This window comes from Bartonella acomydis (assembly GCF_039543025.1).
GTDB lineage: Bacteria > Pseudomonadota > Alphaproteobacteria > Rhizobiales > Rhizobiaceae > Bartonella > Bartonella acomydis.
Genome location: NZ_BAABIY010000003.1, coordinates 1 through 54,476 on the forward strand (window position 1 = coordinate 1; position 54,476 = coordinate 54,476).

At 38.6% G+C, this 54,476-nt stretch carries 42 protein-coding genes and 2 other RNA genes; 12 read left to right on the forward strand and 32 right to left on the reverse strand.

Annotated elements, in window-relative coordinates; translation table 11 throughout:
* Both ABD909_RS00985 and ABD909_RS00990 read left to right on the forward strand, forming a co-directional pair.
* Positions 1-3,098 (forward strand): type ISP restriction/modification enzyme (locus tag ABD909_RS00985; protein WP_345096094.1); only part of this gene is annotated, 3,098 nt, incomplete at its 5' end.
* 1,770 nt (positions 3,099-4,868) lie between these two features.
* Positions 4,869-5,156, forward strand: a complete 288-nt coding sequence (locus ABD909_RS00990) for an NAD(P)-dependent oxidoreductase (RefSeq protein ID WP_345096138.1) — start codon at positions 4,869-4,871, stop codon at positions 5,154-5,156.
* Positions 5,157-5,575: 419 nt separating this feature from the next.
* On the opposite strand, the gene ABD909_RS00995 is transcribed toward ABD909_RS00990, so the two are convergent.
* From ABD909_RS00995 to ABD909_RS01030, 8 genes are all read right to left on the reverse strand, one after another.
* Positions 5,576-5,752 carry a hypothetical protein gene (locus ABD909_RS00995; protein WP_345096095.1) on the reverse strand — a complete coding sequence of 59 codons (177 nt, stop codon included), beginning with the start codon at positions 5,750-5,752 and terminating at the stop codon, positions 5,576-5,578.
* A 706-nt stretch (positions 5,753-6,458) separates the two neighbouring features.
* Complete coding sequence (locus tag ABD909_RS01000; protein ID WP_345096096.1) at positions 6,459-8,258, reverse strand: acetolactate synthase 3 large subunit; 1,800 nt, start codon at positions 8,256-8,258, stop codon at positions 6,459-6,461.
* Between the two features lie 276 nt (positions 8,259-8,534).
* Complete coding sequence (gene miaA, locus ABD909_RS01005) at positions 8,535-9,407, reverse strand: tRNA (adenosine(37)-N6)-dimethylallyltransferase MiaA (RefSeq protein WP_345096097.1); 873 nt, start codon at positions 9,405-9,407, stop codon at positions 8,535-8,537.
* A gap of 421 nt (positions 9,408-9,828) precedes the next feature.
* Positions 9,829-11,370 carry a Do family serine endopeptidase gene (locus tag ABD909_RS01010; protein ID WP_345096098.1) on the reverse strand — a complete coding sequence of 514 codons (1,542 nt, stop codon included), beginning with the start codon at positions 11,368-11,370 and terminating at the stop codon, positions 9,829-9,831.
* Between the two features lie 153 nt (positions 11,371-11,523).
* On the reverse strand, positions 11,524-12,459 hold the full coding sequence (gene hflC / locus ABD909_RS01015; protein ID WP_345096099.1) for a protease modulator HflC: 936 nt from the start codon (positions 12,457-12,459) through the stop codon (positions 11,524-11,526).
* A 2-nt stretch (positions 12,460-12,461) separates the two neighbouring features.
* Positions 12,462-13,607, reverse strand: coding sequence for an FtsH protease activity modulator HflK (hflK, locus tag ABD909_RS01020; protein ID WP_345096139.1), 1,146 nt, complete (start codon positions 13,605-13,607; stop codon positions 12,462-12,464).
* 118 nt (positions 13,608-13,725) lie between these two features.
* The gene (locus ABD909_RS01025) at positions 13,726-14,235 is read right to left on the reverse strand and encodes a dihydrofolate reductase (RefSeq protein ID WP_345096100.1); all 510 of its coding nucleotides are present in this window, start codon (positions 14,233-14,235) and stop codon (positions 13,726-13,728) included.
* A complete protein-coding gene (locus tag ABD909_RS01030; RefSeq protein ID WP_345096101.1) occupies positions 14,232-15,026 on the reverse strand; it encodes a thymidylate synthase in 795 nt (264 codons plus the stop codon). Before ABD909_RS01030 ends, ABD909_RS01025 begins: the two co-directional genes overlap by 4 nt.
* A 217-nt stretch (positions 15,027-15,243) precedes the next feature.
* On the opposite strand from ABD909_RS01030, the gene ABD909_RS01035 reads away from it, so the two are divergent.
* Together ABD909_RS01035 and ABD909_RS01040 are read left to right on the forward strand one after the other, a co-directional pair.
* A complete protein-coding gene (locus tag ABD909_RS01035; RefSeq protein WP_345096102.1) occupies positions 15,244-16,551 on the forward strand; it encodes an MFS family transporter in 1,308 nt (435 codons plus the stop codon).
* 541 nt (positions 16,552-17,092) lie between these two features.
* Positions 17,093-18,400, forward strand: coding sequence for an MFS family transporter (locus tag ABD909_RS01040; RefSeq protein ID WP_345096103.1), 1,308 nt, complete (start codon positions 17,093-17,095; stop codon positions 18,398-18,400).
* A 70-nt stretch (positions 18,401-18,470) separates the two neighbouring features.
* Here the strand turns inward: ABD909_RS01040 and ABD909_RS01045 are convergent, their stop codons facing one another.
* Complete coding sequence (locus tag ABD909_RS01045; protein ID WP_345096104.1) at positions 18,471-18,776, reverse strand: DUF2853 family protein; 306 nt, start codon at positions 18,774-18,776, stop codon at positions 18,471-18,473.
* 97 nt (positions 18,777-18,873) lie between these two features.
* Here ABD909_RS01045 and ssrA point away from each other — a divergent pair.
* From ssrA to ABD909_RS01070, 5 genes are all read left to right on the forward strand, one after another.
* Positions 18,874-19,230, forward strand: a transfer-messenger RNA (tmRNA) gene (ssrA, locus tag ABD909_RS01050).
* A 162-nt stretch (positions 19,231-19,392) separates the two neighbouring features.
* Entirely contained in the window at positions 19,393-19,938 is a 546-nt protein-coding gene (locus ABD909_RS01055; protein ID WP_345096105.1) for an SspB family protein, read from the forward strand.
* Positions 19,939-19,949: 11 nt separating this feature from the next.
* Complete coding sequence (locus ABD909_RS01060) at positions 19,950-20,138, forward strand: DUF4169 family protein (protein WP_345096107.1); 189 nt, start codon at positions 19,950-19,952, stop codon at positions 20,136-20,138.
* Between the two features lie 4 nt (positions 20,139-20,142).
* Complete coding sequence (locus ABD909_RS01065) at positions 20,143-20,406, forward strand: ribbon-helix-helix domain-containing protein (protein ID WP_345096108.1); 264 nt, start codon at positions 20,143-20,145, stop codon at positions 20,404-20,406.
* A 112-nt stretch (positions 20,407-20,518) separates the two neighbouring features.
* Positions 20,519-22,855, forward strand: coding sequence for an ATP-dependent helicase (locus tag ABD909_RS01070; RefSeq protein WP_345096109.1), 2,337 nt, complete (start codon positions 20,519-20,521; stop codon positions 22,853-22,855).
* Positions 22,856-22,911: 56 nt separating this feature from the next.
* Here the strand turns inward: ABD909_RS01070 and ABD909_RS01075 are convergent, their stop codons facing one another.
* Positions 22,912-23,541 (reverse strand): DapH/DapD/GlmU-related protein, encoded by a 630-nt coding sequence (locus ABD909_RS01075; RefSeq protein ID WP_345096110.1) that lies wholly within the window; start codon positions 23,539-23,541, stop codon positions 22,912-22,914.
* A 139-nt stretch (positions 23,542-23,680) separates the two neighbouring features.
* Between ABD909_RS01075 and ABD909_RS01080 the strand changes: the two genes are divergently transcribed.
* The 3 genes from ABD909_RS01080 to ABD909_RS01090 are packed head-to-tail and all read left to right on the forward strand — an operon-like array spanning position 23,681 to position 27,006.
* Positions 23,681-24,262 (forward strand): SCO family protein, encoded by a 582-nt coding sequence (locus ABD909_RS01080; RefSeq protein WP_345096112.1) that lies wholly within the window; start codon positions 23,681-23,683, stop codon positions 24,260-24,262.
* Positions 24,263-24,292: 30 nt separating this feature from the next.
* Positions 24,293-25,162, forward strand: coding sequence for a 50S ribosomal protein L11 methyltransferase (locus tag ABD909_RS01085; protein ID WP_345096113.1), 870 nt, complete (start codon positions 24,293-24,295; stop codon positions 25,160-25,162).
* 17 nt (positions 25,163-25,179) lie between these two features.
* A complete protein-coding gene (locus tag ABD909_RS01090; RefSeq protein WP_345096114.1) occupies positions 25,180-27,006 on the forward strand; it encodes an aminopeptidase P family protein in 1,827 nt (608 codons plus the stop codon).
* Positions 27,007-27,175: 169 nt separating this feature from the next.
* On the opposite strand, the gene ligA is transcribed toward ABD909_RS01090, so the two are convergent.
* The 22 genes from ligA to ABD909_RS01200 all read right to left on the reverse strand — a co-directional run bounded on the left by ligA (position 27,176) and on the right by ABD909_RS01200 (position 54,241).
* The gene (gene ligA / locus ABD909_RS01095) at positions 27,176-29,335 is read right to left on the reverse strand and encodes an NAD-dependent DNA ligase LigA (protein ID WP_345096115.1); all 2,160 of its coding nucleotides are present in this window, start codon (positions 29,333-29,335) and stop codon (positions 27,176-27,178) included.
* A gap of 103 nt (positions 29,336-29,438) precedes the next feature.
* The gene (recN, locus tag ABD909_RS01100) at positions 29,439-31,100 is read right to left on the reverse strand and encodes a DNA repair protein RecN (RefSeq protein WP_345096140.1); all 1,662 of its coding nucleotides are present in this window, start codon (positions 31,098-31,100) and stop codon (positions 29,439-29,441) included.
* A gap of 7 nt (positions 31,101-31,107) precedes the next feature.
* On the reverse strand, positions 31,108-32,001 hold the full coding sequence (locus ABD909_RS01105; protein ID WP_345096116.1) for an outer membrane protein assembly factor BamD: 894 nt from the start codon (positions 31,999-32,001) through the stop codon (positions 31,108-31,110).
* 169 nt (positions 32,002-32,170) lie between these two features.
* A complete protein-coding gene (lpxC, locus tag ABD909_RS01110) occupies positions 32,171-33,037 on the reverse strand; it encodes a UDP-3-O-acyl-N-acetylglucosamine deacetylase (RefSeq protein WP_345096117.1) in 867 nt (288 codons plus the stop codon).
* Between the two features lie 210 nt (positions 33,038-33,247).
* Positions 33,248-35,017, reverse strand: coding sequence for a cell division protein FtsZ (gene ftsZ / locus ABD909_RS01115; RefSeq protein WP_345096118.1), 1,770 nt, complete (start codon positions 35,015-35,017; stop codon positions 33,248-33,250).
* 69 nt (positions 35,018-35,086) lie between these two features.
* Positions 35,087-36,388: a cell division protein FtsA gene (ftsA, locus tag ABD909_RS01120; protein WP_345096119.1), complete on the reverse strand. Its 1,302-nt coding sequence runs from the start codon at positions 36,386-36,388 to the stop codon at positions 35,087-35,089.
* Complete coding sequence (locus ABD909_RS01125; protein ID WP_345096141.1) at positions 36,385-37,296, reverse strand: cell division protein FtsQ/DivIB; 912 nt, start codon at positions 37,294-37,296, stop codon at positions 36,385-36,387. Before ABD909_RS01125 ends, ftsA begins: the two co-directional genes overlap by 4 nt.
* Positions 37,284-38,204, reverse strand: coding sequence for a D-alanine--D-alanine ligase (locus tag ABD909_RS01130; protein ID WP_345096120.1), 921 nt, complete (start codon positions 38,202-38,204; stop codon positions 37,284-37,286). Before ABD909_RS01130 ends, ABD909_RS01125 begins: the two co-directional genes overlap by 13 nt.
* A gap of 237 nt (positions 38,205-38,441) precedes the next feature.
* A complete protein-coding gene (murB, locus tag ABD909_RS01135) occupies positions 38,442-39,422 on the reverse strand; it encodes a UDP-N-acetylmuramate dehydrogenase (protein WP_345096122.1) in 981 nt (326 codons plus the stop codon).
* Positions 39,415-40,827, reverse strand: a complete 1,413-nt coding sequence (murC, locus tag ABD909_RS01140; RefSeq protein WP_345096124.1) for a UDP-N-acetylmuramate--L-alanine ligase — start codon at positions 40,825-40,827, stop codon at positions 39,415-39,417. The genes murB and murC overlap by 8 nt, the downstream gene beginning before the upstream one ends.
* A complete protein-coding gene (gene murG, locus ABD909_RS01145; RefSeq protein ID WP_345096125.1) occupies positions 40,811-41,947 on the reverse strand; it encodes an undecaprenyldiphospho-muramoylpentapeptide beta-N-acetylglucosaminyltransferase in 1,137 nt (378 codons plus the stop codon). The genes murC and murG overlap by 17 nt, the downstream gene beginning before the upstream one ends.
* The gene (locus ABD909_RS01150; RefSeq protein WP_345096126.1) at positions 41,940-43,094 is read right to left on the reverse strand and encodes an FtsW/RodA/SpoVE family cell cycle protein; all 1,155 of its coding nucleotides are present in this window, start codon (positions 43,092-43,094) and stop codon (positions 41,940-41,942) included. The genes murG and ABD909_RS01150 overlap by 8 nt, the downstream gene beginning before the upstream one ends.
* A gap of 131 nt (positions 43,095-43,225) precedes the next feature.
* On the reverse strand, positions 43,226-44,626 hold the full coding sequence (murD, locus tag ABD909_RS01155; RefSeq protein WP_345096127.1) for a UDP-N-acetylmuramoyl-L-alanine--D-glutamate ligase: 1,401 nt from the start codon (positions 44,624-44,626) through the stop codon (positions 43,226-43,228).
* A 4-nt stretch (positions 44,627-44,630) separates the two neighbouring features.
* Positions 44,631-45,701, reverse strand: a complete 1,071-nt coding sequence (gene mraY / locus ABD909_RS01160; protein WP_345096128.1) for a phospho-N-acetylmuramoyl-pentapeptide-transferase — start codon at positions 45,699-45,701, stop codon at positions 44,631-44,633.
* A gap of 21 nt (positions 45,702-45,722) precedes the next feature.
* Positions 45,723-47,144, reverse strand: coding sequence for a UDP-N-acetylmuramoylalanyl-D-glutamyl-2,6-diaminopimelate--D-alanyl-D-alanine ligase (locus ABD909_RS01165; RefSeq protein ID WP_345096129.1), 1,422 nt, complete (start codon positions 47,142-47,144; stop codon positions 45,723-45,725).
* On the reverse strand, positions 47,141-48,592 hold the full coding sequence (locus tag ABD909_RS01170; RefSeq protein WP_345096130.1) for a UDP-N-acetylmuramoyl-L-alanyl-D-glutamate--2,6-diaminopimelate ligase: 1,452 nt from the start codon (positions 48,590-48,592) through the stop codon (positions 47,141-47,143). Before ABD909_RS01170 ends, ABD909_RS01165 begins: the two co-directional genes overlap by 4 nt.
* Before the next feature lie 23 nt (positions 48,593-48,615).
* Positions 48,616-50,358 carry a peptidoglycan D,D-transpeptidase FtsI family protein gene (locus ABD909_RS01175; protein ID WP_345096131.1) on the reverse strand — a complete coding sequence of 581 codons (1,743 nt, stop codon included), beginning with the start codon at positions 50,356-50,358 and terminating at the stop codon, positions 48,616-48,618.
* Positions 50,358-50,762, reverse strand: a complete 405-nt coding sequence (ftsL, locus tag ABD909_RS01180) for a cell division protein FtsL (RefSeq protein ID WP_345096132.1) — start codon at positions 50,760-50,762, stop codon at positions 50,358-50,360. Before ftsL ends, ABD909_RS01175 begins: the two co-directional genes overlap by 1 nt.
* On the reverse strand, positions 50,759-51,757 hold the full coding sequence (gene rsmH / locus ABD909_RS01185) for a 16S rRNA (cytosine(1402)-N(4))-methyltransferase RsmH (RefSeq protein WP_345096134.1): 999 nt from the start codon (positions 51,755-51,757) through the stop codon (positions 50,759-50,761). The genes ftsL and rsmH overlap by 4 nt, the downstream gene beginning before the upstream one ends.
* Positions 51,758-52,029: 272 nt before the next feature.
* An RNA gene (gene rnpB, locus ABD909_RS01190) (RNase P RNA component class A) lies at positions 52,030-52,421 on the reverse strand.
* Between the two features lie 85 nt (positions 52,422-52,506).
* Complete coding sequence (locus ABD909_RS01195; protein WP_345096136.1) at positions 52,507-53,016, reverse strand: lytic transglycosylase domain-containing protein; 510 nt, start codon at positions 53,014-53,016, stop codon at positions 52,507-52,509.
* 823 nt (positions 53,017-53,839) lie between these two features.
* On the reverse strand, positions 53,840-54,241 hold the full coding sequence (locus tag ABD909_RS01200) for a hypothetical protein (protein WP_345096137.1): 402 nt from the start codon (positions 54,239-54,241) through the stop codon (positions 53,840-53,842).
* Positions 54,242-54,476 lie beyond the last annotated feature (235 nt).

Genomic DNA, 54,476 nt, shown 5'->3' on the forward strand with positions numbered 1-54,476 from the left:
CTGTTGGTATTCCCTTTAATATTCCACCACAGCAAGCTTTAGCAAACAATAAAAAGTATGATGTCATCTGGCAAGTTCTCAATGCTTTGCGTGCTCATGATGATCACTTTAAAAACAAAATGAAAGCTTTAGAGCTAGACCAAGATGTTCGTCATCTATTTGAGATTGTAGGGGTAACTTTTGACCCTGCTTTACAAGCAATGACCGCAGTTGTTGACGAACTCTCTTTTCACGCAAAGTCTGAAAGTGCTGGGCTTCATATTGGTGCAGTAGCAAATGAAAGTTCTCATAAGGGTGGAGGACAAGAGGAATTCGAGTTTTATATTGATGAATTATCGCGTGCTATTAAGCCAATCATTGTTAGAAAATGTGGAGAGCCTAGTCAATGGGGAAATTGGGCGGGTAATGTAGCGGCAATTGCACAAAATCATATTATCCGTCTTAAAAGTATACTCGCTGATAAAAAGAGTGAAGCTTATCGCGCTTTTCATGTCTTTCACAAGGAATTAAAAAACGGTTTAAATGACAGTATCGAGCAAGAAGATGCACTTGAGATGTTGGCGCAACATCTTGTGACGCGTCCTATTTTTGAATCCTTGTTTGATGGAAATGAGTTTGTGAATAAAAATGCCATCTCGCAAGCTATGGAAAAGATCTTAGCTGAACTTGATAAGATGAATATCAAAGACGAAGCCAAAGATCTTGATAAATTTTATCAAAGTGTAAAGGAGGATACAGAGGGTATCATTGCAACGCGTGCAAAACAGAATCTTATTATCAGACTTTACGAAGATTTTTTTACCAAGGCATTCAAAAAGACAACAGATAAACTTGGGATTGTTTATACGCCTATTGAAATTGTCGATTTTATCTTACATTCCGTCAATGATGTTTTAGAGCAAGAGTTTGGACAAAGCTTAAGTTCTCGAGGTGTCTCTATTCTCGACCCTTTTACTGGAACTGGGACCTTTATCACACGGCTTTTACAATCCAATCTCATAAAACCAGAGGATATGGAATATAAATTCCGAAATGAAATAAAAGCCAACGAGATTGTTTTACTGGCTTATTACATAGCAGCGATTAACATTGAATCAACCTATCATAGCCTTATGAAAGGAGACTATATTCCCTTTGAAGGAATTTGTTTAACTGATACGTTTCTGATGCTGGAGGAGAAAGATTTCTTCACACGCTATATGTTTGAGAATTCGGAACGTTGTAAAAAACAGCAGGAAGCAGATATCCAAGTTATTGTTGGTAATCCCCCTTATTCAGTTGGTCAAAAAAGTGCCAATGATAATAATCCAAACGTATCTTATGATACACTTAACGATAGCATTCGAAATACATATGCATCTGGATTGAATGTCGGAACAAATCGTAAAGAACTTTATAACAGTTATATTCAAGCGATTAGGTGGGCAAGTAATCGCTTAAGTCAACAAGGAGGTATTGTAGCTTATGTCTCTGGAAATGGATGGATAGATAAAACATTTGCCGATGGAATGCGGAATTGCTTACGGAGTGAATATTCCTCTATTTATATTATTAATCTTCGTGGTGATATCCGAAAAAATATAAAATCAAAAGAACAATCAAAAGAAGGAGGAAATGTTTTTGATTCTGGAAGTCAAAATGGAATAGCGATAACTCTTTTTGTACGCAATCCAAATAATAGTCACCTTTGTAAGATTTACTATCATGATATTGGTGATAATCTTCCCACAAAGGAAAAATTAAAACGATTGCGTAAATTAAAAAGCATAAAGGGAATAACGCAATCCAAACAATTTATTGAAATCATACCTAATGACAAGAATGATTGGATAAAGCAAAGAAATGCAACTTTTGATCAATTTATCTCCATAGGAGATAAAAATACCCCTGAAGATTCTAAAATTTTTGAGAAAGTATCGCTTGGTATATGTTCAAAAAGAGATGCTTGGGTTTACAATTTTTCGAGTGATGTATTGGATATGTCTATTCAAAAAACAATTGACTTTTTTAATGAACAAAAGCATCTCGTTGCTAAAAATTCTTCTATATCTGTAAAAAAGATCATTGATTATGATGCTACAAAAATTAGTTGGGGTGATGCTCTTCTCTCCAAATTAAAACGGAGTATAGATGCAAGATTTGAATCTCATCTAAAGGTTCTAGTTATCTATACCCCGTTTGTGACAATATGGCATTATGCATCACCATTTCTTAATGATAGATTAGGACAGACGCATCAATTTTTAAATCCAAATATTCCGCATAATCTTGGAATTTGTGTTTCGGGAATAGGAAGTCAAACAGGTTTTTCTTGCCTTATGACAAATAAGCCGGTTAGCACTAGTACATTACAAAACGCAAGATGCTATCCACTTATGTTTCATTGTGAGGAAAACAAACATCATGATTATAATTTGTTTGCTACAGAAACAAAAAAGAAAGTGCGTGATGGTATTACAGATGCGGGGTTAACACATTTTAAAGCTGCTTATCCGAATGAGACTATAACAAAAGAAGATATTTTTTATTACATTTATGGTCTTTTGCATTCGGAAGATTATCGTGCTCGCTATGCTGATAACCTCTCTAAAGAATTACCTCGTATCCCTTGTGTAAAGAGTGCTGATGATTTTTGGAAGTTTGTTACAGCAGGGCGTAAACTGGGTCATTTGCATGTGAATTATGAAGATGTTGAACCTTATCCAGTCACATTTAAAAAAGGCAATCCAAAACAGACTGATATTCCTAATCCAGAAAAGTTTTATTACGTTACAGAAATGAAATTCGCAAAAGCAGGTAAAGAAAAAGATAAATCCACTGTTATTTACAACAGCAATATCACAATAACAGATATCCCTCTTGAAGCTTATGAATATATCGTAAATGGTAGATCTGCTCTTGAATGGGTTATGGGTCGTCAATGTGTTAAGACTGATAAAAAGAGTGGTATTGTGAATGATGCCAATCGTTATGCTGTTGAAACCGTTGGAAACCCTGCTTATCCTCTAGAATTGTTTCAAAGGGTTATTACTGTAAGTTTAGAGACAATGAAAATTGTTAAGAACTTACCAAAATTAGAAATTAGAGAAACTGAATAGACTTATAAGACATAATAACCTCATAAGGGGTATAGAGTCTTATCATCATAATCTATACCTCTCTTATAAGTTGCTTAGATGCAATCTTAAAAGGAGTGTTTATATGCGTTTTTCTAAAAAGGGATTTGCACTTTTAAACACTCTACTTTGGATTGCCTTTAAGAGGTTATACCGTAATCTCAAATGATAGCTTTATCCTTTTCAAAAGCTCTGTTTAAAGAGAGTTATTATGTATATCCATTTTGCTATAGGTTTTGACGGTGTTTAAAACACCCAAAACCCCTACAAAACCCTCTTAAATATATATTAAAGATTGTATTTAATCGTTATGTTTAATATAGATTGTTTTCTTAAAACATTAACATATTGAAATATAATAACTTTTATTTTTGATTGAAAAAAAATATATAAAAGGGTGTAAAAAGAACCCTCAAAATCCTCAAAACTCATAATAGTAATAATCTTGATAGCATTGCTTATGATTACAACTGTCTTTTGAAAGGCTTTAAAGGACCATATGCTTTTTATAAAACTTGTTTTAATCACTTACTAAAATAATCACTTTTGCCAGTTCAATTTACTGACAGATAACTGACAAAAATATACTATGAGTTGAATTTATGGGTTGCATCTTAACAAAGGCTGTACCATTAAAAAGCTAACATATTGAAATATAATGCTTTTAATTTTCTCTCATTTCAAAAAAATAATAGAAGCTCTAAAAAGAACTGACTAAACTGACAAAAATGACAAAAGTCTATTAAAAGGGATTTTGCTGATCTCTATAGTTATCATTTCCCTTATGAAAATGATGCGATGGTTATAAAGACTTTCCCTATAAAAGGCTGTTAAGTTGCAAATGTGTTATTAAAAGAAATTAACAGAAATCTTTAAAAACCATTTAGTAAAAAACATGATAGATTATAAAGATATAAAATACGCATGATGAAAGCGTTTATAAATATTATAAATGTATAGATTCAAAAAAGAACACAATCGTTTAAGAAAGCCCATAATATAGCTTTAAAAGCATAGAATACAAAAGAAGCAACTCATAAGCATATGATCAATATTTACACACAATGCATTTAAAAAATCATAAAAAATATCAAAAAAGTGCATAAATTAATTGACAATAAATACGTATTTTGCTATATAAATAATCAAGTGATCAAAATACTTAACCGTAAGCGAATGGGTTACGATAAACCTAATCCTATTATAAAAACTGACTATCTTTTATGCTTTTGTTAGTATATGGGAACTTTGTCGGGTGTGTTTACACAGAACAATCATTGTAGCAATGGTTCATCTGCCAAACACTTCAATAATCTAAATTTATATCCAAGCAAAATTTGCACGAACCTTCCACCGCATACCCGTAAGACAAAATATCCCTTCCTACAGCATATACATTTCTACTGCCTCTTATGGAGAACTAAAGAGAATGGCTAAAGAAAAATTTTCAATATATGGAATTGCAAATTCTTCATGACAAAACATTTCCCTTATATAAGATATGAAGAGTATAATCTCATAAACTATATTCCATACTTTACGCCATCAATCAGCTCCTTTGCCCATAAAACAAAACGCACATAACACAATGAAAATAAATTGAACATCATCAATAAAGCTATCAAAGTTTTTTGAGAAAAAAAGAACAGGAGATAAAAAAATCTCAACAACAGTGGCTTAATCCTATCGAAGACAGCAAAAATCTTCTAAAACTCTTCCTCGCATCACAACTTTCAATGGGCATTAAGAGAAATCACTCAATTAGATGATCTATTGATCATGAAACTTCATGTTATTTTTGTCAACACAGCGCATTCAGCTTTGTTTGAAAAAGGAGCGATAGAAAAAATACTAAGTTTGGAAAATTCAACTTACTTTACACTGGATGTTTATGACAGCGAGCTAGTATATGAGAGAAAATTATTACAATCTGATAGAGTTCTTTGCACACCGCATCTGGGCTACATGACTGGAGAAAGCTTTAAGAATTATATTGAAAAAGCTTGCCAAAATAGAGCGTCTTTTAAGAAAAGCGCTTAATGCCAACTGAGGCAATGTTTATAAAATTTATCTTATATCGCTAGCGTATCAAATTTGCACTATACATAATAGCTTATTTCCTTAAATTAAGTATATTTCTTAGCTTTCATATTAATACCAATCATATTGACAGATTTTCATGTAATCAGCATAAAATATCTAATTTATTGGAGGAGGCATAGTGAACAATAATAAATCTATAGAAAAAAATTATTATAGATGGATTGTATTGCTTGTTGCCACTATCGCTCAAACATCAGTCTGCTTCTTTGTTCAAGGAATTGAACCTTTATCTGAATTTTTAAGAAAGATTTCTCGCTTAGTGATTCTCAGATAGGTTTATTGTCTTCAGCAGCACAGTTCCTACCTACTATTGGGTTACTTGTAGCTGGGGAATTACTAGACAAGTTTAATGAGCACTATATTTTTGGTGTTGGCGCAGTCGACGTTTCTGTCACTCTTTTGTTGAGAGCAATTGCAGATAACTGTATTTCCCTTTTGGTTTGTTTGCTAATTGTGAGAAAAGGACGGTTTTTTTCTGTCTTGTTTTGCATGATTGCAGTAGTTTTTGGATTTTTAATATTAATTTTGGGCATTAGTGGCTCCATAATTTATTTAACTATTTTATCTGCTTGATTAGTTTTTTGGGGGCATGGGATGGTATGGCCCGTGGGTTACTTATATTGAACTCTTCGCCAAAAGAAAACATTAGCTTTTCTCTGGATTTAGCAATGTCTGTAAATCAAATCGCAATTATTACTGCTACACCATTATTTGGATTAATCCAAGATTTTACAAACACTTATTTACTAACATAGCTGATTTTAATTTTAATGATTGTTTTTTCACTTTTTTAATAAAAAAGTAGGGAAATATAATTGGGAAAGTGTCTATTACTCCTAGACCATATTTAATCTTTGAAAACCTTCTAATTAATAGACAAATTAATTAAGTCACCTAATCCTTATAATTTAGATGCATCTTGTAAAAGTGGCTATATTAGCGAATAATTTAATTATGATGTTTTCTTTATTGATCGAAGAGCCTTATTCAATTAAGTTTGAAGGTGAACATATAAATTAAAAAAAACAAACATCGCGTACAAATAAATTCAAACATAATTGGGCACACAATTTATAACATTTTTTAGATGAACAAATAATAATACACCCCATGTCTTTAAACAAAAAATGAAAATCATAAAATGCGCTCTAAAGATAATAGGAACTCTCTACAAAGAAGAAACAGAGATGAAGACTCCAAAGACTTCATCATCCTTCACTGTTTTGTTAACATATTATTTCAGACAAGAATTCGTCCCTCAGTAGAAATAGCATTTGCAATAGCTTCATCATGCGCCTCATCAGGCAACAACATATCATTATGTGCACATCCAGATGGAATCATGGGAAAACAATTTTCTAAATTATCAACACGGCAATCGAAGAGAACGGGCTTGTCAGAGTCAAGCATTTGCTGAATTTTATCATCAAGTTCATCCGGTTTTGAACAACGAATACCGATGACTCCATAAGCTTGAGCCAATTTTATAAAGTCAGGCATCGATTCTGTATAAGAATGAGAAAGACGATTACCATGCAGCAATTGCTGCCACTGGCGGACCATCCCCATATATTGATTATTTAAAATAAAAATTTTCACAGGTGTGTCATGCTGAATGGCTGTTGCAAGTTCTTGAATATTCATCTGAATGGAGGCATCACCAGAAATACATAAAACCAGTGCATCAGGATGTGCTATTTGAACACCAATAGCAGCAGGAAGGCCATATCCCATAGTCCCAAGACCACCAGAAGTTATCCAATGCTTCGGCTTATCAAAACGATAATACTGTGCCGCCCACATCTGATGCTGTCCAACATCCGTTGTGACATAAGTATTCACATCTTTTGTCAGTACATAAAGCCGTTCAAGAGCATATTGCGGCATAATGACATCTTTTTTCTTCCTATATGCTAATGAATTACGCGCTTTCCAAAGATTAATTTGCCTCCACCATACATCACGAGCTTCTCTATTGCATATTGGTTGTCGCATCTTTAAATGTTGATTGATATCTCTTAAAATATCAGCCACATCGCCAATAAAAGGAACTTCTGCTTTTACGATCTTATTGATGGAAGAAGGATCAATATCAATATGAATAATGCGTGCATGAGGAGCAAATGCATCAAGCCGCCCAGTGATACGATCATCAAACCGTGCCCCAACAGCTAACATAACATCACAATCATGCATAGCCATATTAGCTTCATAGGTTCCATGCATTCCAAGCATTCCAAGCCAATTTTTATGAGAAGCCGGATAAGCTCCAAGTCCCATAAGTGTTGACGTAATGGGAAAATCTCCCCATTGAACCAAATCACGCAAAAGTTGTACAGCTTTAGGACCCGATGAAATAACACCACCACCAGAATAAATAACAGGACGTTTTGCTTCTGCTAACAAAGAAACAGCATATTCAAGAGCCTTAATATTCCCTTTTGCTTGTGGAGAAAAATTGCGAGATGGCAAAATTTGAGGCGTTCTATAAATACCCAAAGCGAATTGAACATCTTTAGGAATATCAATCAAAACCGGTCCTGGACGCCCTGATTGAGCAATAGCGAAAGCTTCATGAATGATGACAGCAAGATCATTGACATCTTCAACCAGCCAATTCTGTTTTGTACAGGGCCTTGTAATCCCAACTGTATCAGCCTCTTGAAAAGCATTTGTCCCAATCACAGTTGTCGATACCTGCCCAGAAAAACAAACAAGAGGTATAGAATCCATGAGTGCATCTTGCAAAGGTGTTACAACATTCGTTACCCCTGGACCAGAAGTCACAAGCATCACCCCTACCTTCCCTGTGCTACGGGCATAGCCTTCAGCAGCATGACCCGCCGCCTGTTCATGACGCACCAAAATATGCTGCAGTGAGTCTTGTTGATAAATCACATCAAAAATAGGAAGAACAGCTCCACCAGGATAACCAAAGAGATGTTTAACGCCTTGATCAATAAGAGCTTGAACCACCATTTCAGCACCAGACATTCTTTTCCCGTCCGCACTCTCTTGCATTTTTGGATGATGTGTCATTTTTCCCACTCGCCTCTTTGATAGCACAATTAAAAAAAACCGAAAGAGCCTAAAGAGCCTATAAAAAAAGGCTCTGAGAGAGCCTACTATACACAAAAAACATATATTGTATGATTACCCCCTTATTCCAGTGCGCAAAACTACAAGGAAAAGCCCTCCTATAAAAAGATTCTTACATAACATTGATAGCATCCGTCAATAAAAAATTATACTTGCTAAAAAATTCATTGACACTTGACTTTTTTCACCTACTTTTCAAGTTTCTCAACTCTTTTATCAAGAAATAAGCATCCATTCTTTATCAAATTGATTACGAAACCATGTCATTTGCCTTTTTGCATAGCGTCTCGTCTGTGTTTTGGCCATTTCAAGAGCATTCTCAAAACTTCTGTTCCCATCCAAATAAGCGATAAATTCAGCGATACCAATAGCCTTCATCGCTGGTAACAAAGAAGAAAGCCCAAGCTTCTTCACAGCCATCACCTCTTCAAGCACACCTCTTTCAATCATAGAGTCTAACCGCTTATGAATGCGTTCATAAAGCAATTGACGGGGGGGAATAAGAAGAATTTTTTCTGCAACATGTGGTGTAATAAGAGGAGTGGTTTTTTGTTTCTGCCACCAGCTTAGTCTCTTACCTGTTGCATCATAAACTTCCAAAGCACGGACAATACGCTGTCCATCTTGTGAAGAAATTTTCTCAGCAAGAATAGCATCAACCTGTAACAACTGACGATAAAGACTTTCCGCTCCCTCTTTATCAAGCCGAAAGCACCATTTTTGCCGCACGACCTCTGGAATATGAGGAATTTTTGACATACCTTCTAAAAGAGCACGAAAATAAAGTCCTGTTCCACCAACAAAAATCAGTGATTTCGATGGGAAAATTGTCAACAATTTTTCAACATCACACAACCATTTTCCTACAGAATAATTTACAGCAGGCTTCACATGGGCATAAAGATAATGTGGAACAATCGCAGTATCAGCCTTTGTCGGTCGAGCCGTTAAAATATTTAAAACATCATAAACCTGCATTGAATCCGTATTAATGATCAGAGCATTTTTTTCTTGAGCCATTTGCAAGGCAAGTGCAGATTTTCCACTTGCAGTTGGTCCGGCTATCAATGTAATTGTTCTCTGTGTCATGAATAGTAATCCCTATCTTTATCAATTAACAACTTATCACAACACACATGACCAACTGAAAAGCTTCTATATTTCCTCTATATTATCTTAAGAGTAGCTCTTCAAATAAAGATACAAACAAGATTTCATAAATTAAATTATAAAAAACAATAAGTTAAAATAAATCTCGGAAAAAAATATTATAATAATATAAGTACAAAAAGTAAAAAAATAATTCCTCTAAGAAAAAGGATAGGCTTATAATGACTTACAAAAAGAATATTTATCTTAATAGGAATAATAAAATTACCATAATTTATTCTTATACGATTTTTTGTACAATTGCTATTTTGTAAACTGCAAAAAGAAAACAATTACTATCAGCGCACTTTAGAGCACAATCACAAAAAATCAATTGCTCAAAATGTTAATTTCTCAGCTATTAATCCATTAGGATCGTAACAAACCGTAACTCTCCATCTGGACGAGCAACAATGAACAGAGCATTTTTGCGTCCAGCTTCACGTAATTTATGAATACGCTTTTTAGCTGCATCAATTGTTGTGACAGAACTTTGATTCATATCAACAATCACTTCACCAACACGAATACGCTTTTTATCTGCCGCACTATTTTGTGCAACAGATATCACTACCAATCCGCGAAGTTTATTCGTAATTGAATAACGATGACGCAAATCTTCTGTAATCTCAGATAACGTCATTCCCATAAACTGCATTGTTTCACTTTTCGTAGCACTATTTTTTTTGTTATCGAGCTTTTCCGCAGTATCCTGATTTGCATCTGTATTTTCAGAATTTTCATTTGCATCTGTCTCAATTAAACGCCCAAGTTTAACTTTTACTGTTTTTTCTTGTCCGTTTCGTAAAATAGCAATATCCACCACTTTTCCTTCAGAACTTTCCGCTACCAAACGTGGCAAATCACGCGCATGCTTAATTTTCGTATTTCCAAAAGAAAGAATAACATCCCCAGTCTGTAACTGGCTATTATCCACATCCGCTTGTTCTATTTTACCAGCAACCAACGCCCCCATAGCCTTGTCGAGTTTTAATTTTTTTGCAATATCTTCTGTCACCGGTTGAATACGAATAGCTAACCAACCGCGCCTTATTTCTCCAAAATTGCGCAACTGATTAATCACCGAAAGAGCCATATCTGAAGGTATAGCAAAACCAATACCAATAGATCCTCCAGAAGGCGAAATAATTGCTGTATTAATACCAATAACCTCACCATTTCTATCAAATAACGGCCCACCAGAATTGCCTCGATTAATCGCTGCATCTGTCTGAATAAAATTATCATAAGGACCAGCATTAAGATCGCGATTACGTGCAGAAATAATACCAACCGTTACACTTCCACCAAAACCGTAAGGATTACCGATAGCCATAACCCAATCTCCAATACGCGCCTTTTCTGAATCACCAAAACGTACCGCTTTTAACTTTTTACTGCCCATATCCACTTGAAGCAGAGCCAAATCAGTTTTGCTATCTTTTCCAAGCAATTTTGCTTTTAGCTTTGTACCATCTGTAAAATTCACCTCAATGTCATCAGCATCAACAATAACGTGGTAATTTGTAACAATAAGCCCTTTTTGTGCATCAATCACAAAGCCAGATCCCAGAGAGCGTACTTTTTGAAACTGACTATCTTTTTGACCATCTTGAGACGCAAAAAAATCACTAAAATACTCCTGCAATAATGAATCTGGAGGAATAACCGGTACAGAAATATTTTCATCTTGTTCAGTTCCATCAACAGTCTGTGCCGTAGAAATATTGACCACGGTTTCCAAAAGTTCAGCAGCCAAATCAGGAACAGAAAGGCGTGTATTATTTGTTTCTGCTCCCCAAGACAAGCCTATTGATCCCGTTAAAAACAAAACTACACCAACAACAACTTTTCTCATAAAGAACATCCAAGACGTACTTTCACCTACGACATTTCTATCCATGACACGCCTTTAACAAAATACAACAAAGAGCTTCACTAAATTTATCCATGTAAAATGACGACTATGTAACACTTTACCATTTGCATCATAAAAGAAAGCAACAACAGATGACAGCTCTCATGCAAAATGCAGATTCACAATCTATTATTGCTTTTACTCTCCGCCGATTTTGGGCTCAATTTTATTAAAGCCCGTATTCACCGTTGAGGATAATTTTTTCTTTTCCTGTAGTGGATTGCGAAAATAAAAAAAGAAACTCTCATTTGGTGAAATCACCATCGGAATACGCTCTAAATTTTTATACTGTTCCATCGCCAACCAAAAGTCGTAAAAGGACGGATTTGCTTCTCTCGCACTCAATAAAAGGCGAATACTTTCTGCCTGCCCTTCACCGCGCGTAATTTCAGCATCACGTTTTGCAGCTGCAACAATCTCTTCATATTCACGATTAGCTTCCGCCACAATACGGTCTCGCTCCTGCTGTCCCCGAGCACGAATATTTTCCGCCGCCGCCTCACGTTCAGCTGCCATTTGCCGATAAACATCCTCTGAAACAGCATCGGTTAAATCAGTTTTTCGAATACGCACATCAATAATAGTAATGCCCAATGACCCTGCATCTACAGAAAATTGCCGCTGCACCTCCGCCATCATCGCACCTCGCTCATCGGATAAAGCCGCCTTAAACTCCCGTTTCCCATAAACGGCACGTAAAGCGTCAATAAAACGCGGTGCAAGATTTTCACGTGCAGCAATTTGTGGACGCCCTGAAGCAATACGCTGTAAAAACAGCTTAGGATCTGTAATACGATAAATAAAGAACGCATCTACTTCATAATAAGCACCACCACGAACCTGTACAGATTGTGTAGGAACATCGTAACGCAACAAACGATTATCAACAACAACCATCTTATCCACAAAGGGCATTTTAAAATAAATACCAGGATTAGATTCTACCTTAACAATTTGCCCAAAACGCTTAATTGCTACTTGTTGACGAGGATAAACAACAAAAAGTGACATCCACAAAATCATCAAAAGAAGCACTATGCCACTTAACATAAATAAAAAACGAGACTGCTGCATAATTAGCGCCCCCCAGAAATACGAACATCCCCAACCGATGCAGAACGCGCCGATGTTTTTTTCATATTTTCCAGTGAATTGCTACGCAGCAATTCATTCAGAGGAAAATAAGGCACCGTTGGAGAATTCATTTGATCAAGAACTAACTTATTAGGTGAAGAAAGAACACGCCCAACTGTTTCCATATAAAGTCGATAACGCGTAGCCTCTGGTGAAATTGCAGCCTCCCGCGCTATCGCCTGAAAACGCTCAGCACGCCCTCTTGCTTCTTCAACCATTTGTGCCTTTTCACCTTTTGCGATTTCCCGTGTACGTGAAGCTTCACCATTTGCTAAACCAATTTTAGTAAAACGCACACGATTACCCTCTTCAATCATCCGCCCACGTTCCTGCTCTGCCTGCTGAACAGAATTAAACGCAGCAGCAACCTTGGTAGGCGGTGCAGCTTCACTGATCGACACACGGCTTATTTCAACACCAAGTTGATATTTATCGACAGTCAACTGGATAATTTTTCTCACATCATTTGCCACTTCTTCTTTTTTGTCGCGCAAAACATCGTCCACGGGTCTGGAACCAATAACCTCACGCATCGCGCTCTCAGCAACTTGACGAACTGTCCCTTCTTGATCATTCACATTGAATAAAAACTGAGCTGGGCGTGAAATTCGATAGTAAACAGAAAAATTGACATTAACAATATTCTGATCACTCGAAAGCATCAAACCTTCACTTTGTTGTGTCTGACCTGATTGTCCACCAATTGCAATTGTTTTTTCCGTCAAAGGGACTTTCATATAAGTCTCAATTGGCCAAAAATGAAAATGTAAACCATCACCGATAATTTCTGCCTTAGGCACACCAAAACGCAACTCCACGGCTTGTTCATTTTGTTGGACAATATAAATTGACTGATACAAACAAAAAAACACGCCAAGAAGAAGCAACAGAGCTAAAAGCCCGCTTCCACCAACTTGTTGAAACTGGTCATGCCCTTTGCGTAACAAATCATCAAGATTGGAACCATTGTCACCACCATTACTGCCACCAGAACCAAAAATGTTCTTAGCAGGCGTTTTTTTATCACCACCGAGTTTATTTTTATCGCTGCTCCACGGGCCGCCACCATTTTGATTTGTCCAGGGCATCATCACCTCTTTAACTGACTACCATTTATCAAACACCAACCATTTACTGAATCTTATAGGGTAGCTCTTATCTGATTACAATGTAACTGACAGGATCTTTCCACTTCATTACAAACGATTATTGCCGTTCATAAACTACAAAACGTGTCGGATGACTGTCTTTATCTCCTTTTGGAATATATTGTGTTTGCACAATAGTCCACTTTTCTTTATCGAAAACAGGGAAAAAACTATCACCTTTAATAAAAGCAAGAACTTCTGTAAGAAATATCTTATCAGCAATATACAATCCTTGTTGAAAAATTTCACCACCACCAATAATAAAAATTGCATCTACATCATTTTGAGATGCCACACTTTTTGCAACGGAACAAGCTTGAGACAAAGAATAAACAATAACAGCGCCTTCAGCCTTAAATTTATCATTACGGGTAATAACAATATTTGTACGCCCTGGCAAAGGCTTCCCAAGAGAATCCCAAGTTTTCCGCCCCATAATAACAGGTTTACCGAAAGTCAAAGCTTTAAAGCGTTGTAAATCTGTTGACAAATGCCAAGGCATAACACCTTCATGACCGATAACACCATTTTCTGCAACGGCTGCAATTAAACAAATGGACAAAGTCATACTGCTACTGGCGCCTTTATGTGTGGCTGTGCTTCATAATTAAGCAATTCAAAATCCTTAAATTTAAAAGAAAAGAGATTTGTTACTGCTGGATTTATACGCATAAATGGCAAAGCATTTGGTACACGAGACAATTGATATTTCGCCTGTTCAAAATGATTAGAATAAAGATGCGCATCACCTAAAGTATGAACAAAATCACCCACTTTAAGCCCGCTGACCTGCGCAATCATCATTGTTAACAACGCATATGAAGCAATATTGAATGGAACACCTAAGAAAATATCTGCTGAACGTTGATAAAGTTGGCAAGACAACTTACCATCAGCAACGTAAAATTGAAAAAAACAATGACAAGGTGGAAGAGCCATCTCTTCTATTGATGCTGGGTTCCATGCTGATACAAGGAGACGACGAGAATGAGGATCCTTCTTAATCATAGTCAACAGATCACTAATTTGATCAATATGCTGCCCATCATGAGTTGGCCAAGAACGCCACTGAACACCATAGATAGGACCAAGGTTCCCATTCTCATCAGCCCATTCATCCCAAATTGATACACCATGTTCCTTCAACCACGCAATATTCGTATCGCCTTTAAGGAACCACAAAAGCTCATAAATAATTGAACGTAAGTGCAGTTTTTTCGTTGTCAATAATGGGAAACCAGCCTGTAAATCAAATCGCATCTGATAACCAAAAACCGATCGCGTACCAATACCGGTTCGATCTGCACGATCAACGCCATGATTTAAAACATGAGATAAAAGATCAAGGTAGACTTTCATATGGATATTATGGCCGATTCTGTTAATTATAGAAAATAGAAACTGTAAAATTCATAAAAATATTATTTAAATTTTTTTTCCAACAATTTTACACAAGAAATAACCATGATCCGATTAAATTTTTGACGCAAAAGATAAAATACTGTAGACAACTCTCAGGGGAATAAATACAGGGGTAATAAATCAACAAACATGAACAACTTAAAGGGATAGACTTATGGAGAATGAAACAACTCTAGCACCACATGATACCAGAAAACGTATCTTTGCTATCGTATCCAGTGCGTCAGGGAATCTCGTAGAATGGTATGATTTTTATGTTTATTCTTTTACGTCGATTTACTTTGCATCACAATTCTTTCCCTCAGAAGGCAATGTTGTTGCACAACTTTTAATGGCCGCTGGTGTCTTTGCCATTGGTTTTCTTATGCGTCCAATTGGTGGATGGCTCTTTGGATTTATTGCTGACCGCTATGGGCGCAAGCGCTCTTTACTTATCTCTGTTTTTATGATGTGCGGTGGTTCGTTCCTCATTGCCCTCCTTCCTACCTATGAAACCATTGGAATGACCGCAGCAGTTCTTTTACTTTTACTTCGCATGCTTCAAGGACTCTCTGTGGGTGGTGAATATGGCACGACAGCGACTTATATGAGTGAAATTGCTTTAAAAAATTATCGTGGATTCTTTAGCTCTTTCCAATACACCACCCTTATTGGTGGTCAACTTTTAGCCAGCCTTGTTATATTTATTCTGGCGCTTTATCTTTCAGAGGATCAATTAAAGGCATGGGGATGGCGTATACCTTTTGCAATTGGTGGATTAGGGGCAATTGTTGCGATTTATCTTCGTCGTTCACTTCATGAAACAACCACAGAAGAAAGCCGTTCTAAAAAACAAGCCGGGAGTCTTATAGAACTTTTCCGCAATCATAGGAAAGCTTTTTTTCTCGTTATTGGTTTTACAGCGGGAGGATCTCTGACATTTTATACATATACCACTTATATGCAAAAATATCTGATCACAACAACTGGATTTGATAAACATACAGCGACAACAATAATGACTGCCGCACTCTTCGTTTTTATGATACTTCAACCTGCATTTGGCTTTCTAGCAGATAAAATTGGTACAAAACTTTCCCTCCTCATGTGGAGTGCTTTATCTGTTATCTTCACGATTCCTGGACTTAAAATGATTGCTGGTACCAACAATACATGGATTGCTCTTTTAATCATTATCGGCATGCTATGCATTATGAGTTTTTATACGTCTATTTCTGGTATTATAAAAGCAGAAATGTTCCCCTCTTCAGTACGCGCTATGGGGGTTGGACTCTCTTATGCTATTGCCAATGCACTTTTTGGAGGAACAGCAGAAGCTGTAGCACTTGGTTTGAAAGATATTGGACATGAATCCGTCTTTTATTTTTATATAACCGGCATGATGATTATTGCATTTATCTCTGTTATTTTGATGCCAGACGCTCGCAAAAAAGGATATCTCCAAAGAGATGATATTCATTAATTTCTCCGCTAACAAAAAAGCCCAATATTTTGGGCTTTTTATGTCCACCATATGGAAATTAAGTATTTATACGCCTTCATATCCCGTTCTCAATCATCGTAAATAAGCCATTTTTTCTTCCACTCAAGCAAGAGTGTACTTAACCAAAAAAATATCTGCTCGCATTTAGCAAATATCCATTCTTTTTATCAATAATGCTGAACCTTTATCGAAAAGAACTTCCTCCTATAAAAACACACCTATCCTCCCTATTTTCCCTCCTTCCCTGAACAACAACGAAAGAAAAAGCAAAACATTACCAACGATAAATGCATAATTTTCAGATTATCGCAACACAACATATATGTGTAGAATAAAGCACATCTTTTGCCTCACTAACAATAGAATGCTCTCAAGAAGACTTTAAGCCTATAATCCAAATCAAACCACTCCTTCCACAGCCTTCGTAAAAAATGACTATTATAGAGTTGAATTTTAATGATACAAATCATTATCAACTTTAATAAAAAAATAAACTATAGATTTAAAAAGGGAACATTTCATGAAAAACAAAACAATTCTAAAACCAGGTAATACCAAAAAACCTATTTTTGCTATCATATCCAGTGCATCAGGAAATCTTGTAGAATGGTATGATTTTTACGTTTACTCATTTGCGTCAATTTATTTTGCTTCGCAATTTTTTCCCTCAAATGGTGTTGTTATTACACAACTGCTAAAAAGTGCAGGAGTTTTTTTTATTGGCTTTCTGATGCGCCCAATTGGAGCATGGCTGTTTGGATACATTGCCGACCGTTATGGGCGTAAACGCTCCATGCTTATCTCTATTTTTATGATGTGTGGGGGGTCTTTTTTCATAGCTATACTTCCCACCTACAACACTATTGGCATAACAGCACCAATCTTTCTGCTTTTAATCCGAATGATGCAAGGACTTTCAGCAGGTGGTGAATACGGTACGGCAGCAACTTATATGAGTGAAGTTGCCCTTAAAAAACATCGTGGTTTTTTTGCTTCTTTCCAATCTGGCACCCTTATCACAGGGCAACTTTTCGCCAGTTTTATTCTCTTTATTTTAGCGCTTTATCTCAATGAAGATCAGTTAAAGTCATGGGGCTGGCGTATTCCTTTTGCGATTGGTGGATGTGGAGCAGTGGTTGCAATTTATCTACGTCGTTCGCTCCATGAAACAACGACAAAAGAAACCCGCTCTCAAAAACGAACTGGTAGTTTAATAGAACTTTTCACCAAACATAGTAAAGCCTTTTTTGTGATAGCTCTCTTTGCTTCAGGGGGCTCTCTTACCTTTTACACCTGTACCACTTATATGCAAAAATATTTGATCACAACTACCGGCTTTGATAAACACACTGCCACAACGATAATGACTGGAGCACTATTTATTTTCATACTGTTCCAACCTTTAGCGGGTATCTTAGCCGATAAAATTGGCACAAAAACTTTACTTATCATTTGGAGTATACTCTCTGCGCTTTTTACATTTCCTGGACTTAGCATAATCGGCAATACGCAGAATACATGGGTTGCTTTTTCAGTCCTTATTGGGCTGCTTTGTATTATGAGCATGTATACATCTATCTCTGGTGTCGTCAAATCAGCAATGTTTCCTGCTTCAGTACGAGCATTAGGTGTGAGTCTTTCTCACGCTATTGGCAATGCTTTTTTTGGGGGCTCTGCGGAATATGTAGCACTTGGATTAAAAAATATGGGACACGAATCTCTTTTTTATTTTTACGTGACTGGCGTTATGATCATAGCCTTCATTGCACTTCTCTTTGTACCGAATATGAGTAAGGGTGGATATCTCGAAGACGACGAAGTCAATTAACGATACAAAATAAAAAAAGCCCAAAAAATTGGGCTTTTTATAATTATTCCACAAACAATTTTGATCTTTTTCAAATTTTATGAAGTGCATTCAATTGCTTAGCTAGCAAATAATAAAAAGTCATACGGTTTTTTCTGCGAGTTCCAGACATCATTTCTGCAACTTTTAAAACAGCTGCTTTAGCAGTTTGTGCATGAACACCTAAGACATCTTGAGCCCATTTTTCAACGCGTTCTACTTCTTTTGGATCTGATGTCGCAACAAGCGATGCATCCTGTTTTTTCATCACCAAAGCTAAACGATTCCCCAACCGCTCTATTGCAGCTTCATCGGGATTTGGATCATATAATTTAATATCTGCTAGATCATTTGTCATTTTGTTCCATCTCCTCTCCAAGAATGAGCGGCCGTACTTCACAACCGCAATATATAGCTTCATAAATAATTAGAGGATTTAAAATATTAACAACCCCCCCCTTTTACAAAGACCATTCTTCACCTATATTTAAAGGGCTGGCTTGCTAGCTATGGTAATAAATGGACAATGGAATAAACTTATTGGACCCGGGGGCGGTACCCGGCGCCTCCACCAAAATATAAGAGATAAAAATTATATTTTGGTGGGGGCGAAATAGGATCGACAAGAGTGTAAAGATTGCTCTTTTACTCGGCATAGTACCACCGTTATCGGGCTAAATGAGTAGTTGCAAATGACAACTATGCGGAAGCACGTCTCGCTGCTTAAGGCAGTGTGAATGTTTCAAATTAAGTCTTAAACCGTCGCAGGTTTAAGCGGGGTCCGGAGGCGCCTGGCAACAGAAGCCTTCACTTTTATAAATATTATTGACTGATCTCTCAAATATGATTTGTCATATTCTTTTTCAGTTAATTTAAGTGCATAGTAGAGAAAATATTGCTAGCTTAAAGAGATATTCTATTGCACAATATTATGCACGCTCATCTGCTATGTGAAATAAAAGGAATAAACTTCGATGGTTCAAGATCAAATCCGTTACGATATTCTCGTTCAGGATGCGCTTCGTGGGGTTATCCGTAAAGTTTTATCGGAAGTTGCTAAAGCAGGTCTTCCCGGAAACCACCATTTTTTTATTACTTTTTTGACCGATACTCCAGGTGTAAAAATTTCTTCTCGACTTAAAAATCGTTATCCAGAGCAAATGACAATCGTTTTACAACATCAGTTCAGAGATTTAAGTGTTTCGGAAACTGCTTTTGAAGTTACACTCTCCTTTAAAGAAGTTACGGAAAAATTAGTGATTCCTTTTTCTGCTATTCAAGTATTTTATGACCCTATTGCATCCTTTGAAGCAGCATTTGATCTTCCCTCAAATCTTGCAGACGTCGAAAATGAAAATTCAGAAAATAACGCATCCACACCTATTGTCTTATCAGACAAACAAAAAAGAGAAAGCGCACTACCAAAAGAACAAAGTCTCATTACAAATAAAGAAGCTTCAAATAATGATAGTAAACAAAGTGCTGATGTTGTTTCATTAGATTCCTTTCGAAAAAAATAAATATTTTTCTCATGACTGAACCGATTAATCTTCGTCAATTTCGAAAACAAAAAAAGCGTGCAGAAAAAGCTCTTCATGCAGAGGAGAATCGCTTTCGTTTTGGAAGAACAAAAATTGAAAAACTCTTCGAGCAAAAAGAAGCTTTAAAGGTACAAAAATTTCTTGATCAGAATCGTTTATTGAATGATGAAGAAGAGTAGAAAAATGCATGGAAATAATTTTCTCAATTGGTCAGAAATGATTCCTCCTCAAAAAATTTCTGTTCGAATTGATGGACATGCAACCAGTGTATCTTTAGAAAAACCTTTTCTCGATATTCTCAAAGCCATAGCACGTAAAAAAAGACAATCTTTAGCCTTTATTATCGCTGATATTGACAGCAAAAGACCACAGCAAGTGAATCTTTCGTCTTCGTTACGCATTTATGCCCTGCAAAGCGTTCTCAGCCAGCGTCTTGAATGTTTGTGATTATTTTTTTCGTTTCTCTTTACTCCTTATTCAACTAAAACTGTTGTGACTTTTTTAAGGAAAGTTTTTAAGCTTAGCACTTAAATGAAAGAAAGACTACACAAAAAATATAATGAATAATTTTTCCGATCATATACCATTTTTCGAAGAAGATATCTCCTCTCTCCAAAATGAAAAAAGCTCTGGAGACACTTCTCACGCTGCAAAGACAAATGAACAAACACAATCTGGTGGTGATTATTTAGAACAACTCAATCCCGAACAACGACAAGCTGTAATGAACACAGAAGGCCCTCTGTTAGTTCTTGCGGGAGCTGGTACTGGAAAGACACGCGTTTTAACAACGCGTATTTCTCATATTTTGCGCTCAGGACTTGCTTCCCCTCAACAAATACTTGCTGTAACTTTCACCAACAAAGCAGCCCATGAAATGAAAATGCGGATTGGTGAACTCCTTGGTGAAATTGTTGAAGGAATGCCTTGGCTTGGAACCTTTCATGCAACTGGTGCAAAAATTCTACGCCGTCACGCAGAACTTGTTGATTTAAAAAGCAACTTTACAATTCTTGATAGCGATGATGTTACTAGACTTTTAAAACAGCTTATTCAAGCTGAAGGATTAGATGATAAACGTTGGCCCGCTAGAAACCTCGCCATCATAATCGATGCTTGGAAAAATCAAGGACTTTCAGCAGAACACATTTCAGAAAACGATGCCCATTCCTTTGGCAACGGTATGGGACGCAAACTTTATTACAGCTATCAGGAGAGATTAAAAAATCTTAATGCTTGTGATTTTGGCGATCTTCTGCTTCATTCTATCTCTCTCTTTCAACATAATCCAGATATTCTTCGGCACTATCATTCGCAATTTCGCTATATTCTTGTAGACGAATATCAAGATACCAATACAGCACAATATCTTTGGCTTCGCCTTTTAGCACAACAATCGAAAGAACAACATGTCAATCTTTGTTGTGTTGGTGATGATGACCAATCTATTTATGGATGGCGGGGTGCTAAAATTGATAACATCTTGCGTTTTGAAAAAGATTTTCCTCCTGCAAAAATGATTCGTCTAGAACGCAATTATCGCTCAACATCCCACATTCTCAAAACGGCTTCTCATCTCATTTCCCATAACCAAGGAAGGCTTGGAAAGACACTTTTTGCTGCTCAAGTAAAGAGCGAAGAAGAAAAAGTAAAAATTCATGCGGCATGGGATTCAGCAGAAGAAGCACGTGCCATTGGAGAAGAAATTGAACGCGCACAACAAGCCGGTCATTCATTAAATCATATGGCTATCTTGGTGCGCGCATCATTTCAGATGCGTGAATTTGAAGATCGTTTTGTAACACTTGGTCTCAATTACCGCGTCATTGGTGGTCCGCGTTTTTACGAACGGATGGAAATACGTGATGCCATGGCTTATTTACGTGTCGTGGTCCAACCAGCAGATGATTTGGCTTTTGAACGCATTATCAACACACCTAAACGCGGTTTAGGAGACGCAACTCTACGCACTCTTTATGAGAGTGCCCGTGCACGCTCTATTCCTCTCTTTTCTGCTGCTGCTGCAATCATTGAAACAGATGAACTAAAGCCCAAAGCACGCAGTGTTTTGCGAAGTGTTGTTGAAAACTTCCGTCGTTGGCAAAATATGCTGCAATGCACGCTCCACAGAGAGCTTGCCGAAATAATTCTTGATGATTCAGGCTACACCGCTATGTGGCAAGAAGATCGCTCACCAGAAGCAGCAACACGACTAGAAAACCTTAAAGAAATGATCCGCTCCATGGAACAATTTGAAAGCCTTCAAAGCTTTTTAGAACATGTTGCACTGGTGATGGATGCTGAAAATAATGAACACACTGACGCTGTCAACATCATGACTCTTCATTCAGCAAAAGGACTTGAATTTGAAACTGTTTTTCTTCCTGGTTGGGAAGAAGGTCTTTTTCCTCATCAGCGCTCATTAGATGAAGGTGGCCGTTTAGGATTAGAAGAAGAACGACGGCTAGCCTATGTAGGACTGACAAGAGCAAAAAAACATTTGCATATATGGTTTGTATCTAATCGAAGAGTTCACGGACTTTGGCAATCTGCTCTTCCCTCTCGCTTTCTAGATGAATTACCAACAGAACATATAGAAGTTATAGAAATGGGAACATCTTATGGTGGTTATGGAAAATCGAGTTTTAAACAGCATAATCACTTTTATCATGATTATGCGACACCAAGACAAAAACGTACACAAAAGAACATTGAAGGAAAGGTTATCGCCCAATCAGTCTCTGAATCTCCCTCAAATTTTGCAATCAATGATCGGATTTTTCATATAAAGTTCGGTTATGGTCATATCACTGCAATAGATGATCATAAATTAACTATTCTGTTTGAGAAAGCTGGAGAAAAGCGCGTTCTAGACAATTTTGTAAGCAAAGCTTAAATTAAGCGTAGATATAACAGCATAGCCTTTCCAAAAAACATTTTTTATTTTGCATATTATTTCCACTTGTCAAGAAAAGCTTCAATGGTAAGATTTTGCATATCAGGTAATGCATTATAAATTTTATCAAGTGACCAATTCCACCAAGCCATATCCAAGAGTATCTGAATCACACTCTCTGAAAAACGCATCCGCAACAGCTTTGCCGGAACACCAGCAACAATCGTATAAGAGAGAACATTTTTTGTTACAACAGCGTTAGCACCAACGATAGCACCATGCCCAATTGTCACTCCAGGCATAATAACTGCACCATGCCCAATCCATACATCATGCCCAATAATAACACGTTTTGCACAACGCTCTTCCCGAAAAGAATGATCTAACGGCATATAGCGAAAATATTCGTTAGGACGATATGTTATCTTATGGGTTGAAAGGCGCTCTATGGGATGCTCTAGCGCATTTATACGAACATGGGAAGCTATAGAACAAAAACACCCGATATCGCTATAAATAGCTTCACTATTACGCTCAAAATAAGAAAAATCTCCAATCGTGACATCACACAAAACCGTCCGTTCATTGATTTTCACATAGCGCCCCAATTTACACTCTTGCAACCGTGCTGTTGTATTGATACGTGGTTCACTCTCAGAAAAACGAAGATCTTTCTCTGGGGCCATTTATCTTTCACCAATTTACATTGCCATAAATAACACAAGGAATGTAGCCATCAAAGGAACAAAATCAACCATGAAACAAAGATTGCAAAACAAATGCACCAATGCTACAGTTTCCTGTCTTTTTATAGAGAGTAAAATTATGAAAAACGTCATACGCATCTTAGGGTTAACAGTCATATTTCTTGCCGGCATTTTCATTTATGATGCATTGAAAAATAAGCCTTTAGGGGATAATTTTACACTCATGGACTCCAACGGAAATACGATTACCGAAGCTGATATTCGAAGCAAGCCTTCGATTATTTTCTTTGGCTTCACCATGTGTCCTGAAGTCTGCCCTACCACATTAATCAATCTTGATCGATGGTTAACAGCTCTTGGCCCTCAAGCTGATAAATTAGGCATATGGTTTGTTACTGTTGATCCTGAACGTGACACACCAAAAGTACTCCATGATTATCTCAGTAATTTTACCAACAAAATTGTAGGAATCAGTGGAGATCCTGAAAAAGTTCACAAAATGGTAGATTCTTTTAACATCGTTGCGGAAAAAGTACCAGGAACAAATGGAAACTACACTTATAACCATACAGCAGCAATTTTTTTGCTCAAAAAAGGTGGCAAACTGTTTGGTGTTATCCCTTATGAACCTAAAGAAGATAACAATGAATTAAAAGATGAGATTGCTATTGAACGACTCAAAAAACTTGTCTCAAACTAAATAAAAAGCCAATTATAAAGAAAGAACAGGATGTCACAGCAAATTCGTCTGTATTATACTGCTTTTAAGAATGAAGCAGAGCAGTTTTATACGCTTATAGAAAGGATCTTTGACGAAGAAGGATATCCTCTTGCTCTTGTAGAAATAGACGAAAAAAATGCCATCTATGAACTTTCACTCTATGTAGACCAAGAAAATCAGGAGCGTGTTTCGAAACGATTTGCACAGGTTCTTTCTATAGATCCTTATAAAGTGAACCATGAAATTTTACCCAATATTGACTGGGTACAAAAAAGCTTAGAAGGACTACAACCGGTGCATGCTGGTCCCTTTTTTTTACACGGAAGCCATAACCGTAACGACATCCCACAGAATGTTTTTCCCATTGAAATTGACGCAAATCAAGCTTTTGGCACTGGACATCATGGAACAACTGCTGGTTGTTTAGAGATGATTGCCAAAGTCATGAAACACGAAAATCCACAAAATGCCCTTGATCTTGGTACTGGCAGTGGGATCTTAGCGATTAGCATAGCAAAGCTTAAACCTATTGCTATACTTGCATCCGATATTGATCCAATGGCTATCAAAGTTGCACAACACAATATCGCACTCAATGGTGTAGAAAAATATATTACGGCAATTACAGCAACGGGTTTTGCCCATGATGAAATTGCCTCACGTGCACCCTTTGATCTTATCATTGCCAATATCCTTGCCAATCCGCTTATTGAACTTGCGCCAGAAATGGTGCAAATACTGCAAAAAGGTGGATCACTTATACTCTCTGGAATTCTTGAAGACCAACATGAACTTGTCTTAGAAGCTTATGTAAAACAGGGACTCAAACATATTGAAACATACCACCGTCAAGAATGGGTTACGATACATCTTAAATAAATGAAAAGGGCGTTGTTATGTATCAATCTTTTGAAGAAACGACAAATTCGAACCATGCTCTTGAGCGTATTTCTTCTCTTCGTAAAGAGCTCTATCGCCTCGGGTTAGATGGCTTTCTTGTTCCGCGTAGCGATGAACATCAAGGAGAATATGTTTCCCCGCGTGCTCAACGCCTAAGCTGGCTCACTGGCTTTACTGGCTCAGCGGGGATCGCTCTCATTTTAAAAAATAAAGCCATTATCTTTACAGATGGACGCTATAAGCTCCAAGTTCGCCAACAAACTGATCCTCATATTTTTGAATATGAAGATCTTGTAACTTGCCCCCCCTCACAATGGCTTGAAAAAAATGGAAAACAACTTTCTATTGGCTTTGATCCATGGCTCCACACCGTCTCTGCCATCGAGACATTAAAAAAAACATTTGAAATAAAAATAGGTGGAAAGCTTATAGCAGTTCAACAAAATCCTATTGATCTTATCTGGCATGATCAACCACTACCACCGCAATCTGCTATATCAATTCATCCTCCCCAATATGCAGGATGCAACACTGATGAAAAATTATCTTTAATTCGCAAAGACATACAACAAGCCAGTGCAGATGCTTTTATTTTTACGGATCCCTCTTCTATTGCATGGATATTCAATATACGTGGCAATGATGTTTCCAACACACCTTTTTCCCTTTGTTTTGCCCTGATACCCACAAAAGAAACACCGGCCTTATTCATTGATAGCAAAAAACTTGCTGAAGAACAAAAACAATACTTGGAACGTTATGCAAAATTATATGAGCCAGAACAGCTTATTGCAAAGATTAAAGATTATCTTCAAAAAGGCATGGTTTTTGCTTTAGATCCAAGGTTAACATGCGAAAAGTTACGCACTGTACTTGAAGAAGATGGAAAATCTTTCATCACACTTACCGACCCTGCTGCTCTACCCCGTGCTATTAAAAATAACACAGAACGAGAAGGTGCGCGGCAAGCACATCTGTGCGATGGTGTCGCTCTTACCCGTTTTTTTGCTTGGTTAGACAAACAAACACCAGATACAATAGATGAAATTTCTGCTGCTCAGAAATTAGAAGAATTTCGCATAAATACAGCAAAAGATATGGGAAAAAAACTTGAAGATCTCTCTTTTGATACGATCTCAGCAGCAGGTGCAAATGGAGCAATTATCCATTACCGTGTAACAACAAAAACCAACAAACAACTCAAGGCTGGTGAACTTTATCTTGTAGATTCAGGTGGACAATACCGTGATGGCACCACAGATGTTACACGCACAGTAGCAATTGGGAATATTGGAGAAGAAGAAAAGCGCTGTTTTACTTTGGTCCTTAAAGGCATGATTGCTCTTTCAACCGCATATTTTCCAAAAGGAACACGTGGACAAGATATTGATGTTCTAGCACGCATTGCCTTATGGAAAGCCGGTTTTGACTACGCCCATGGCACGGGTCATGGAGTTGGTTCTTATCTCTCTGTTCATGAAGGGCCACAAAATATTTCATGCAAAGGAAGCCAAGAATTGCTCCCTGGAATGATTGTTTCTAATGAACCTGGATATTATCGCGAAGGTGCCTTTGGTATTCGTATTGAAAATTTACTTATTGTAAAACCCGCACAAAAAATTGACAGTGGAGAGAGAGAAATGCTCTCGTTTGAAACACTCACACATTGCCCCATTGATCGAAGACTCATTCTTGCAGAACTTTTGACACAAGAAGAACGACAATGGCTCAATAATTACCACGCGCGTATTTATCAAATGAATGCACCTTATTTAAATGAAGAAGAGAAGGAATGGGCAAAAAGAGCAACCATGCCTCTTTAAAGCAGTGCAACTTCAACACCCCCATGCCCTTTTTCTAAGCGAAAATATGCACTGATCATGAAGAAATATTAAAAATATCTCTTCATTATCTTATCACCTTGATAAGACAATATTTCACAGCATTAAAAAACAAAAGACGAGTATGTCCATCATGCTAAGGCATCCCCCCCTAACCATAATGTCCTTCAATGAGCTGTAACCAAGTTTCTTCATCGATAACCTCAACACCTAATTCTTGTCCTTTAGTCAATTTTGATCCCGCACCAGTACCAACAACAAGAATATCGGTTTTTTTAGAAAGTGAACTGGAAGCCTTTGCCCCTAATCGCTCTGCCAATGCTTTTGCTTCATCGCGTGACATATGCGTCAAAGTTCCTGTAAAAACAATAACCTTTCCTGCTATCGGTGAAGATGCTATTGTGACAGATTCTTCATCAACAGGGGTTACTTCCTCAAGCAAAACAGCCAAAATCTGACGATTATGCGCTTCCTTATAAAAATCAACAATTGAACTGCCTACCTGTGGTCCAATTCCTTCGATATTAGTCAGCTCCATCCAAGCTTCATTGCCCTCTTCATTCTCCTTCTCACTTTGTATGGTTGCCGCCATCACCGCTGTCTCAAAAGCCATATAATTTTGATAAGCACGTGCAAGGCGCCGCGCATTCACCTCACCAACATGACGAATTCCCAATGCAAATAAAAAACGACTGAGAGGAATTTCTCGACGTGCATTAATAGCATCATAAAGTTTACGCACTGAAACAGTACCAAAACCCTCCATATTTTCCAAACGTACCAAAGAGTTTTCTTGGCGGCGTTGCAAAGTAAAAATATCAGCAGGTGTATGAATCCAAAGCGTCTCATCTTGAATATGAAAGAAAAACTCCACCTGTTTTTTCCCAAACCCTTCAATATCAAAAGCATTGCGCGCAACGAAATGGCGAATACGCTCAATTGCTTGCGCAGGACAAATAAGCCCACCTGTACATCGACGCACAGCTTCTCCTGCTTCACGAACAGCATGACTGCCACAAACAGGGCAAAGATGAGGGAAAACAAAAGCAGAAGAATCTTCTGGGCGTTTTTCCACAACAATATCAACAATTTGAGGAATTACATCACCAGCACGTTGTACAATTACCGTATCGCCTACCCGAATGTCACGCCCCTCACGAATAGGCTCCCCCTTATGCCCAATTCCCTTAATATAATCCTCATTATGCAAGCTTGCATTGGTCACCACCACACCACCAACAGTGATAGGAGCAAGACGCGCAACAGGAGTTAATGCACCGGTGCGTCCCACTTGAATATCAATATCTTCCAAAAGCGCCATAGCTTTTTCTGCTGGAAATTTATGTGCGATAGCCCAACGTGGCGAACGAGAAACAAACCCTAAACGCATTTGCAGCATCAAATCATTAACCTTATAAACAGTCCCATCAATATCATAACTTAAGGTATGACGACGTTCTTCAATATCATGATAATAGCAAATGATCTCCTCTACTGTCTTAAAAACTTTTGTCAATGGATTGATAACAAAGCCACATTCTTTGAGCTTTTTCATCATCTCCATTTGACTTTCTGCAAACAGTTTACTCACTTCACCACAAGCATAAGCAAAAAATTGTAGCTTTCTACGAGCCGTTATCCGTGAATCAAGCTGTCGTAGTGAACCAGCCGCAGCATTTCTAGGATTAGCAAAAGTTAACTTGCCTCGTTCCTGTTGACTCTTATTCAGCGCTTGGAAATCTTCCCGCCCCATATAAACTTCACCACGAACCTCAAGAATATCAGGAAATTCACCTTGTAAAACTTTTGGAATATCAGCAATTGTTCGAGCATTTACCGTAACATTTTCTCCGACAATTCCATCACCACGCGTTGTAGCACGCACAAGCCGCCCCTTTTCATAGCGCAAAGACAAAGATAAACCATCAATTTTTGGCTCCGCTGTTATTTCCAATAATTGTACTTCGGGAAGCCGTAAAAAACGACGCACACGTTCAACAAATTCATACACGTCTTCAGAACTAAAAGCATTATCAAGGGAAAGCATAGGCTGTGCATGAACAGATTTTTCAAACTTTTCTGAAACCGGCGCCCCAATTTTATGTGAAGGAGAATCGATACGAACAAGTTCAGGAAAGAGAGCTTCAATTTCTGCATTACGCCGGCGAAGAGCATCATATTCTGCATCAGAAATTTCAGGCTGATCATCACGATTATAAAGCACATCATGACGTGCAATCTCTTTTGCCAACCACTCCAATTCACGCTCAGCTTCAAGAGCAGTGAGTTTTTTAATTCCATCCGTATTCATAAAATTTCTTCCCAATGATGGACTATAACCATCAAAATCTCAACTCTTTATTATGAAGTGAATTCAAACAAACGCACGCTCGTCAATCTTTTCTCAATAATGACTAGGCAAGAAGCTTTTGAGCAGCTGCCCGTGCCTCCTCAGTAATCTGTTCTCCTGCCAACATACGAGCAATTTCTTCTGCACGCTCTTGCTTTTCCATTTTATGAATAGCTGTAACAAAGCGCCCTTTATCATCACTTACACTCTTTGAAATAAGAAAATGGCTATGCGCTTTTGACGCCACTTGGGGTGCATGTGTAATAGCAAAGACCTGATTTTTTTCCGATAAATGCTGCAACCGCTGTCCAATGGCAGCAGCAACAGCTCCGCCAACACCTATATCAATTTCATCAAAAATCAGCGTGGGAGCCGATCCACGATCAGATAACACAACCTTTAATGCCAATAAAAAACGAGACAATTCACCACCAGAAGCAACATTCAGCATGGGGCCTGCCCGTGTTCCAGGATTAGTCCGTACCCAATATTCAATACGATCGCACCCTTCTGCGCTTCGTCTTTCAACATCGGTCTGCATGTGAACAATAAATTCTGCCTTTTCTAATTTTAATGCCGGCAACTCAGCCATAACACTTTCAGATAAATGCTTTGCTGTCTTTCGACGCTTTATTGTTAAGGCTTGTGCCAATTGATCATAATTTTTCTTTGCTTGCTCTACCTCATCTTCAAAACGCGTTAATGTGATCTGAGCCTCCTCAAAATCAGCAAGCTCAGCATCCATTTTATTGCGTAACTGAACCAATTCATCCGCAGAAACCTGATATTTACGAGCAAAACCGCGAATCGTAAAAAGACGTTCTTCTATCCGTTCCAATTCATTAGGTTCAAAATCCAATGCCCGCATTGCCGCCTCAATCCTTTCCTGTGCTGTTGCAAGTGCATGCAATGCATCATCAAGCGATTTTACCACAGGTGCAATAAGCTCTTCTGCCTCAGGGATTTTTCTCTCCAAACGCCTCACCAAATTGGAAAGAACGGGTATTGGCGATTTTTGACCACTTAAAAGATCATCAGCTTCCTTAATATCTGTGGCTATTTTTTCTAATTTAAGCATATCTGCACGACGAAGAGAAAGAGCATCTTCTTCACCAACTTGAAAATCAAGCTTTTCAAGCTCTTCCACACACGCACGAAGATAATCAACTTCGCGCATTGCATGCTCTACTTTAAGACGCTGTTGTTGCAAACGCTCTTCACAATCATGCCATACCTGATAACATTGACGTAAATTTTCCACCTCGACTTCAAGCCCACCAAAGGCATCTAATAACTGGCGATGTGTAGCAACATCAACAAGCGCGCGATCATCATGCTGCCCATGGATTTCCACTAATTGACGACCAACGTTACGCATTAATGTAACACTCGCCACCTGATCATTAATAAAAACACGACTCCGCCCATCACTCGATTGCACACGCCGTAAAATGATATCGCCTTCATCATCAAAACCATTTTCACGAATAAGCTGACGTACAGGATGTAAAACAGGAACATCAAAGACAGCTGTTACCTGCCCACGGTCCGCACCATGACGTACAAGGGAAGCATCGCCACGTCCACCAAGAGCCAAGGATAAAGCATCAAGTAAAATAGACTTCCCCGCACCCGTTTCACCAGTTAAAACTGATAACCCCGCTGTAAAATGAATATCGAGCGTTTCGATCAAAACAATATTATGAACCGAAAGCTGTACCAGCATGAGAGAATCAACGTGCCTTATTTTTCTCACCACTTAAAGCATGTGAGATCCAAGAAGATTTATGTTCCTGTGGCGATATGCTCTTTTTTTGTAATAAATTATAAGAAAACTTATACCATTCACTTTTGGGATAATTACGTCCTAAAATAGCAGCTGCAGTCTGCGCTTCCAATGTTAAGCCAAGAGCAAGATTAACTTCTGTCAAACGGAACAGAGCTTCTTCAACTTGATTTGTATCGGAATACTCTTCAACAACTGTGCGAAATCTTCTACTTGCAGCAAGATAACGCCGTCCCTCTTCATAGTAACGGCCAACTTGCATCTCTTTACCAGCCAACTGTTCACGCCCAAAACGTATTTTATCTTTCGCATCCTTGACATACTCAGAGTTTGGATAGCGCTCTATGAGAAGCTGCATAGCAGCAATAGCACGTTTCGTATCATGCTGATCGCGTGTAACATCAGGAATCCGACGAAAAGAAGAAAGACCAATAATATAATAGGCATAAGCCGAATCATCTGAACCTGGATAAAGAGTAATGTAGCGCTGAGCCATACTAATTGAATCATCATACTTGCCCAGTCGATAATTTGTAAAAGCCCCCATCACTAAAGACTTACGACCCCAATCAGTATAAGCATATTGTTTTTCAATCGTAAGAAATTTTTTTGCAGCATCTCCAAGCCGTCCACTCTCAAGACTAGCCAGTGCCTGATTATAAAGAACATCTGGTGGATCGATTTTTAAAACAAAAGCAGATGGATCAAGGGTATTTTTCTCTTTAAATAAACACCCCGCTAACATGCAGGTGCTTCCCAAAAGCACCACCCCCAATACCTTGCGTACAATGTTAGATTTCCTATATGCCACATTTCCAATACATAGATGAGATTTTGTCATAGTTCTTCCGGCCTCCAGAGAATGTCACCTTGTCGCAAAATTATTTATTAAAATTTTTTATACCATATCACTTTAAAATCCACTAAACAATTTAATAACTTAAGATCAATCATCCCCTTAAAAATCAAACAGATTCTTAAAAAAATCTTTTCACTTTTTTCTACCCACTCTACAAGGAGCTTTCTTCGTAACATGATTCATCTGCTAAAACAGCTTTTACCAATTGCGAATTAATTTTATGTCCACTACAATAGGAACGAAATAATCCAATAAAAGGTGCTCCAAGCAAAGCGGTATCACCAATTGCATCCAGCATTTTATGCCGAACAAATTCATTTTTCCAATAAAGCCCCTCTGGATTCATGATTTTGTCATCAATACCAATAATAAGAGAATTTTCCAAAGAAGCGCCTATTCCCTTTCCCGAACCCCATAATTTTTCTACATCTTTGACAAAACCAAAAGTACGTGCACGCGACAAATCATTTCTAAATCCCTTTGTCGTGAGATCAAAATTAAAATGTTGTTTCCCAATAACAGCAGAGGAAAAAGAGAGCGTTATATCAAAACGACGCCCATCAAACGGCAAAAACTCTGCCATACCATGGCTCCCTTCAACCCGCAGTGGCTTTTTTATAATGAAATAGGAACGCAAAGCATTTTGCTGTATAATACCAACTTCTTCAAAAGCTTGACAATATTGCCAAGCAGAACCATCCAAAATAGGGATCTCATGGCTCGACACTTCAATAATAAGATTGTCTAAATTATAAGCAGCGATTGCAGCCATTAAATGTTCAATTGTTTCAATTCTGAACTCTCCGTGCCCAAGCACTGTTGATAATTCAGTCGCTCCTGTCTGCGATGCATGTGCTTGAAATCTCTGCTCTATTCCACAACGCTTAAAAACAATACCATGTCCTACATCAGCTGGATAAACCGTCACCACAGACAAACACCCACTGTGAACACCATATCCCTTAAATGTCACAGCTTCTTTAAGAGTAGACTGATATTTTTTCCCCAGCTTCATCATGTCATTTCATTAAATTATTTTTACGTCTTTAAAAGACTTATAAAACCATAAAAATGATATTCATAGCAAATAACAAACCCGCTTATTACTAAGCGGGTCTATAAAAAATAGAACATTTTTCTCAAAAGCGCAGTATACTTCACTCAACAACACTTTCACACATTATGTAAAAAGATGCCAAGAACTTCTCTTTCCCTCACTTTTTACCCACTAATTTGCCTGACGACGCAAAAACGCTGGTATTTCCAATTGATCTTCTTCACTTATAAAGGTACGTTGATTTTGCGGTACCTGGGGATGCAACTCACCAGAACGACGTGGAACATAAACAGAAGCATCTTGAGGAAGTGCCTGAGATTTTTTATGATAACCATGCATTTCTTGCTGCTGAGAAGATTTCACAGCAGGTTCTAATCTAGCTTCTGGTTCAACTTCCTCACGATGTGTCAAACTCTGTTTCAAACGTTGCCAAAGATTGCGAGGTCCCTGTTCGCCAGCCATTGATCTCTCACCTTGACTATGCGCAACGGGAGGAAAATCCTTTAACTCAGGCATACGCATAGGGGAACGCGCTTGCATTTGTTGCATGTGCCTTTGTTGTCCTTGCTTTTCTTCTTTCTGCTGTACAACTTCTGCCATCTCATCAAGAACATGGGCTGTTGCCTCCATACTTACTGGTGCAACCATAGAGGACTGTGAACCACGACCTACTTGCATACGTGGTGTATTTGACATCGGCCCTTGCACAGCACTTGATCCATAAGGAGGAGTACTAACATTTCGTGCAACAACATCTGCAGGCTGTGTAAAAATTTGACTTTTAGGACGAAACTGTTCGCCCATTGATTTCCCTTTTTCTATTTCAAGGGCTTCAATCACTTCTACCATTGCTTCAGAACGTAAAGGAGACGACTGAACATGAAAAGAACTTTGTGGCATTCCAGAATCGCTTTTACGCATTACAGCTGCAGGTCTTTGCATTTGAGGATGGGAAGGCTGAATCACCTCACTTATCTCACGATCAATCCCCGTTGCAACCACGGATACACGAATAACCCCTTCTAGTGACTCATCATCAATGGCACCAAAGATAACATTCGCATCTGCATCCACTTCTTCGCGAATACGATTAGCAGCTTCATCCACCTCAAAGAGAGTCATATCACGACCACCCGTAATGGAAATAAGTAAGCCACGAGCTCCACGCATAGAAGTATCATCCAAAAGTGGATTTGCAATAGCAGCTTCAGCAGCATTCAAAGCGCGCCCCTCACCAGATGCCTCACCAGTCCCCATCATCGCGCGCCCCATTTCATGCATAACAGAACGAACATCGGCAAAATCAAGATTAATAAGCCCCTCTTTAATCATGAGATCTGTAATGGAAGCAACACCAGAATAAAGCACTTGATCAGCCATAGCAAAAGCATCAGCAAATGTTGTCTTTTCATCAGCAATACGAAAAAGATTCTGATTAGGAATAACAATTAAGGTATCAACAGATTTTTGTAACTCTTCAATACCAGCCTCTGCCGTCTTCATACGGCGAGCCCCTTCAAACTGAAATGGTTTTGTTACCACACCAACAGTCAAAATCCCTTTTTCACGCGCAGCACGAGCCACCACCGGCGCCGCTCCAGTTCCAGTACCGCCCCCCATACCAGCAGTAATGAAAACCATATGGGAATCTGCCAGATGATCAATAATTTCATCTATACATTCCTCTGCAGCTGCTTGTCCAACTTCCGGCAATGCGCCAGCACCCAAACCTTCCGTAACGGCTGCACCAAGTTGAATAACACGTTCAGCCTTTGACATAGCTAAAGCCTGTGCATCTGTATTTGCAACAACAAAATCAACTCCCTGAAGACCAGCATTAATCATATTATTCACGGCATTCCCACCACCACCGCCAACACCAAAAACGGTAATGCGTGGTTTTAATTCCGCGATATCTGGCCGATGCAGATTAATCGTCATTTCCTTTTCCTTCTCATAAGACATCGCAAGCTCAAGCGATGTAATTTAACCTAACCCAAATAGACTTAACTAAAAACTCTCACGCAACCATTGACCAACACGCTGAAAATACCCACGCGTGCCTACCGATAAATGATTCACTGCCGCCTGCATTGTTTTTTCTTCAAAACCGACCAATTGCGGATAAATTAACAATCCAACAGCAGATGTAAACGCCGCCCCTTTTGCAAGAGAAGGAAGCCTAGAAATTCCTAAAGGCCGCCCTATACGAACATTTCTTCCCAATATAGTACGTGCCATTTCTGGCAATCCTGTTAACTGGCTTGCTCCCCCAGTCAAAATAACACGCTTACCAATAATGTGACCAAAGCCAGAACGATTTAAACAATCACGCACCATCTCTAAGATTTCTTCAACACGTGCATGAATGATACGACCAAGAACTGCACGAGGATATTGCGTTTCATGATGTTCACTACCGATCTCCGCCACACTAATCATATGTCTCTCATCAGCACTTGAAAGAAGTGCTGAGCCATAGACAACTTTTAAACGTTCTGCCTCAGTAAGAGACATAGAGAATCCACGTGCAACATCAAGAGTCACGTGATGTCCACCAACCGCCAATGCATCAGCATGGACAAATTTTCCTTCAAAAAATACTGAAAATGTTGTTGTTCCCCCACCAAAATCAATACATGCTGCACCTAAATGTGCTTCCTCATTCATCAAAACCGCAAGACCACTTGCAAAAGGCGTTGCTACTATTGCTTCAACACTCAAATGTGCACGATTAATACAAGTTTCTAAATTACGCAAAGCTGCAGTTTCGGCTGTTACCACATGCACATCAACACCAAATAATTCCCCAGTCATTCCTATTGGATCAGAAATTCCTTTATCCCCATCCAATACATAAGAGACCGGAACTGAATGCATAACATGGCGTTCTGCATCAAAAGCTTTGCGTGAAACATCTGAAAACGCCACCCGTACATCACGCTTGGTTACTTCACGACCATTCAAACGTACCATGCCATTGATAAAATCACTTTGTAATCGGCTTGAGGAAAAATTCACAATCACCGAATCCACCACCAAACCAGCCATTTTTTCTGCCGCATCAACAGCCAATCTTATGGATTGCTCTGCCGCAAACATATCCATCACCACACCAGATTTAATGCCGCAAGAACGTTGCACTCCAAAGCCTAAAATTTCCATAGAATGTGTACGACCGTGTAAATAGTGCGCATGCTTTAAAGGACGCAAACAAGCAATAAGACAAACAATCTTACTTGAGCCAACATCAAGCACCGTCAAAAAACGTGTTTTGCGCCCCCCCCCATGATGTGATCCGAGTAACATCATCGGTTCCCTGCCTTTCGCGTTTTTAGAATGCGCTCTTCTTCTGCCACAGCAGCATGACGGCGTTCTAATGCCTCATCTGTCAAAGAAACGGTAATACGATCAGAAAGACGCAAATCAACAGTCAAAATATCACGAGCCAAAAGATCTTGCTCTCTATCTATCTCAATCAAAGAAGAAAGCCTTTCAAGCGCACCCTGCTCAGGCAACATAACGCGTACCCCATTATCCAAAACAAGATCCCAACGCCGATCACCCATACGTATAAAAGCACGAACACGACTGTACAGTTTTGGATATACTGACAGCGTTTGAAGAAACATTTTGGCAGAATTTTGTGCCCCTCTCCCCACGATAAAAGGTAGCCCCTGTACAATCCCTCCTTTAAAGGGCACAATGACACGACCCGTACTATCAACAATATCCATCACACCATCATGTTGCCAAATTGCATAGGGCTCACGCTCCACAACTGAAATACGCACTTTGTTGGGATAAATCTTCTGAATATTAGCAGATTGAACCCAATCCTGCTTTTCTAAAAAGGAACGCGCCCTATCAACATTAAAAGTAAAAATAGATTGCTCTCTCTCAAGTCCTAATTCTTTTAAAACTTCCTGTTTTAGCAAACGTTTATTACCACTGATCTCAACATCAGTAACCACAAAACCAATATCAGATACTGCTGCCTTCATAATCATTCCCACCTGACCACTTGATGAAAGCCCGTAAAAAACCGTGATAAAGAAAAACAATACAACACAAAAAGAACCCAAATGACGTGGAACATGAACACTAATAAAGAAGAATTCAAACATAAACCGAAGAAAACGACGATAAAGTCGTGGCAAAGCTGGCACTAACGGCACCTCCATCGGAATATTTGTCTTATTAACATTCAACGCATACACGACGCGTCCTCCACCATCCACTGAACAATATCGCCATAACTACGACCACTTGCTTTTGCAATATCAGGAACAAGAGAATTAGGTGTCATACCGGGCTGGGTATTAATTTCAAGCCAAACCAATTCTCCAGTTTCCTCATTAAAACGAAAATCAGAACGACTAACACCTCGACAACCTATCGCCTGATGAGCTGCTAAAGACATTCTTTGCACATTTTGGTAAATATTTGATGAAAGTTGTGCAGGACAAACATGAAGAGAGCCACCAGTTTTATATTTTGAGTCATAATTATAGAATTGAAAATGCGAATCTGGAAAAATTTCACAAACATCGAGCACTTCATTTCCCAAAACAGCACAAGTAAGTTCGCGACCCGGAATATATTTTTCAATCATAACCTCATCTGCATAACCCCACTCATCTCCCACAATATCATGTGGTGGCGCAGATTCATTTTCCTTCACAATCGTAACACCAAAACTCGAACCTTCGCACACGGGCTTGATCACATAAGGAGGCGCCATAGGATGCGACAGCCCAACAGCAAAACGGTTCATAACACAAGAAGGCGCCACAGAAACTCCAACACTCGCAACAATAATTTTTGCACGCCCCTTATCCATCCCCAATGCTGATGCCATCACCCCAGAATGAGTATAGGGAATTTTCAAATATTCAAGAATACCTTGAATACAACCATCTTCACCAAATAGCCCATGTAATGCATTAAAAGCGATATCAGGTTGCAATTGTCCAAGAACAGAAGCGATATGACCATCAACATCCACACGGCTCACACGATGCCCCTGTATTTCAAGAACATCAGCACAAGCAGTACCTGAAGATAAACTTACAGACCGTTCAGAAGAAAAGCCTCCCATTAAGACAGCTATATGTTTATCTTTCATAACAACTTATCCCCTTATGCATACTATATATAGATCATATAGAAACGACAAACACCATATACGGAAAATACTAAGATTTATCCTTACGAATCAATAACCTAGCATTTTGCATAATGAATCAGACTCAAGCCGATGATGCAAGAGTTTCTTTGTTAATTTATTGATTCTTAATGGATTTTTTTCATTATCTCTTTGAAATGACTCAATTTTTTATTCGCAGTTTTTTATTCATCTGAATCAATCATGAAATGGATCAAAAGAGGAAACTATACGGCCTTGTTCAAATTGACCAATGCGTTGTATTTCCCACTGTAAAAGATGAGCTGAATGTGCAAAAACACGCGCACGCACTGTTTCTCCCAAAACTTCAAGATCATAACCTGTTGCTTGCCCTGTATTGATCATAAAATTACAATGCATTTCACTCATTTGCGCTCCACCAATCCGCAAACCACGGCATCCTGCTTCATCAATAACGCGCCACGCAGATGTTTTTTCAGGATTTCTAAAAGTTGATCCACCTGTTTTTTCACGAATAGGCTGTACTATTTCCCGATGCAGAGCAACTTCATCCATAGCAGCACGAATATCATCTTGTTTACCTCGTTCACCCTCCAACAAAGCGGCCGTAAAAATAAGATCTTCAGGAATATCACAATGGCGATAGGAATAACGCATATCCTTGAGACTCAAGACATGACGCTGTCCTTGACGATCAAGTGCATAAACCTCAACAACACGCGCAGCTGTATCAATACCATTAGCGCCTGCATTCATTTTGAGTGCTCCTCCAAGACCACCAGGAATGCCATAATAAAAATGAAAACCTGCAATCTCAGCCTCTAACGCTGCCGACGCTAAATGTTTGTCTGCCGTAGCAGCACCAACCAAAAAACGCTTTGTAGAAACTTGCTGCACTTGTCCAAAACCCCTTGGTGAAAGACGAATAACAACACCAGGAACTCCCCCATCACGAACCAAAAGATTAGAACCAATCCCGACGATTGTTAGCGGCACAAATTCAGGTAAATTTTTCAGAAAGAGCGTTAAATCGGCTTCATCAGCAGGTTGATAAAAGAGCTCTGCCAGTCCACCTGTGCGAAACCACGTCACTTTACGCATATCCATATTAGGCGTAAGTTTGCCTTTTACTCCACACAGCAGCGGTTGTAACTGCGCTAACAGTGCTTCACCATCAATGGGCTGAAAATTACTCATGACTATCCAATACCGCTAACTGATGAGGCAGTGCACAAGCCCACTGTGTAATATTGCCCGCCCCAAGAAAAACAACATAATCCCCTGCCTTAGCAAAAGTAGAAACAATTGATACAACATCTTCCAGACAATGAATCAAACGCACATCACGATGACCGGCCATTTTTATATGCTCTACCAATTCTTGAGAACCAAAACCAGCAACTGGCTCTTCCCCAGCAGCATACACGGGGGTAATCAACACTGTATCTGCATCATTAAAACAAGCAGCAAAATCATCAAATAAATTACGCAAACGTGAATAACGATGTGGTTGTGCAATCACAATCACGCGTCCTTTTGCACTCTCACGTGCTGCACATAAAACAGCCTTTATTTCAACAGGATGATGCCCATAATCATCGAATATTTCAATACCATGCCAACTTCCCGTTTGTGTAAAACGCCGTTTTACTCCAGCAAATTTTGCTAAACCTTTTTTGATAGATTCATTTGAAATGCCCAGTTCATGAGCAATGGCAATCGCCGCCGTCGCATTAGAAACATTATGCATCCCAGACATTGGCAAAAGCAAATTCCTTAATTCAGTCTTTTTTCCTGTTTTGCGCGAACGAATCAGAACATCAAAATGCGTTTTTTGACCATCCATTGAAAAATTAAGAAAACGGACATCTGCTTGTGGATTCGCGCCATAAGTAATCACCCAGCGATCATCAATACGGCTAGCTAACGACTGAACTTCTGGATGATCGAGGCATAAAACAGCAAAACCATAAAAAGGGACATTCTCTATAAATTTCCGAAAAGCCTGACGCACAGCATCAAAACTCCCGTAATGATCCAAATGCTCAGCGTCAATATTGGTAACGACAGCAATATCAGCAGGCAATTTTAAAAATGTACCATCACTTTCATCAGCTTCAACAACCATCCAATCACCATCTCCCATACGAGCATTCGTACCGTAAGCATTGATAATACCTCCATTAATGACCACAGGATCAAAACGACCTGCTTCAAGAAGTGCTGCTATCATTGATGTAGTCGTTGTTTTACCATGCGTACCACCAACAGCAATTGCTCGACGAAACCGCATAAGCTCTGCTAGCATTTCTGCGCGCTTTACAAGCGGCAAATGCCTTTCTTTTGCAGCAATATATTCGGGGTTTGTTTTTTTAATGGCAGTAGAAAAAACAACAACCTCTGCATCCCCTAAATTTTCAGGATTATGACCTATAGCAATATTAATTCCTTTTTTTCTTAAACGTTCAACATTTGCACTCTCAATTTGATCTGATCCTTGAACTTTATAGCCAAAATTATGAAAAACCTCGGCAATTCCACTCATACCAATTCCTCCAATTCCAACGAAATGGATAACACCTATATTAAGCGGCATTTTCATTAAAAAGCTCCTCTTTTATATCTGATATTGACCGCCCCTCAATCAAAGCTTCAGCCATATTCGCAAGACGATTAGTTGCATGAGGTTGCCCAACTTTTTTTGCAGAAAACGCTTGTTTTTCCAATAAGTACGGTGCACAACAAGCTTGCGTTAAAAGAGCAGCAAGTTTTTGCGCATTTAAATCTTTTTCTGATACAATTTGTGCACCTCCCTCACGAGCAAGAAGTGCTGCATTTTCTGCCTGATCATGATCTAAAGCATGGGGATAGGGAATAAGTAAAGCAGGCCGACCAATCACAGCGATTTCACAAACAGATGAAGCACCAGCACGTGATAAAATGAAATGAGACCACGCCATACGCTCAGCCATATCATCAAAAAAAGAGGCAACTTCTGCTTGCACACCCATCTGATGATAAGTTTTCATTAATTCTTCAGCTTCTCCCCTCACTTGCTGAACAATCCGCAAACGTTTACGTACCTCGTCATCCAGCAAAGCAATTGCTTCAGGGACAATTTGTGAAAACGCAGAAGCCCCTTGACTTCCACCAAAGACCAAAAAATGAAATGGCTCATCACTTGTAGAGGGATGATAAGGAATGTTTGCTGCTTTGAGAACAGCCTCACGCACAGGATTTCCTGTCAAAAATATTTTATGCGCATAACGATTATTTTGCGATAACAAACCACCTGCTATGGCATGCACAAAACGTGCCAATAGCCGATTGGCACGTCCCATAACAGCATTTTGTTCATGAATAAATGTTACGCGCCGCATTAAAGCAGCAGCAACAAGAGGAGGAAAGCTAGGATAGCCACCAAATCCCCCAACAAGAACAGGACGCAGTTTATAAATAAGTGTCAACGATTGCCCCATTCCCCTTAACAAAATCCACAACGTTTTTATCAATGCAAAAGGATGACGTCGTGTAAATGTTGCCGATGAAATGATATGTATGTGCTCTTTATCAAAGCAGCGTACATAACATTGAGCCCTTTCATCTGTTGCCAAATGAACATCATACCCACGCTGCCTTAATTCAACAGCAAGAGCTTCGGCAGGGAAAAGATGTCCACCTGTACCACCTGCCACCAAAACAATAACTTTTTTATCAGTCATAAACAGTATCCAAAACAGAAGGAGAAGAAAAAGCTGAAAGGCGAGCCTCAGGCCAACGACGTGTTAGACTAAGCAAAATACCCATTGAAAATGCAATCGCCACCATAGATGACCCCCCATAAGAAATAAATGGTAATGTCATACCTTTTGGAGGAATCAAATGAAGGTTCACTGCCATATTAATTGCTGATTGAAAACCAATCATCATTGCTATACCAGTAATGCCAAGACGTATAAATGAGTCACGTGTATTTGACGCTATATACAAAGAGCGTATAACAATAAAGCCAAAAAGCATCATAATGAAGAGACACAGGATAATACCATATTCTTCAGCAGCAACTGAAAACACAAAATCTGTATGGCTATCAGGAATGATACGTTTCACGGTTCCCTCTCCAGGCCCTTGCCCAAACCATCCACCATTCAAAATAGCCTCACGTCCCACATCTACTTGAAAGGTATCACCTTCACCTGTCAAAAAACCATTAATACGTTCTCTTACATGGTGAAGAGAAAAATAAGCAAAAACAATTCCTGCCATACCTAACATGACAAAGAGGAAAATAGCCATAAGAGGCACACCAGCAACAAAAAATAGACCTCCCCATGTTGCACTTATTAAAACTGTTTGACCAATATCAGGCTGTAGAACAAGGAGCACACAACAAAAAGCATAAAGTATAGTAGCAAGCGCATAGCCAGGAATACCTCTACGTCGTATTTGCTCTGAAAAAAGCCAAGCAGACATCACCACAAAAGCTGGTTTCATAAACTCTGAAGCTTGTACAGAAAAACCAAAGAGGGGAATCCACCGCCGTGCTCCCTTTAATTCTGGACCAAAGAATAAAGTTGCAACCATAAGAATAAGCGTTACAATAAGTAAAAGAGCACATAAACGGCGAATATTACGCAGCGAAAAAAAAGAAATGGTCACCATTGTAAAAAACGCCGGAATACTAAAAATAATATGCCAGCGAACAAAATAAAAACTATCAGCTATTCCGATTTTTTTTGCAATGGTGGGGCTAGCAGCAAAAGACAACATAATGCCAATCCCCATAAGAATCAAACAAGCAGCAAAGATAGAGCGATCTATTGTCCACCACCAATTCGCAATTGGGTCTCTATCTGCACGCGTAACCATTATATCCACCTTATTTTTTCATAATTCCACGCAAAGTGATATGATTCCCCACTCTTTTAGCAAAACACTTCAAAGACTGAATTACACGAAAAAAGATTCTGGAATATTAACGTGACAAAGCTTTTTTAAATTTATGTTTCTTTTAACTGCTTAACCAAAGAAACAAATGCTTCTCCGCGCTCTTCATAATTTTTAAATTGATCATAACTTGCACAAGCAGGTGAAAAAAGCACAACAACTTCTTTTGCCCTGCAATGCATTGCATCAATAAAAGCTTTCTGCACCGCATTTTCCAAAGTTATGCTCATTGAAAAAGGAAAAGAAGAGCCAATAACATCCGCAAATTCTTCCGCAGCACTCCCAATCAAATAGGCTTTATGAATTTTGTGAAAAAAACCTCTAAGAGAATCAATGCCACCTTCCTTTGCCTGTCCCCCAAAAATCCAAAAAATATCATGAAAAGCAGCAAGTGCGGGAGCAGTTGCATCTGCATTGGTAGCCTTACTATCATTGATAAACAAAACTGATCCCATTTTACGCACCTGCTGCATACGATGCGCCAAACCTTGATAACTTGCTAAATGCTCATTTATATGGGGATCGGTTATTTTTAAAGCCTGCAATGTAGCTAATGCCATAAGAGCATTCTGGGCATTATGACGACCGCGCAATGCAGCCATAGATGCAAGATCTGCGAGTATATGACGCTGTCCTTGACAAACAGAAAAAAGCTTCATTCCATCTGCATAAAAACCATTTTCAACAAAATATTCCTTAGAAACGATATCAACTGTATGCCCTTCATCAAGCAATTGTTGGTACAAATCCCGACAGACCGCATCATCCACTGAAATAATAGCATGAGCAGCGCCAGCAATGAGATGCTTTTTGGCTTGCACATAATTCGTAAAACTACCATGACGATCAATATGATCAGGTGTTAAATTCAATAAAAGACCCACAGTTGGCTGAAGAGAAGGGGTGAGATCAATTTGAAAAGAAGAACATTCAATCACATAAATACGTTTTTTAACAAATGGCTTAAGCATCAATATTGCCGTTCCAATATTTCCGCCCACCTGTACATCATAGCCCATTTTTTCTAATAAATGGGCAAGCAAAGCTGTCGTTGTTGACTTTCCATTCGTGCCAGTAATAGCAATAAAGGGAACGTCTCTATCACAAAAGTTATTATGCTGTAAAAAATGATTCCGTGCACGTACAAATAATTCAATATCACCAATAATTTCTACATTCGCTTGACGTGCTTTTTTAACGACCCAATGAGGCTTAGGATACATAAGAGGCACACCAGGAGCGAGGATCAATGCAACAAACTCTGACCAATTCTCATAACGAAGATCTCTTGTTGGAATATTTTGCTGGAGTGCCTCTTGTACGCTGGAAGGATTATCATCCCAAGCAACCACTTCTGCACCACCACGCATCAAGGCTTGCGCAGTAGCTAATCCTGATCGCCCTAATCCAAACAGAGCAACTTTCTGCCCTTTATAACATGCAACAGAAATCAAAACTTTACCGCAATTTAAGTGTTGAAAGACCAATAAGAGCAAGAACAATCGAAATAATCCAAAAACGTATCACGATTTGGCTTTCAGTCCAGCCTTTTTTCTCGAAATGATGGTGTATAGGTGCCATCAAAAATACACGCTTTTTTGTTAGTTTGAAATAACCAACCTGAATAACAACAGAAAACCCTTCCAGAGCAAAAAGCCCTCCAATAAGAGCCAAAACAATTTCATGCTTGGTGGCCACAGCAACAACACCTAAAAGCCCTCCAAGAGCCAAAGAACCCGTATCCCCCATAAAAATAGCTGCTGGCGGCGCATTAAACCATAAAAAGCCAAGACCAGCACCCACAACAGCTCCTAATAAAACAGCCAACTCCCCTGTCCCCGCTACATAATGAATTTGTAGATAATCAGCAAAATTGATATTACCAGATAGATAAGCAATTAAGGCAAAAGATAAGGCTGCAACCATCACAGGAACAATAGCAAGCCCATCAAGACCATCGGTCAAATTAACAGCATTACCCGTTGCTACAATAACAAAAGCAGAAAAAGGAATAAAAAACCAGCTCAAATTGATAAAATACTCTTTCACAAAAGGCACAGCTAATCCAGGTGAGCCAACTTGTAAGAGTACAAAAACAGCAATTGTCGCAACCAAAAATTCTAAGCTTAACCGCGCCTTACCGGAAAATCCTTTATGTGTTTGTTTTGTAACTTTAAGATAGTCATCATAAAAACCAATAGCTCCAAAAGAAAGCATAACAAACAGCGATACCCAAAAATAAATATTCGATAAATTACACCACAAAAGCGCCGATACTACAATACCGGTTAAAATCATCAATCCACCCATGGTAGGCGTTCCCGCTTTTTTAAAATGTGTCTGAGGACCATCAGCGCGAATGGGTTGCCCTTTTCTCTGCCGCAATTTAAGAGAGGCAATAATGCTAGGACCAAACAAAAAGACAATGAGTCCTGAGGTGAGCATAGCTGCTATCGTGCGAAAAGTAATATAACGAAAAACATTAACGCCTGGAAACCAGTCACTAAACGAAGACAAAAATAGCATCATGGTACAACAAACCTATATAAATTATAAAGAAATCACCTTATAGCGATCAAGCAGTGCACTCACAATATCTGATGAATAAAGACTATTGGAAGACTTAATCATAAGCAGATCTCCACTTGAAATTTCTGCCAAAACAAGCGGTAAAATTTTTTCAACATTTTCAGCATAACGAGCCTTAACATATACAGAGAGATCAGTAGCTAAAAATCTCATTGCCTTACCAAATAAAAAAACGGGATTAGCACCAGAAAGATGTACTGGTTTTACTAAATCACGATGAAGCTTCTCACTATAAGCACCTAATTCGAGCATATCACCCAAAATAGCAATTCGCCGACCATTCTCTCCTACTGGCCCTACAGCAAGCAAATCAAGAGCAGCACGCATAGATGCAGGATTGGCATTATAACTTTCATCAATTAAATGAAATATGCCCCCTTGTGGCAAAGCCAATCGATAACGAACACCCCGCCCCTTTTGAAGAGAAAAATGGCTTAGAGCAAGTACAATAGGCTCTAAATCAACACCAATGGCATCACAAACAGCAAGAACAGCTAAACTATTTTGTACAATATGTCGTCCAGGAGCACCAATTTTAACTGATCTCTCTTGCCCCAAAATACGGACAACCACAGAAGAATAATCCGTCAGAAGACGTATATCTTTGACCTGATAATCAGAATTTTCAGTCTCACCAAAACTTAAGATTTTTTTCACACCCCATTGCTTTGCTTTTTGCACTAAATAAGCAAAAAAATCATCATCTGCATTTAAAACAGCAGTGCCTTCCTTATCCAATCCCTCAAAAATTTCAGCTTTTGCCTCTGCAATTTCTTCAAGATTTTGGAAAAAACCCATATGTGCCGCAGAAATATGGGTAATAAGAACAACATGCGGATGAACCAACTTAACCAAAGAACGAATTTCACCCTTATGATTCATACCAATTTCAAAAATACCATAATCACTCTCCGCAGGCATTCGCGCTAAAGAAAGCGGCACACCCCAATGATTATTCAAAGAAGCAGAATTAGCATGAACCTTCCCAACAGTTGAAAGTACTTGCTTGAGAGTTTCTTTTGTCGTTGTTTTTCCCACCGATCCTGTGACTGCGATAATTCTAGCCTTTGAGCGCTCGCGCGCGGCTTTTCCAAGTTTTTCTAAGGCTTGTAAGACATCAGGAACAACAATGAGTGGAGCGGATATTTTTTCCATATCAGCCAAACGATTTTCCGCAACAATAAGAACGCCTGCACCTCGTTCATAAGCTTGCTTAGCAAAATCATGACCATCCAAATGATATCCTTTAATACAGAAAAAAATATTACCTTCCTCTAAAGTGCGACTATCAATAGAAACTCCAGAAAAAGTTTCTGGCATACAGCCCACGACAAAGCCTCCTATTGCAGCCATAAGTGTTTGTTTATCCCATAAAGCTTTCATATAATTCGTTCCTGTAAAGCATGAATCGCTTTTAAGCGATCTGAAAAAGGATGTGTTTTTTGTCCTATAATTTGACCATTTTCATGACCTTTTCCAGCAATGATTAATGTATCCCCTGCCCTTAAAAGTCCAATCGCATAAGTAATAGCTTCACCACGATCCGCTATTTCTATGGCTTTTGGTACTGCTTGTAAAATCTCTTGACGAATTTTTTCTGGTACTTCCGTGCGAGGATTATCATCCGTTACAATAACAATATCAGCTTTATTTTCTGCAATTTTTCCCATCAAAGGTCTTTTTCCTTTATCGCGATCTCCTCCACAACCAAAAACAAGAATCAAGCGCCCTTGCGTAAAGGGGCGAACGGAGAGCAATACCTGCTCTAAAGCTTCTGGTTTATGTGCATAATCGATATAAACAGGAGCATTATTTTCTGTTTTTCCAACCAATTCTAACCGACCAGGTGCCCCTTGCAAACTTTCTAAAGAATGAAAAACCTTATCAGGAGAAAGACCTGTTGCAATTGCTAATCCCGCTGCCATAAGGGCATTGGTAACCTGAAAATCTCCAGCTAAAGGTAACTCAAAGATATAAATATTGTTTTCCACACGACATTCAACGCACTGTTTTGAACGTTGATGCTCCACCCGATTAATAGTGATAAACTGCCCTTTACGCCCAATTGTAAAAACCTGACGGCGTGCTTTCGTGACAATATCAATAACTTTTTGCGAATAAACATCATCGGCAAAAATCAAAGCAGGAGCATCTTGAGGCAAAAGCGTCTCAAATAGCGTCATTTTAGCACGTAAATAATCTTCTACACACTTGTGATAATCCAAATGATCACGCCCTAAATTGGTAAAGGCACCAGCAGTTAAATGCACCCCATCAAGTCGGCATTGATCAAGTCCATGCGAAGATGCTTCAAGCGCGACATGTGTAACACCTTCATGAGCAATTTCACAAAGAAGACGCTGTAAAATAACTGGATCAGGTGTTGTCAGAGAACCATAATCATTCCGGTGAGGAGAAACAATACCTACCGTTCCTATACTGGCAGCACACAATCCAACATAACTCCAAATTTGCCGAAGAAAAGAAACAACAGAGGTTTTTCCACTTGTCCCTGTCACAGCAACGATCGTTTCAGGTTGAGAACCGTAAAAACGTGCAGCCGCGACTGCTAAACTATGACGAACATTATCAACACGTAAAAGAGGAACAGATAAATCCTCAACAACAACACTACAATCTGTAACGATTGCTTGTGCACCACGCTTTAGTGCATCATTGATATAATCTTTGCCATCACCTTGATTTCCTTTAACAGCTACAAAAACATAGCCCGGCAAAACTTGCCGAGAATCCGCAGTTATTCCTGTTATTTCTATTGAAGAAAGATTTTCATCTTCAAGACATTCTGTAAAAACTGTTCCAAACAACATAATAACGCACCTTTATATTAATTTTACCGTTGCTTAACAAATTTCGAACTGTTTTTAGTCATCAAAATAGGCTGGTATTCCTTTTCAAAATCTGGCTTTATTCCCAAAAAACTTGCTGAACGACGAATGATATTAGCAAGCATTGGTCCTGCATTCATTGCTGCTGTTGCTGAACGTTGCCCATCTTCAGGCTGCGGTTCATCGATAATTGTTAAAACAACATAAGAAGGATTCTCAATAGGAAAAGCAGCAAGAAAACTATTGAAATTTTTTATTTTAGAATATTTTCCATTTTCAACTTTTTCAGCGGTTCCTGTTTTACCACCAACGCGGTATCCTTCTACTTTTGCATTGCGCCCAGAACCAATATCGCTATTTAACTTATAAAGATAACGCATATTTTGGCTCGTCTTGGTCTGTAAAACTTTTTTTGCCTGTTGCAAAGCCTGTTCTTTTGTGCGTTTTAAAAGGGTAGGGGCAATTAACCAACCATCATTCATGAGAGCAGCAGCACCTACTGCTGTTTGCAAGGGTGTTGTTGCCATACCATGTCCAAAAGAAATCGTCATAGAATGAATATCCTTCCAATGATGTGGAACAACAGGATGAGCAACCTCAGGCAATTCTATGGTCAATCGATCAAGTAAACCAAATCGTTTCAAAAAATTACGATGTCCATCAATCCCTATCGCCAAAGCTTCCTTAGCAGAACCAATATTGGAAGAATAAATAAAAACCTCCTGCAATGTTAAAGGACGATTTTTTCCATGAAAATCACGAATAAAATAATTTTTACTTGCTTGAATAGGCTGTGAAGCATCAATGACGCTATTTAAATGAAAAAGCCCTGAATCAAGTGCCATTGCAGTTGTAAAACTTTTAATGATAGATCCCATTTCAAAAGTTCCAGCGGTCATTCGATTAAAACGATCACTTTTCAGAGCATCAATAGGATTTCCAGGGTCAAAATCTGGCAATGATGCTAAAGCCAAAACTTCCCCTGTGTGGATATTTAAAATAACAGCTCCCGCAGCAATTGCTTTATAACGTTTCATTGCTTGTATAAGTTCATCATGCACAATAGTCTGAAGTCGCACATCAATTGAAAGCTGCACTGGATTTAATGATTCTTCTGTTGCAAGACCAGCAGCACGTAAAGCACTCAAGCCAGAATCATCAATATATTTTTCCACACCAGCTATGCCCTGATTATCAACATTCACCATGCCAAGAATATGCGAAACCACGGAACCACTTGGATAAAAACGACGAATTTCCGTACGAAAACCAATCCCTGGAATACCAAGAGCCATAATCCTTGTCTTTTGCTTTGGAGTTAATCCACGCTGGATCCAAGAAAAGCTAGAATTTTTTTTAAGACGTTTATAAGTCTCTTGCCAATTGAGATGAGGCAAAACGGTTGAGAGCAATTCAATCGTTTCATCTACATCAATAATGCGTCGCGGTTCAGCAAAAAGAGAATAAGTTTTAATGTCCGTTGCCAATAAACGGTTATGACGATCAACAATATCAGGTCGAGCAGTCAATTGAAGCACACTTGGCCCTTTTGCTTCTTCAATCTGCCCACCTTCAAGCCCGTAAGAAATAAGACACCCCCCCATAACACCATATAAAGCAAGGAAACAGAACAAAGAAAAAAACAAACGGGAACGACCAGAATAGGAGCGACAAACGGGAAAGTTATGAATATTGAACTGCTTATTTAAGCACTTTTTATTTTGCGAGAATAAAAAATATGCTTTCATCACTGCACGCCTTTTTGTATAACGCGCTTTATCTGAGAAGCACGGTTATTTGCCAAAATATCTCGCCCCTCCTCCAAAATATTTTGTTTAATCACTTCTTCAATGGGATCATCTACACGCAGCGGAATATCTTTAAACTCCACAACTTGATGAGGCTGTATAATCTCTAAACCAAGCTCTTCCTGATAACGTTTTGCAAGTTTTTGCATGCGTGAAGGCTCTATCATCACAGCCCATTCTGCATGAAGTAAACTCACCGTATTTTTTGCTGCAGCAATTTCATGTTCAAGACGACGGACTTCGCTCATTCGCCTTTGGACATCATATTTTACCTTATAAGTAAGACCTGCTATACAAATCATAATCATTACTAAAATCATATCAAATGTACGAAAAACTGTCATTTCTTGCAGCCTTCAAAACGAGCAATTTCTGCGAAACTGAATAATTTCATATCTGCAGCAAGACTCTCCGCCTGTGTGCGTACACCAATGCGCAACCTTGCCGAACGTGAACGAGAATTTTGTTGGAGTTCTTCTTGATTTGCAGTGATCACACCTTTAAATAGAGGAAAAAAAGTTGCCGGAGCCGACTCTATTTCAGGAAGATAGCGCGATCTTACACGCTCTCCTGAACGTGTAGAAAAAAATCTTTTGACCATACGATCTTCAAGAGAATGAAAACTGACAACCCCCAAGCGTCCTCCTGGCTTCAAAATGCGTTCAGCAGCAAATAAGCCACGTGCAAGTTCACGCATTTCATCGTTTACATAAATACGAAGAGCTTGAAACACACGCGTTGCAGGATGAATGCGCTCCCCACTTTTACGCCCCACCAACGACTCAATAGCATGAGCAAGATCACCTGTACGCAAAAAAGGTTGAACAGAGCGGCGTTTTTCAATCATTCGTGCAATTCGACCCGCATGGCGTTCTTCTCCTAATATTTTAAAAATTCTTGCTAACGCATTACTTTTAAAATGATTGACAACATCACTGGCAGTAAACCCTGTCTGCGCCATTCGCATATCTAAGGGACCATCTTTTAGAAAAGAAAATCCCCTATCAGCTTCATCAAGCTGCATTGAAGAAACACCAATATCTAAAATAATAGCATCTACTTTCTCTTCAACGACGTATTCCAATTTTGAAAACTCCATCTGCACCAAACGAAGTCGTGGAAAAAATTCATCAACAAGCGACTGTCCCGCAGAAATAGCATAAGGATCACGATCAAGAGCAATAACTTGGGCACCCGCATTTAACAAAGCACGCGTATAACCGCCAGCACCAAAAGTGCCATCAATCACTTTTGCCCCTCCCAATGGTGCAAGCCCAGCTAAAACTGGCTGTAACAACACTGGAATATGGCGTTCAGCTCTGTGACCTTGTTTTGTCAAAATAATCCATCTTGATTTGTGTTTTTTTAACCAACAGCTCTCTGATAATAACTGATATGAGACATAACCAAAACTTTACCTTTCACATCTCACAATGAAAAAAATAAAGCTAAAGTTAACCCAGCGCATATTCTAACGCATTATAATTAAAGAAATGTTATGATTTTAAAAAAGCTCTTTTTTAAGTGCAGCATTTAAAAGCACATATTTTATAGAAAAAGCCTCTATATAACATTGACAATATACAATAGCAAAAATGCACTCAGTAATAAAAGATCAGTCGGCCTATAAGCCGGGTTCTGTATAATAAAGCTTACACTCTATATGGCAACCATTCATCTAGGACGGCTGTTACCATCCGCCTCATGCAACCTACCCGAATGACTCGCTCGGAAACCAGCTGCAAGTTATAAAACTTGCACGTCATTTCTATTTGGTCTTGCTCCCGGTGGGGTTTACCTTGCCGCATTCATTACTGAATACGCGGTGGGCTCTTACCCCACCCTTTCACCCTTACCTATAAAAATAGGCGGTTTACTTTCTGTGGCACTTTCCCTAGAGTCGCCCCTGCCGGGTGTTACCCGGCACCGTGTTTCCATGGAGCCCGGACTTTCCTCACCTGCCGTATTTCAACATGAACAAGCGCGGCTGCCCAGCCGACTGACACCTATTTATAAAACATTTTTCACCAAGTGAAAATAGCATTCCCAAGAGATTTTATAGCAAATACATTATTTCCAAGGTCATTTTTATTTTAATGAAGCTAAATAAGTTTTTACTTTTGAACAATATTTTGCCGAAATGGAATTCATTTTTTTTGCAGCATGGCCTGCATTATATTTAAGGACCGTACCACACGTATTACCACCACTGAGTTTATATGCCCGTGCCAAATAACGCATACCATATTCAAGATTAGTCGCAGGATCGTAAAGATCTTGTACAGAACCATTAAAACCTAATCCCCGTGCCGTAGAAGGTTTAATCTGCATCAAACCTATTTCACCAGCAGCTCCTTTTATATGGGCTTTATAATTACTCTCAATTTTTACAACAGCATGTGCCAAATTAACGGGCACATTGTATTTATTTGCAAATTTTTCAATAAGGATCTCATAAGGACGAACAGAAATCTTAGGGATAAGATTCACTGAGTTTTCATTTGATCCTGCAACAGTTAAGACAGTATGAGCAACATTTATATCAAACATAAAAAATACAGCAAATGCTGTACTTAAAAGAACTTTCAAAAATTGCATTTTCTTTCTCTTTATTAAGACATTCTCAAATCCTAGCCGCAATAAGTTTGCGGGAGCATTTTACAGAAAAAAACAGCTAAAGAGCGGCTTGAAAATGAAAATATTAAGACAATTTAAAGGTATTTTTTGCAATAAAAAAACTCTCACATTACAAAATATATCTCTTTATCTCGTAAAATATCAAAACATAAAGAAACTATAACGGCGATCTAAAGCTACTAAAAAGGTGATATATTTCTTTAATTCCTGAATAAAGCTACCACATTATTTATTATAGCAAAAAAAACTTAAAAATACGATTGCCATTTCTTATAGAGAAGCTTTAAAACCTTTTAGAGCTCAATTTGATAATCGTCAAAAGCAACATATAGTAAAGATCTTTTACTAAACACTGAAGATACTATAAGATTCCTAATCAGTAAAAGAAATCTACACCAACTTCCACACGGACAATAAACAAGCAAAAGAATATCCACAACAAAAAATTACACGAGAAAAGCTATTTATCAAAATAAATCACTCTGGTGGAATGCACACAAACATATATATCAAAACGCTCACTTTCACGCTACCTAGCATAGTTCAAAAATTATTTCTATCTTTTTTTAAGGCTCTATAAAGCATAGTATAAAAAAACACCCATATTACCCACTTATGTAATTCTATTTATTCCTAAAGATCCCATCCCTATCTTTAGAAATCATATGGAAAAGTAAGTCTTTTATCATTTCCCCCTACAACATAAACAATATGCTATATGAATCGCTTACACGCCTTTTACAATTTTAGAAAAAACATAAACGCGCAACTTCTGAAAAAATAACTAAAAATAAGCAGCAACGATAGAAGGATGAGAAATTGCCTTTAATAACGTCACCGCAACAATTCTACCCAATTTCTGAGCCTGTTCACTGCTATGAGCATTCGCAAAAGCAATGGCAATCACATTGCAGCGCACTTGCTCAATCAATTTCTTTTGTTGCTCAGGATTAAGCTTAGAAAGATGCATAATAATATCCGGAAATAACACCGCCACTCTTTCCAAAAACACTTCCTCTGTAATATCAATCTGAGAAGAAAAAAATGTACGCTCAAATGAAGATGAAAAAGAGCCATTAAACAAAAACTTATGAACCACAACACTTCGAGAAGCAAAAAGGCTGGCAAAAAAAACAAAAAATACAAGCACAATGAAAATAATACGACGCCCGCAAGATTCTATCATCTCTTACCTAAAGCTCACAATATATAAAATCAACAACCCCAACACACCAATCTTTAACAAAAAACAAATTCTCACTATTGAAATACAGAACAGCAGAACCCCAAAAAAACCACACACCCTAACCTTACACATCATAAAATACTATACTCGCAAAAGCTTGGCTGAGGAAATCCTCAGCCAAGCCAGACAATCTAAGGGATCCACGCGGGGGGGGGGGGAGGAGGTTCCCCGATCG

Excerpts from the sequence above, each read along its gene's own strand:
- ABD909_RS00995 (WP_345096095.1), bottom strand. The coding sequence starts at position 5,752 with ATGCCCAAAATTAATATTAAAAATCCAAAAACTACTGCAATCATGCAA.
- ABD909_RS01000 (WP_345096096.1), bottom strand. The coding sequence starts at position 8,258 with ATGACACATCATCCAAAAATGCAAGAGAGTGCGGACGGGAAAAGAATG.
- miaA (WP_345096097.1), bottom strand. The coding sequence starts at position 9,407 with ATGACACAGAGAACAATTACATTGATAGCCGGACCAACTGCAAGTGGA.
- ABD909_RS01010 (WP_345096098.1), bottom strand. The coding sequence starts at position 11,370 with ATGGATAGAAATGTCGTAGGTGAAAGTACGTCTTGGATGTTCTTTATG.
- hflC (WP_345096099.1), bottom strand. The coding sequence starts at position 12,459 with ATGCAGCAGTCTCGTTTTTTATTTATGTTAAGTGGCATAGTGCTTCTT.
- hflK (WP_345096139.1), bottom strand. The coding sequence starts at position 13,607 with ATGCCCTGGACAAATCAAAATGGTGGCGGCCCGTGGAGCAGCGATAAA.
- ABD909_RS01025 (WP_345096100.1), bottom strand. The coding sequence starts at position 14,235 with ATGACTTTGTCCATTTGTTTAATTGCAGCCGTTGCAGAAAATGGTGTT.
- ABD909_RS01030 (WP_345096101.1), bottom strand. The coding sequence starts at position 15,026 with ATGAAAGTCTACCTTGATCTTTTATCTCATGTTTTAAATCATGGCGTT.
- ABD909_RS01035 (WP_345096102.1), top strand. The coding sequence starts at position 15,244 with ATGGAGAATGAAACAACTCTAGCACCACATGATACCAGAAAACGTATC.
- ABD909_RS01040 (WP_345096103.1), top strand. The coding sequence starts at position 17,093 with ATGAAAAACAAAACAATTCTAAAACCAGGTAATACCAAAAAACCTATT.
- ABD909_RS01045 (WP_345096104.1), bottom strand. The coding sequence starts at position 18,776 with ATGACAAATGATCTAGCAGATATTAAATTATATGATCCAAATCCCGAT.
- ABD909_RS01055 (WP_345096105.1), top strand. The coding sequence starts at position 19,393 with ATGGTTCAAGATCAAATCCGTTACGATATTCTCGTTCAGGATGCGCTT.
- ABD909_RS01060 (WP_345096107.1), top strand. The coding sequence starts at position 19,950 with ATGACTGAACCGATTAATCTTCGTCAATTTCGAAAACAAAAAAAGCGT.
- ABD909_RS01065 (WP_345096108.1), top strand. The coding sequence starts at position 20,143 with ATGCATGGAAATAATTTTCTCAATTGGTCAGAAATGATTCCTCCTCAA.
- ABD909_RS01070 (WP_345096109.1), top strand. The coding sequence starts at position 20,519 with ATGAATAATTTTTCCGATCATATACCATTTTTCGAAGAAGATATCTCC.
- ABD909_RS01075 (WP_345096110.1), bottom strand. The coding sequence starts at position 23,541 with ATGGCCCCAGAGAAAGATCTTCGTTTTTCTGAGAGTGAACCACGTATC.
- ABD909_RS01080 (WP_345096112.1), top strand. The coding sequence starts at position 23,681 with ATGAAAAACGTCATACGCATCTTAGGGTTAACAGTCATATTTCTTGCC.
- ABD909_RS01085 (WP_345096113.1), top strand. The coding sequence starts at position 24,293 with ATGTCACAGCAAATTCGTCTGTATTATACTGCTTTTAAGAATGAAGCA.
- ABD909_RS01090 (WP_345096114.1), top strand. The coding sequence starts at position 25,180 with ATGTATCAATCTTTTGAAGAAACGACAAATTCGAACCATGCTCTTGAG.
- ligA (WP_345096115.1), bottom strand. The coding sequence starts at position 29,335 with ATGAATACGGATGGAATTAAAAAACTCACTGCTCTTGAAGCTGAGCGT.
- recN (WP_345096140.1), bottom strand. The coding sequence starts at position 31,100 with ATGCTGGTACAGCTTTCGGTTCATAATATTGTTTTGATCGAAACGCTC.
- ABD909_RS01105 (WP_345096116.1), bottom strand. The coding sequence starts at position 32,001 with ATGACAAAATCTCATCTATGTATTGGAAATGTGGCATATAGGAAATCT.
- lpxC (WP_345096117.1), bottom strand. The coding sequence starts at position 33,037 with ATGATGAAGCTGGGGAAAAAATATCAGTCTACTCTTAAAGAAGCTGTG.
- ftsZ (WP_345096118.1), bottom strand. The coding sequence starts at position 35,017 with ATGACGATTAATCTGCATCGGCCAGATATCGCGGAATTAAAACCACGC.
- ftsA (WP_345096119.1), bottom strand. The coding sequence starts at position 36,388 with ATGATGTTACTCGGATCACATCATGGGGGGGGGCGCAAAACACGTTTT.
- ABD909_RS01130 (WP_345096120.1), bottom strand. The coding sequence starts at position 38,204 with ATGAAAGATAAACATATAGCTGTCTTAATGGGAGGCTTTTCTTCTGAA.
- murB (WP_345096122.1), bottom strand. The coding sequence starts at position 39,422 with ATGAGTAATTTTCAGCCCATTGATGGTGAAGCACTGTTAGCGCAGTTA.
- murC (WP_345096124.1), bottom strand. The coding sequence starts at position 40,827 with ATGAAAATGCCGCTTAATATAGGTGTTATCCATTTCGTTGGAATTGGA.
- murG (WP_345096125.1), bottom strand. The coding sequence starts at position 41,947 with ATGACTGATAAAAAAGTTATTGTTTTGGTGGCAGGTGGTACAGGTGGA.
- ABD909_RS01150 (WP_345096126.1), bottom strand. The coding sequence starts at position 43,094 with ATGGTTACGCGTGCAGATAGAGACCCAATTGCGAATTGGTGGTGGACA.
- mraY (WP_345096128.1), bottom strand. The coding sequence starts at position 45,701 with ATGATGCTATTTTTGTCTTCGTTTAGTGACTGGTTTCCAGGCGTTAAT.
- ABD909_RS01165 (WP_345096129.1), bottom strand. The coding sequence starts at position 47,144 with ATGAAAGCTTTATGGGATAAACAAACACTTATGGCTGCAATAGGAGGC.
- ABD909_RS01170 (WP_345096130.1), bottom strand. The coding sequence starts at position 48,592 with ATGTTGTTTGGAACAGTTTTTACAGAATGTCTTGAAGATGAAAATCTT.
- ABD909_RS01175 (WP_345096131.1), bottom strand. The coding sequence starts at position 50,358 with ATGAAAGCATATTTTTTATTCTCGCAAAATAAAAAGTGCTTAAATAAG.
- ftsL (WP_345096132.1), bottom strand. The coding sequence starts at position 50,762 with ATGACAGTTTTTCGTACATTTGATATGATTTTAGTAATGATTATGATT.
- ABD909_RS01195 (WP_345096136.1), bottom strand. The coding sequence starts at position 53,016 with ATGCAATTTTTGAAAGTTCTTTTAAGTACAGCATTTGCTGTATTTTTT.
- ABD909_RS01200 (WP_345096137.1), bottom strand. The coding sequence starts at position 54,241 with ATGATAGAATCTTGCGGGCGTCGTATTATTTTCATTGTGCTTGTATTT.